The sequence below is a fragment of the Corynebacterium sp. HMSC28B08 genome, from assembly GCF_001806865.1.
GTDB lineage: Bacteria > Actinomycetota > Actinomycetes > Mycobacteriales > Mycobacteriaceae > Corynebacterium > Corynebacterium auriscanis.
Genome location: NZ_KV786158.1, coordinates 138,190 through 188,300, shown reverse-complemented (window position 1 = coordinate 188,300; position 50,111 = coordinate 138,190). Strand labels below are relative to the sequence as shown.

The window sequence follows — 50,111 nt, the reverse complement described above, 5'->3', positions numbered from 1 at the left end:
TTTTTTGTGAGAGTTCTGCTGCACATTGTGTGGGCTAGTGCGTGGCTGGTGGGTGCTGCGCCGCGATGCGGGCAGCCGGCTCTCCGGAGTTCCTGGCGCCGGTATTTTCGCGTTGAGGGACAAATGTGCAGCAGAAGTCCGACAAAATCGCGTTTTTTGTGAGAGTTCTGCTGCACATTGTGTGGGCTAGTGCGTGGCTGGTGGGTTTTGCGCCGGGATATGACTGGTGGGTGCTGCGCCGGGATATGGCCGGCGGCCGGTGGGTGCTGCGCCGAGATGTCGCCCCCCTTCCGAGCACCTCGCCGAGATGTCGCCAGCGAGCACCCCGCCTAGAGTTGACCGACAGGTGATTCGGTCTGCGAATTCGACAAAAAGGGGAGCGGTGACAGGGCGCCTTATTCCGCACCGTTAGCGCGGTCTTGGCCCGCGTCCTCAGCTTGAGCACGATTTCGCTTAGCCAGCGCAGTCTCGATACGAGTAGCCGCGCCATCGAGATAGTCCTCGCAATACGCGGCGAGCTCCTCGCCCCGTTCCCAGTAGTTCAGTGATTCATCCAGGCTCATCTGGCCCAGCTCGAGGATCTTCACGACCTCAATTAATTCATCGCGAGCTTCTTCATAGCTCATCTCCTCAAGCGAACGGAACTTCTGCTGCTCTTCGTTATTGTTCTGCGCCATTTCTCATTCTCCTTGTCAAAACTTTTTCGCTGGTCGTGGTTGCGGGGTCGCATCGCTGCCCGGTGCCGCCGAGACCCCCATGGTTGCCGCAGTGATGGACCCGTCGGGAACCCGCACACGCAACTGTGAACCCGGCGTGACGTCCTCAACGCTGGTGACCACTTGCGCACCCGAACCATCGCGCGGAATCACCTGCACGATCGAATAGCCACGCGCCAAGGTCTGCGATGGGCCCAGAGCATTCACTTGCGCCTTGTAACTGTGCACCTCCGATCGCAGGTGACGGATGATGTTGTGCAATGCGCGGTCTTTGCGCTGCATAGCCTCCTCGATTAGATCCCGTTGCTTCGTCACCGGAAGCAGCGGGTTGTTCATGACCGGTCGAGAGCGCACACTGTCCAGGTGTCGTCGTTCTTGGCCCACCCAGCTACGAAGCGCGCTGGAAGCACGCGACCGCAGTTCCAGCACATACTGAAGCTCGGCGGTAACATCTGGAACCACTCGCTTGGCGGCGTCGGTTGGAGTGGCAGCACGTAGATCGGCCACGTGGTCCAAGACAGGATTGTCGGGTTCGTGGCCGATCGCTGAAACCACCGGGGTGCGCATGCGTGCGACTTGGCGGGCCAGCGCTTCCTCCGAAAACGGGAGTAAGTCCTCCACCGAACCACCGCCGCGGGCGACGATGATGACGTCGACATCCGGGTTGGCTTCCAATTTCTGCAGGGCCGCGATGACTTCAGGCACGGCATTGACACCTTGAACGGCGGTATTGATCACCTCGAACTGCACCGCCGGCCAGCGATCATGTGAGACCGCCAGCACATCACGCTCGGCGGCAGAACCGCGACCTGTGATCAGCCCAACTTTGTGGGGAAGAAAAGGCAAAGGGGTTTTCAACCGTGGATCGAACAGTCCTTCGGCTGCTAAGGCCCGCTTGAGCTGCTCGATACGCGCCAGCAGTTCACCAATACCCACGGGTTTTACTTGGGTGACCCAAAGCGAAAAGCTGCCTCGGCCAGCGTAGAAGGCGGGCTTTCCATACATAACAACGCGGTCGCCATTGCGCAGGGGAGTGGGCAGCTTTTGCAGCGTGGAGGTGTTCATCGTGACAGAGACGGACATTTCCTGTTCCACATCGCGCAGCGTGATGTAGGAGAACTTCCACGTGGGTTTCATATTGACCTGGGTGATCTGCCCTTCCACCCAGATATGGCCCAGGCGCTCAACCCACTGCTTGATTTGCAGGTTGAGCTGATGAACCGCCCACGGGGATTCCGCTGAGTTTGGCTGCTGAGACATGTGAACCATTGTAGGCAGAGCGCCAGACACTGCTGTGGGGTGGATGACCATGGGGCGGGTCCACGAGCGGTTACAAACCGCCCCAATGGTCTGCGGGTACCCCGGCAGGGAAGAAAGGGCGACCAAAGAGTGGGCTCAAGGGTAAACACCAAAGAGTGGGCTCAAGGGTAAACACCAACGCCTTACAATCACCACCCACCCGGACTCAATAGGGCTTCGTTCTACGTTGGGCTAGCATGGTGGGCATGACTACTCCCAGCACCGTAAACGAAACGGCTAGCGCTGCGCCCGGTACAACGGAGGGCGCGGGCGAGAAGAAGGTTTTGCTCGCTGCACCCCGCGGCTATTGCGCCGGTGTGGATCGTGCCGTGGAGACTGTAGAAAAAGCTCTTGAAATGCACGGTTCCCCGCTCTACGTGCGCAAGGAAATTGTCCACAACAAACACGTTGTGAAGACGTTCGAAGAGCGCGGTGTGATTTTCGTCGATGAAACCACCGAGGTCCCCGAGGGATCCAACGTGGTCTTCTCCGCTCACGGTGTTTCCCCGCAGGTCCACGAGGAAGCCCGCCAGCTGAGCCTCAAGACTTTCGACGCCACCTGCCCATTGGTCACGAAGGTGCATCAGGAAGTGAAGCGCTTCGCGCGCCAGGGTTACCAAATCATCCTCATCGGCCACCATGGGCACGAGGAAGTGGAGGGCACCGCGGGAGAAGCTCCCGATGTGGTGCACCTGGTCGACGGCCAGGAGGACGTGGATGCGCTGGACTTCCCAGAGGACAGCAAGCTGATTTGGCTGTCTCAAACCACGCTCTCCGTCGATGAGACGATGCATACCGTAAAGCTGCTGCGTGAAAAGTTCCCGCACATCCAGGACCCGCCAAGCGATGACATTTGCTACGCTACCCAAAACCGCCAGGTCGCTGTGAAGGCGATAGCGCCGAAGGTGGAGCTGATGATTGTGGTGGGTTCGCAAAACTCTTCCAATTCCCGCCGCCTAGTTGAGGTTGCGCTGCAGCACGGGACCAAGGAAGCTTACCTGGTGGATTACGCCAACCAAGTAGATTTGCAGTGGCTGCAAGGTGTGAGCAGCGTAGGCGTGACATCCGGGGCCTCTGTTCCTGAGATCCTCGTCCGGGGTGTCTTGGAACTCCTGGCTGAACACGGCTTCACCAATGTCGAGGAAGTAACGACGGCTACGGAGGAGCTGATCTTCTCCCTGCCTCGCGAGCTGCGCCCCGCCCGCACGAACCGTTAGCCCAGCAACACAGCTCGAGCACCGCTAGCTCGCGGAGTAGGCGGCTCTCTGAATCGGCGGCCTTGGTCGCATCGGTTTATATCACCCTCAACGCAAAAACGCGCCAGTGGCAACTGCCTTGGCGCGTTTTCGTATGTTGTTCAGTCGCAACCGCCTTGGCGCGTTTTCGCGTGTTGTTGCAACTCCCGTCCCGTCACGCCCCCGCAACTCTCGTCCCGTCGCGTCCCCGCAACTCCCGTCACGCCCCCGCAACTCAACTTCTCACCGTGGGCGCGTGCGTCCGTGCCTAGCTACTTCTCTCCCGCTACAAACGGGGAAGGTTATGCCGCTCTACCTTGCTTGCCGGCGAGGCATTGCCGGTCGCTTGGCCGTCGTTCCATGGGGGTTGACCCTCTTTATCCGACGCCAACTTCCCCCGATCACGCTCCCCATAACGGGAAAGGGAAGAGCCCCCACGCGATTCCACGCTCTCAAAGCTATCCTCGTTCCAGTCTGCATCGTGGGTGTGGGCGGGATTGCGACGGCGGCGCTCGCTAGCCTCACGCAATTCCTCGATGGAGCGGGTGCGGGCACGCGTGTAGGACTCGCGGTTGGTGCGCTCGCTGGCAACGCGGCGTCGACGAGCGAAAGCTTCCCGAGCGGCACGGCGAGCTAGCTCCTCCCGGTAGAACCACCACCGAAACATGGCGATAGCCAAGGCAATAAGGAAGGAGACCAACAACCACAAGAAGTGTTCCACGGTGGGATAGGCGGCGGTGAGGATCCGGGCCTTCCGACCCGGAGCGGCCCCTGACCCGGAGGTGGCGAACCAGCCGACAATGAACGTGCCCACTACGTAGTACACCGGGATCGCGGCCACAGTAAGGAAGAGACCGCGTGGGTCCACGAAGAACGCACTTGCGATTGTTGCTACAGCGAATAGCACGAAATAGCTGGTGGGGATTGCGTGGGAACTCAACGCGAGAACCAACCCCGTGAGAATCACGGCAGCCATCACAAGCGGTGGCGCCCACACGGGGAATCGCGAAGTTTGGTTAGGCGAAGACTTCTGGAACACGGGGTGTAATGCTACTTGCTCAGTGGATAATTTGTTACTTTGATCCACGCCGGAATCGGTTGAACATCTGGCTTAGTTGCTGAACTGCCGAGGAAGACTCGGCCTTGTCGGCCATGCCTTCGGATTCAACAGCAACTGTATCGTCCTCCGGGGCGTTGTCTTCAGCCTTGGGAGAGCCACCCATGCGCAGTTTGGGCCGGCGCAGCTCGCGCCAGCGGGTGGCAGCTTCTTCCGATTGGCGCCCGGTGAGGGAACCAGCCGTGGTGACGAACTTGATTTCCTGCGCGGTCTTTTCTCCCGTCGCCAAGTCCGTCAGATCACCCATGTATCGCAAGATCACTGCAAGCACCGCTGCAACCGGCACGGCCAGGAAGGCACCAATGATGCCGAACAGCGTGCCACCCAAGGTGACGGACAGCAGAACGATCACTGGGTGAATATCCATCGCGCGGGACTGCAACAGGGGCTGCAGGATATTGCCCTCCAGCTGCTGCACCGCCACGACAATAGCCAGAACGATCAGTGCCGTTTGAATATTGATAGCAACAGCTGCGATCAACACGGAGAGCGCACCGGCAACGAAGGCGCCGATCATCGGGATGAAGCCACCGAAGAACGTCAAGATCGCCAGGGCGCCTGCCAGAGGAACGTTGAGGATGACAAGGCCCAGGCCGATGAAGAACGCGTCAATGAAGGAGACGATAGCCTGGGTGCGGATAAAACCGCCCAAGGTGTTCCAGCAGCGGGTAAGTACTTCCGTGAGGTGCCAACCTACGCGCCGCCCTGTGACACGACGAATCATGGGCAGGAACTTCTCGCCGTCCTTCAGGAAGAAGAAGGTCAGCACCAGCATGATGAACAGGGTGACGACTGCCGAGAGGGTAGCGGATGCACCCGCAGCTGCCTGGGAGGCGATGTCACCGGATTTCTGCTGTAGCCACTCCGTGCCCTGGTTAACGGCATCGTTGAATTGGCTTTCCTGAAGGTTTACCGGTGGGCCTTGCAACCATTCCTGCAACCGGCCGATCCCGTCATTGGCCTGAGTCGCCAACTTGCGGCTTTGATCTACCGCACTAGGTGCGATCGCAGCGAAGATTCCGCCGATAACAGCAAAAAATCCGAGAATTGTGAGGGCTACTGCCAAAGCATTGGGGATCTTGAACTTACGCAGAGTGCGCACTACTGGCCACAAAACCGTACAGACGATCAGCGACAACAAAATCGGCAGAATGCCCGACCACAGCTTGGCGAAAACAACGGAGGCAACATATGCCGCTACGCCCATAATGATGAAGCGCAGGCACCAACCCGCGAACCAGCGTACCGACGTGCCGATGACTTCTGCGCGGTCGCGCAATTCGGGGCGAAGGCCTTCGTCAAACGTCTTGTCTTCTTGCGCGTCGGCGGCCCGCTTTTCGGCGGCGGACAGCGAGTGAGCAGAACCGCTTTCGCGGGGCTGGGCACTCTCCGTTGCCGAGGAATCCACCTCGGTCATCAGCTCGTCAGAACGGGAGCTGGGCTTGTCGGCATCCTTTTGCCCTGCCACTGGCAAGCCGGGGGTGAGGTCTTCGAGTTCTTCCCGGGCTGAAATGCGGGTGTTGCTGTTCGCTTTGTTGTCATCGGGTAGGGGAAGGTTCGTTTCGGTGTCCATACGCGAGGATCCGGCGAGGAAGTCAGCGAAGTCGCGTCCGCTGGATTCACTTTTGGGATCACGGTGATTAGGGCCTTGATTCATTCTTCGTATTCTGCCTGATTTCAGTTCGAATTAATAGGCGAACAAACCTTTATCGGTATTTTTCCTGCTGAGTTGGGGTAGCGGGCAAATAAAGGCGGGGTTGTACTGGTCGTACAACCCCGGTAATTCTTTGGTCCTAAGGAAGCCTTTTTACGGTTTCTTAGTTCGTGAATGGCTTTAGGTGGCGTAGGTGTTATCGCGCATCAGGGAATCATCGTCGGTTCCAGGAGCGGTTCCCAGTTCGCCGGTGGTCTCATCACGGGTGTTATTGAGAAGCAGTACCGAGGAAACCAGTCCGCCCCAAATCACGAGGATAAACAGGACCATGAGGATAAGCGCGGGAGCAGTCATGGTGAGAGCACTTCCTTTCTTGAGGTTCTAGGGCCAGGGGGAGGGCCAGGGGTATAGGGCTAGAGGTATAGGGCCAGGGGGAGGGGGGGCTGCGCAGTAAGTGAACTGTGGTATGAGTGCTAACCCGGGAGGGCCGAGCATTCAGAAAAACTAAGGCGCTGGCGGGCTGAAGAGTTCCGGAGCTGAAGTTTTCTTTGCCCTATGGGTTGGCGTGGTCGGTGGCCAGCGCGGGGCGTCGGATTAAGAAGAGCCTGGAGAAGCATCGACCTTGGCATCACTGCCGGACTGTTTGAGGTCTGTGCCGTCTGCCATTGTGTTGACCGCGCCGTTCTTACGGCCCTTGATTGGCACGCCGTAATCGGAGGTCTCCAAGCCGTCGAGGATCTGATTACCTCGGAAAGGTAGGAAGCTCCACACGATGGCAGTAGCGGCGATGATGATGAGAACCAACCAACCATAGGAGAAGATCGCCTGGTTGGAGTAACCCTCGTAGGGTTCGGCGAGGAGGGTCTTGATTTCGCTGAACAGGAAGTACAACAGCACCGCTGGGGTGATGATAAACACACAGGCTTGCCACAGGCCACCGACGCGTACCGAAGAAACGGCGTTAAGGTGCTGCTGGACTTCGTTTCGACGCCCCGTAATCCACGCCGTGGTGATAACCGCCGCAGTCGCACAGATGACGATGCCGAGGTTATTGGTCCACTTGTCCATGATGTCCAGCGTGATGAGGCCTGAGGTGGTGGAGAACAGCAAGGTGGATGCAACGGCCATGACTAGGCCAACTGACACGCTGGCGACTGGACGACTGAGGTTCAGCTTGTCCTTCACGGCGGAGATCACAACCTCCATGATGGAGATCAGCGAGGTGATTCCGGCCAGGAACAGCGAACCGAAGAATAGCACGCCAAAGATTTCACCGAACGGCATTTGGTTGATGATAGTGGGGAATGCGATGAAGGCAAGGCCGATGCCGGACGCCGCGGCCTCGCTGACCTCGGTACCGTTTTGTGCAGCCATGAAGCCCAGCACGGCGAACACACCGATGCCCGCCAAGACCTCGAAGGAGGAGTTCGCGAAAGCGGTGACCATGCCCGTGCCGGTCAGGTTCGTACGAGGTTTGAGGTAGGAAGCGTACGTCACCATGATGCCGAATCCGATGGACAGGGAGAAGAAAATTTGGCCGTATGCGGCAATCCACACGCTTGGGTTCTTCAACGCAGCCCAGTCTGGGGTGAAGAACGCGTTCAGACCTTCCAGGGAGCCTTCGAGGAAGAGTGCACGAACGACCATGATGATGAAGAGGACAACAAGGACGGGGACGAAGATGGTCGTGATGCGACCGATGCCCGAGTTGATGTCAAAGGCTAGCGTGAGGATGCAGATAACCCAGACCACAATCATTGTGATGAGGATTGGCATGACGAATTCGCCGGACCAAGACTGGGCGGCGTCGACCTTCAACAGATCCTTCATGAAGTAATCTTCCGGGCTATCGCCCCAAGCTTTGGTGATGGAATCCCAGGTGTAGATTGCTGCCCACGCGATGATGGCGGCGTAGTAGATGGAAATGAAGAAGTTCACGCCCACCTTTAGCCAGCCGATGGGTTCGGCGAATTTGCCGATGCGCCGGAATGTCAATGGTGTGGACCCGCGGAAGCGGTGACCAATCGCGAGATCGAACCACAGCAAGGGGATACCCGCGGTTAGGAGCGCCACCAAGTAGGGGATAAGGAACGCGCCACCGCCGTTGTCGAACGCAACGTAGGGGAAACGCCAAATATTGCCCAAACCGACGGCAGAACCGATGGCGGCCATGAGGAAGACGAGGCGAGAGTTAAAGGTCTCGCGACCTTCGGGTGCATTCGTATCCGCGGCCGCCGAATCAGATGCGACTTTAGTGGGCCGTGCCGAATGTGCCGACGACGGAGGATTTGAGGATGCCAAGAGGGTGCCCTCTCTTTCTTCATTTCTCCCCAGTGCACCGACGGCAGTGACGGGTTTGGGGAGGAAAACGTTCAAGGTGTTCTCACTATAAGCTCATGTGAAGCCACCGAGTGGCAAATTGCCATAAACTGTCTGAAAAATATTGCTCAAATATTGCGCCAAGGTCTCAAATTATTGTTCTAAATTCTTGTGTATTGCGTAACAAGGTGGCTAGGGAACCAGCGTTCGGTCCTTTGCAGTTGACTCGATACAATGGTGAGCGTGACTTTGACTCTAGGAATCGTCGGCCTGCCCAACGTTGGCAAGTCCACGCTGTTTAATGCCCTGACCCGTAACGATGTGCTGGCGGCTAACTACCCCTTCGCAACGATCGAGCCGAACGTGGGACTTGTCGAGTTGCCAGATCCTCGGCTCGGGCGTCTGGCCGAGATCTTCGGTTCCGAGAGGATCCTTCCCGCCACCGTTTCCTTCGTGGATATTGCGGGCATTGTGAAAGGGGCGTCGGATGGTGAAGGTATGGGTAATGCTTTCCTGGCTAACATTCGTGAAGCAGACGCAATTTGCCAGGTAGTTCGTGCTTTTTCCGACGATAATGTGATTCACGTTGACGGCCGGGTGGATCCACAGGCTGATATTTCCGTGATCGAGACCGAGCTGATCCTGGCTGACTTGCAGACGGTGGAAAAGGCCCTGCCACGCTTGGAGAAGGAAGCGCGCAAGAATAAGGAACTAGCGGAGCAGGTAGAGGGCGCGAAGAAGGCGCAGGAAATCCTCGAGGACGGCCGTACGCTGTCTTCGGCGGCGGCCAAGGGGGAGCTGGACCTAGCTACGGTCCGTGACCTGCACTTCCTGACCGCGAAGCCTTTCCTATACGTGTTCAACTCTGACGAAGCCGTCCTCACCGATGAGGCTAAGAAGCAGGAGCTTCGCGACCTCGTGGCGCCCGCAGATTGCGTGTTCTTGGATGCTGCCACCGAAGCTGAGTTGCTGGAGCTCGATGACGAGGAGGCGGCTGAACTGCTGGCTTCAGTCGGTCAGGATGAGCCAGGTCTGCAGACGCTGGCCAAGGCCGGTTTCGCTACGTTGGGCTTGCAGACGTATCTGACCGCGGGCCCGAAGGAGTCGCGCGCGTGGACTATTCGCCAGGGCTCCACGGCTCCTCAGGCCGCCGGTGTGATCCACTCCGACTTCGAACGCGGCTTTATCAAGGCGGAAATCGTTGCTTTTAATGATCTCGACGCCTTGGGCTCCATGGCTGAAGCGCGTGCTGCGGGCAAGGTGCGCCAGGAAGGTAAGGATTACGTGATGGTCGATGGCGACGTGGTGGAGTTTAAATTTAACGTGTAACGCGAGGCGTTAATGACGCTTCGCGTTATCGGGGGGTAGGTTGAAGCGCGGTCCGTTCGTTCGTCGACGCAGCCGCCGCCGGATGCTCGGCGACGAAACCGCGGTGAAGAATCTGCATCTAGTCGGTTACGGCAACTGGGCCGGCGAGGCCTCGGCAACGCTGATGGGTGTGGGGTCCTTTGTCGAGCACTCTGCCCAGGTGGCGCGGGCTGTGTCGATGAAACTCGGCAGCACTCCGAATGGATGTCCGCGGTATCGAGGCCGATGAACTATTCAAGTTGTGGGACGGAAAGAGTTTCGTAGTGACGCTTGGCCCCTGAGCAAGTTCGATCCTTCCACGATCTGCGCTGGAGACGCGGAGCGCTCGGGGGCCCTTAACCGGCTGGGGTACGTGCCGCGAAGGGCCAGGTCGCCGAGTACGATCCCGATTCCACGGAGACGGACCGTGAACTCGAATTACGTGCCTGGCCCAAGGTGTGTCCGCTCGGCGTGTGGTTTAACCCTTACGAGACTTGCCGGTCGCAGCCTCAGCGTTTCGCTTGCGCAGCCCGCAGGCCGTTCAAGATCACGATCACTTCGGCGACCTCGTGGACCAACACGACGGCGGCCAGGCCCAGCACGCCGCTGATCGCCAGCGGCATTAACACGATGATGATGGCCAGAGACAGCACGATGTTCTGGTTGATGATCCTGCCGCCTCGGCGGGCGTGCTGCAGCGCCTTCGGGATCAGCCGGAGGTCGTGGCCGGTGAAGGCGACGTCAGCGGACTCGATCGCGGCGTCAGAGCCGGTCGCTCCCATCGCTATGCCCACCGTCGCGCCCGCCAGTGCCGGCGCGTCGTTGATGCTGTCGCCGATCATCGCCGTCGGCGTCTCGGAGGAGAATTCGGCGACGATGCTTGCCTTGTCCTCCGGGCGCAGCTCGGCGCGCACGTCGTCGATTCCGGCGATTTCAGCCAGCGCTCGGGCGGTGCGAGTGTTGTCACCGGTGAGCATGCTTACTTCCACGTCGTTGGCGTGCAGGGCCTGCACGGCTTCGGGTACCTCGGGCCGCAACTCGTCGCGGACCCCGATCGCCCCAGCGAGAGCGTCATCGACGGTGACCAGGACACAGGTTTGGCCCTCGGACTCCATGCACTCAACGTCCGCTTTCAGTGGTCCGGCGTCGATCCATCGGGGGCTGCCCACCAGCACCCGTCGGCCTTCGACGGTGCCGCTGATGCCATGCCCAGCTTCCTCGCTGATGTCCGAGGCGGTGGGCGCTTCGGACTCCGCTGCCACGATCGCCGCGGCGAGGGGGTGCGTCGATTGCTGCTCAACTGCCGCCGCGAAGGAAAGCACCTGCGCCCGATCGAATCCGTCTGCCGGGACCACTCCGGTAACCTCAGGCTGGTTGCGGGTGAGGGTTCCGGTCTTGTCTACTGCCAAGTGACGGATGCCGCCGAGTCGCTCGAATGCCGCGCCGGACTTGATGACCACTCCGAACTGGCTGGCCGCGCCGATCGCGGCCACGACCGTCAGCGGCACGGAGATTGCCAGCGCGCACGGCGACGCTGCGACCAGGACTACCAGCGCACGGGTGATCCACGTCTCGGGGTCGCCCAGCAGCGAACCGATCACGCCGACCAACACCGCCAGGATCATCACCCCGGGCACTAGGGGTTGGGCAATCCGGTCGGCGATCCGGGCGCGGTCTCCCTTTTGCGCCTGCGCCTGCTCAACCAGGTCCACGAGTGTGGTCAGCGAGTTGTCCGTTCCAGCCGCGGTCGTCTCGACCTCCAGCACACCGGCGGAGTTGATCGCTCCCGCGGGCACTTCGTCGCCGGGGGCAACCTCCTCCGGAATGGATTCTCCGGTGATCGCTGAGGTGTCAAGGCTGGAGCGCCCGGACCGAATGATGCCGTCCGTGGCGATCCGCTCCCCGGGGCGCACGAGCAGTAGCTCGCCAACCTCGAGGTCTTTCGCTGCGACCTCGGCCGTCGTGCCGTCGCGCAGCACCGTCGCGGTCTGCGGCACCAGCTTCAACAGTGCCCGCAGTCTGCCTTGGGCCCGGTCCATCGCCTTGTCTTCCAGTGCCTCGGCGATCGAGTACAGGAACGCCAGCGCCGCGGCCTCTCCGACGAAGCCGAGGATCACCGCGCCGACCGCGCTGATCGTCATCAGCAAGCCAATGCCGAGCTTGCGCTTCGTGACAAGGTTCCGGATTGCTCCAGGCGCGAACGTGTAAGCGCCCAACAGCAGACCAACCCAATACAGTACCGTCGCGGGCGTCTCCAAGTCGGACCAGTCCAGCGCCAGTCCTGTAATGAGGGCTACGCCGGAGAAGATCGGTAGCAGTAGCTCAGGGTCCTTCCACCATGGCCGATCGAGATCGCCGATCTCCGTGGCGGGTTCGTGTTCGCATCCACATGCTGAACTCATGCGTCCGCTCCTTTCTCGCCGCAGCCGGGCACCGAGCACTCAGTGTCGATGCAGGGGGCATTCTCGTCGACGGCCAGCGTCGCGTGGACCAGCGCTTCGAGCGCCGCCGCGAGGTGCGGATCGGCGATTTCGTAGCGGGTCCTGCGGCCTTCCGGCTCAGCGACGACGATGCCACAATCGCGCAGGCAGGACAGGTGGTTCGAGACGTTCGAGCGGGTGAGATCCAGGCTTTGCGAGAGCACGGCCGGGTAGCTCGGACCGTCCAGTAGGGTTAGCAGGATTCGGGAGCGCGTCGGATCAGCCATGGCCCGGCCGAACCGGTTCATGACGTCGAGGCGCGAAGCAATAGTCAGCATGTGCTGAACAGTACAACGTGTGCTGAACTATTCAAAATGGGCTGTACTGGCAGTCACGCGAAGGTCCTGTGACCTGCAAGAATTAGTCGATGGGATAGCCGATGACTAGTCCTTCGCGGTTTGGCTGCCACGCCCACGCGGGGGCGACGTGGGTGGCAAAGTTCTCCAGAATCTTCACGTTGGCGTCCACGCCCATCCCGCAAAACCTATACGTGTTTCCTTGCGCCCCATATGTTCTCTGTGTACTGACGCAAATTACTGTTTTTTGATTGTTGCAGGCTAACGAGAAAGTAACTTTGCAACGGCATACCGTGGAGTTCAAATTTAACGTGTAAAACCCCCACAGATCACCACTAAACCCGCCGGTCAGCACCATTAACCACCCGAAGCGCCGGGGCGCTATCCCGCTAAAATCCCGCAACAGACCCCAGAGCCGCCCGAGCCTGCTCCACCTGCCCCGGCATAAAGTGCGCGTACACCCGCGCGGTAACAGCAATATCCCCATGCCCCAACACGGTCGACACGATCTGTAGCGCCACCCCATCCGCCAGAAGCGTGGAGGCGAAATAGTGCCTCAAACCGTGGAAACTGATCTCACTACGCACCCCAGCACTTTTGCGGGTATCCACCATCACTGCAGCTATAGACCTCGATGCCATCCCGCGTCCACCAGCGCCCGCCAGAACTGGATCGTGAGGGTGCCCAACCCCGACTGCTAGCAGCTCCCGTCGCAGCATGTCAGACATGGGAATATTCCGGCGTGACGTTCGAGTTTTTAAAGGCTCCAGTTCCCCTACTCTTTTACCGCACTGCTGACGTACTCTGATGAATCCCCGGTCGAAGTCCACATCTCGCCGCAGCAGGCCGCATACCTCACCTGAGCGCATACTCGTTAGCGTGGCGATACGGATAGCGTCGGCTAGCCACTTGGGTGCGTGGTTTATCAGCGCTTGTATCTCTTTGTCGGTGGGCAGTTCCCGTTCGTTTACGGCATCTATCTGTGTCGGCTGCCTTTTGAGTACGCTGCCTGTACCGGCTGGGATTAGTCTTTTATCCCTAGCTCTACCAAGCAGTGCGCGGACTTGCCCAACACGGTTGATGACGTTCGTTTCCGCGAGCTTCCTGCCGTCTGCCCACGGCCTGCCGGTTCGTAGCTCGCTCACCCACTTTGTGAGGTCGGTATCGTCGAGGGAGTGTAGGGGATGTCTTTAAGATCGCCGAGGTTTGCGGCTAGGAATTCTCGGCCTTTCTTCGCCCCCCGGACGCTACAGCCTCGTTTGCCCACTGGTCGCATAGGTTTTTGAGGGTGATTTTTGCTTTTGCTGGGTCTACCCATTCGCTACGGCGTAGGGCGCTTTGTTGGTCTGCTAGGTATGCTTTCGCTTCGCGTTGGGTGGGGAATGAGCGGGAGTGTTCTTCACTGGTTTTGTCGCGGTAGCGGGCTATCCATACGGTTTTGCCCACTTTCGTCGTTCGTTTCTGGACTGCCATTATTGTTTGTTCATTGCGTTGTATGATACTGCTGCGACGATGGAGAAACCGATGAACAGTAGGCCAGCTATCGCTTTATCTCCGCCAGTTCCTGCGAGCGTGACGAACAGGGCGATCACTGCGAATAGTGTCGATATTCCGAATAGCGCCCGCGCTCTACCGCTGTCTTGGTGTGGTGGCTGTTGTGGGATTTGGGGGTGTTGCGGGGTTTGGGGTTGCCGGTTGTGTGGTTGCTGTTGTCCGTATGGGTTGGTCATGCTACTAGTCCTTTCAGGGCGTTTGGGTACATCTTCATGTAAGTTTCGAGCAGTTTTGGCGTGACCTCTAGGTCTATGGCGAGGCCACTGTGATCGTGTCCGTGCCACGGCGCGAGGTGCCGGAGCCTGGGGGGGGGGCATATCAGTAGGTGCGTGGCGTATTCGTCGGCGCGTTTTTCTTGCCTGTCGTCGAAGTATTTGTTTCCGCTTCTCCTGTCTCTGGGGTGGGCGTGTCCTAGTTCGTGCGCTAGGACGCTTTTATAGTCCCATACGGCCATGTTTGTTCGTGTGGAAATGACGCGGTATTTGTCGATGTAGAAGTCGGGCGGGCCGTGGGTGTGGTGGGGATCCCGCAGAAATCCCGCAAGAAATCTTCCAGCCCCTAGGAAACTCGTAATCGCCGTAAGGGTCGTAATCATCGTAATGCGTCTTGACCTGCGAAAACAGTAAACCCGCGTGTCGACCCACCACCAGACATTTCGATTCAACGTTTAGCTGGGTGCTGTCGCTCGACCCAGATGCGATGCCCAGGAACTAGCCGCTCAACTGCCTAAGGATTGACTACTCGCTGAGTACTCAGTAGATTGGTGCAGCACTCGGGGGGGGGGGCAGTCGTTGCTGAAAGACAGGCCTGAACTCTTCGAACAAATCCCGTCACGGGAAGCCGTCGATGATGATGACATTTACCTGATTGGAGACGATGACTGGGACGTGGTATCAGACGGTTTCGATGATGTCTGTAGATGGGACGAATGGGAGGTGCCGATCCTACAGGGGCACCCGCTTCTTCCCGCTATTCTGGCCGAACGCCACCCATACACTTGGTTCCATGGGGGCGAGCCTTCCGGGCCAGGCTACTTACAGCGACTATCAGGTTTGGTTGTCGATGAATAAGCTTACGGCGCGGTGTCTCGCCGTTAACTGCCAGGTAGGGCTGACTCGCGTCTTTGACCTGAAGCGGGCTGAAGGTGTAGGCTTGAGACAACACGACAGGCCTGCTTCTCGCGACGAGACGCGGGTCTGTTCTTCTTTTGTCTTGCCGCCGGTGGCGGGGGACACGAGGGTGATGCTTGCGTGACGATTCCGGATAGTTCTTACGCGAAACCGTTTCTTACTGTCCCCGAACAGATTCGCCGACTACGTGAGCGCGGCATGGACTGTGGCGATGACGTGTATGCGTCCAGCATCTTGGAAAAATACGGATACTATCGGCTCTCGGGGTACTGGCACATCTACCGTGCCCGCCCTGCGCCTCCTGCATCCCGGTTCAATAGTGTTGGCCAAGAGATTCGTCTGGACACGTTCTTACCTGGGACCAGCCTCTCACATGTCGTGGCGCTTTATGAATTTGACCACGAGCTCCGAGTCAGGCTCGGGGATGCGCTCAGTATCATCGAGACGGCGTTCCGTTTTTTCATCGGTCACCGGCTCGGTCGGATTGACGCATTCGCGCACCGCGATCCTGAGGCACTGGGTGCAGTACGCGAAGTGAAACAGTGCCCGCTCTCCCTTGTGATGGGTGCAATTACACAGAGGACACCACATCCGCCCTTCGTACCGACCACCGCTTACCGCGAATGGCTCGAAGAATACGACCGCCACGAGAGGCGCGCGAGAGGAGACTTCGTCCTTCACTTTCGGGAGCATTACGGTCCTCACTTACCGATTTGGGTGGCGACGGAGGTGATGTCCTTCGGCCTGCTAAGCAACCTTTACAAATTAATGCGACAGAACGACCAGGAGATTCTCGCAGCGCGTTTCCAAGTTCACTCCGCCGATGGCCGTGGAGACCGCGGCGCACTGGCCAACTGGCTCAATTGCCTAAGAAATGTGCGGAACATTTGCGCACACTATGGCCGTGTGTGGAATCGCGCATTCGACGTCCTTATTGACGCGCCAGGGCAGGCGCGCAGAAGAAAAGAGGATTTCCTTGCTCCGCTCGTTGATAACGGGGTGAACAACAGGCTCTACGGTGTGCTTCTCGTCATGAGATACCTTATTTCGAGCATTGATCCTGATAACGGCAATGTCGTGGACCTAGCCAGCTATATCGAAGAGCAGTCCCGCCACCTTGGTTTCGGCATGGGGCAACTGGGATTCCCGGAAGACTGGAGGAAGAACCCTCTTTGGGATCGAGGCTTTGAAATCGACCGTGAACCAATGGTTGCAGCTAGTTTGCTCGACCGCGTCGAAACCCTCACTGCACCTCAAACTCGTGAATCTCTTACTTCTGCAGAGCCGAGGCCCACGGCTGAGCCTCGCACACCTGAACAGTGGGCAGCAGCCAAACGCGCGGCTCAGAAGGACCTTCTGCGAGCCTACCGCAAACACGACGTAGTCATTGAGGTTGAGTTAGGAAATTTGAGGTATTATCCGTCCTTCCAGTTCCGCGACGGAAAGATCATCGACGCCCTTGCTGAGATCAACAAAGAGCTCCTCTCCTCGTGCACACAATTGAATAGGACTGACAAAGCTAGGGCACTGCTGGACTGGTGGCAGACTCCACACCCAAACCTGACCAAGAACGCTAGCGGGTGCAACCAGTCGCCACTCCACCTGTTGGACCAGGTGCCGGAAGCACAGTTCGAGGCGATCGCTAAAGAGTCGGGCGCAGTGAAGACATGCAATCCGCCAGCGTAGGCGTGGCCTTTTCTTTTATCGAGCAACTGATGGACTAGTAATTAATGTAGGAATACTCACCGAGATGCTCGCAAGTCGTATGACGAATTCCTGATCAGCTCCATTTGATCGAGCCACGCTAGGTGGCGACAGATGAACGTTGCACACGTTACATTCCGACGAAATTCGATGGAATTCAAATTAACGTTTAGCGTTTCGGCCTGTTGTCGAGAGAATTCGCACCGAAGGCTGGCAGAATCCTAAGAAATAGTTCTTTTTACTTAACCCTTCCGGAGAAACCCTATGTCAGGCCTTGAAAACGTCGAGATCCCACCATGCCCAGAGTGTGCCAGCGAGTACACGTACGAATCCGGCGCTTCGATCGTCTGCCCAATGTGCAGCTATGAGTGGGTGCCAGGTGAGGCAGAAGAAGCTGCTGAAACCGAGGCTGCGGGATCTGTCATTAAGGATGCTGTGGGCAATGTACTGTCCGATGGCGATAGCGTTTCCATCATCAAGAGCCTGAAAGTCAAGGGTGGCAGCGACATCAAAATCGGCACCAAGGTCACGGGAATTCGGCTGCTGTCGGACCCGGTAAATGGCCACGATATTGAGGCTAAGGTTCCGGGAGCCGGACAGATGTACCTGAAATCAAGCGTGGTGAAAAAGGCGTAATTCCATCGCGTCATTCGGCTGCAGAATCACCTGATAAGAGGAAAACGTTCGGTCCAATTAACTGGGCAACTCGATCCTGCCGGGGCCAATGATGCCTCGAGCACGGCCGTTGATCTTAAGTTGAATGGCTTCACCACTTGCCTCCTCCACCAAAGTGAGTGGGGTACCACCACTATTCGGGGGTGCGATCGTCACCCCCTTTGAATCGCCGGGCGTGGTAGGCACTACTTTCGCCATTTGTGATCCCTGAGTGGTGCAATCCAGCGTGGTATTGCGACCGTTAAAAACGATGATTGGGCTTTGCGAAGCGGATGGAACACAGTCCGGTAAGTAGGAGAGCTGCGGGGCATCCTTCGTCATGCACCGCGCGTGGACTTCCCCCTGCCCGGTAGTGCTGTTTTTGTACCGTGTGACATCACACTTCACCGAAGATTTGCTGGACACGACCGTCTGAGTATCCACAAGCTCCAGTTGGCTGCCATTTGCCGGTTGTTTACTACCGCCAGTGGTGCGACCCGATGCTTGATGATCCGATTCGCCCTGCCTGTTGCCGAGCGTGGTTTGAGTATCCTTTGAATCGGATTGATTAGATGTTGGATCCGGCCTCTCCGCGGAATCGGTTTTCTCGCCGGACCGGTGGCCGTCCTGCGCCGAAGTAGGGGCGTTGGTGGGGGCCGACGAGGCGTCGGACATAGAAGAGGCCTCGGTTTGGGGTGAGCTGGCAGTTTGCGTGGTTGTGTCCTCCGACCCACACGCAGTCAGCGCTGCGGAAGCCAGGACAGCGCAGCCGAGGGCTGCGATCTTGTGAGTGAAATGTGGTCGGTGCATGATAGTGGTCCTCCAGCATTGAAAGATTCGGGACAAAAGGCGGGTCTTTTCGCTAGGAAAAAGTGCCTCACTTAGCCGAACGTTTGGAGTGGGGAAGTATTAACACCCGGCTTGCAGTGTTATCGGATTGTTGTAGCGGGTTAACCCACACGTTACGGAGAGGAAGGAGTCTTTCCCCGGTGAATGTAGCTTAGAATTGTAATCTCAACTGTGATAATAAAGCTGGAGTTATCGATTCGTGCCCTTATAGGGTGGGAGAGGAGGCACTAGTAATTGTCGGTCAGATCACCTGAAAATATCCTTTTGTACCTTCCACCGGAGCAAGAAGAGCAGGTGCGGGCGGTATTCGCCGATCTCGCGAAATTGGGATTGCCGCAGCAATTTCAACGGCCGCATATCACTCTCACATTTGCGCAGTCTATGAGCGCCGAGGCAGTCCAGGTGGCTGCGCAATTGTTGCCCGAAGTAATTCCGGCCGAATTCACCCGGGCTGGAACGGTCATCTTTGGAACCCGTAGCAAGCAGACGATCACGTGGTTGTTGGAAACATCGGATGAAATGCATCACGTGGCGCGCGAGATTTCAGCGGCCAATCCTGACGGCCGAGGGAAACAATGGATTCCCCACTTAACCGTGGGATTGCGTATCCCACGCGCCCAGGTTCCGGAGTATGTGGCTGGTCTGGAAAAAGTAACGCCAACGCGTTTCAAGCAACTCACTGCGGCACGGGCCGGGTGGTGGCGACCCAGTGTGCAGGAATACACGGCGTTGGCGGAAAGCTAAGCAAGCAGCGACAAACCCGCCGCCACAGCGAAGCCCATGACGGTAACCAGTCCGGCTGTGTTCCCGGCCTTTTCGCGGGCTTCAGGGATCAGCGAATCCACGAGCATCACCAGGAGGGCACCCGCCGCGAATCCATCGATCGCGCTGCGCATACCGCCTCCTACTGAATCGGCGAGCATGAATCCGCCAAAGGTGGCCAAGGTACATACCGCGGCTACACCGATCCACAGCCAGAAGATTGAGCTGCGCTTTACGCCGGCCTCGTGCATATCGTTCGAAGAGCCGATTGCCTCGGGAAGGTTCGAGATGAAGATTGCCACCAACAGCGCTGCGCTGATGCCCGAGCCACTTGCTAGACCCAAGCCCAATACGGCTTGTTCTGGAATCCCGTCAAGGAATGCGCCAACGGCGAGAGACGTTCCGCCTCCGCGCTTCTGGCGACCGTGTGGCGGCGCAACGGGCCCTGTGGGATCAGTTACCGTCGAACTCTCAGATTGTGCGCCGTGTGCGCTGTCAGTACCGTGCGAACCGTCCGCGCCCATCGTGCCCATCGCGCCCATCGTGCCCATCGCGCCCATCGCATCGAGTGCATCAACTGCACCGATTGCGTCATGCGAACCATGCGAACCATGCGAACCAGCCCGACCATGCCTCCGCGATGTACCGGAGTTAGGGGACGAACCCATCTGGGACACCAACCGGTCGGCCGTGAAGTACGTCAGTGCACCGACGGCCAACCCGATACCGACCGGCGCGGGCCCACCGATGTCGATTCCCTCTTCGGCGAGCTCGAAGGAGATACTCGCGACCAAAGCACCGCCACCTAGGGCTAGGACGGAGCCAATAAGTTTGTTCGGCCATTTACGCGCAAAGCCGAGGAGCGCACCGATGATCAGGGACGAAGCCGCAACAAAGCCCCAAATAATTGCCATAAGCATAAAACCTAGTGTGGCAGAAAATGGTGGAGATACTAGGTAACGTGAAGTGTATGAGCATTCGAGCACAGAAGTCCCATGACAACCGCGCTCGTTGGGCACGGCGGGACGTGGAAAAAACAATGATGAGAGTCGCCCTGAGTGGGGCTGTGGTGGCCGGGTTAGTGGCTTGTGCGCCTCAAAATGGGGAGGGGCAGCCAAGTCCTTCGGCCGCGGGGAACGAGGCCGATATTTCCCGTGCTGCACGCGCCAGCAACCAATTTGCGGGGGACAGTGGCCTTCCCACAGTGGATGCCAATGACTACGTGGTAAAGGATTCCTCGCTGAAGGAGGGCCGCACGGCCACGCGGTTTGCCAGCCCCGATCGAAAAATCAATTGTGAATTCCAGATTGATCGTTTCGCGTGCATCACCAAGCCCCATGGCCAGTGGCCTGCCGAGGCACGGAAGGAGGGCTTTGAACCTCACCAACCGCAAACGGTGGGTTGGTGGCCGGGCAAACTCGACGGGAAGGTGGAAACTTGGGTCACCCAAGGCGCTTGGCCCCGCGTAACCCCTGAAACTAAGGTACTGCCGAACGGGCAGTCAATTGCGATGCAGGCTCCAGGCGACAAGGGCACACGAATCACCTGTTCAAACCGCGATAACACTATGACCTGCTCCAATGGCGTGGCCGGGTTTACGGTGGGGGATAAGGGGCTGGAGCTACGTTAGACCGCCCAGCCACGGTAATTCAGGGCCTTCCAGAGGCCTTTTCTCTGTGCCTCCCCAAGGGCACTGACCCTCCTGGGGGCGATGGCTGGAAGTCAGCGGCGCCGCACAATTGAAGAATCAAGGTATCGTTTTTAATCGCAGGGCATTCTCGCCACACCACAACGCTCGGGATGCTTTGCCCCAATGCCCAACTTGTAGGCTTTGCCCCAATGCCCAACTTGTAGAAAGAAGTCACCACATGAGCCCAGATCGCAACGATAACGGCCACCACACGAGCGACCGTGCCTCTGCCACAGAGGTTGAGTTCATTTTTGTAGATCCTTTCCAGCCGCCGTTGAAGCACCGTGTGGTGAAGGGGCCTAAGGGGAGTGCGTTTGCCGTCGTGCAGCGTTTTGGGCAGCCCTCGGATACTGATGATGCACCGGAAATCGTGGATTTTTCCACCGACTTGGGTGAGGCTCGCGACCTAGTGATGCAGCGCATCGTTGCGGAGGCCAACCGCCCGGATACCGGCAACGACCTGTACATCACCCACGTTAAGCTGCGCCCTGCTGTGGCAAGTCTGTAGGTTTCGGACAGCACGCGGTTTTTTATACTCGACGCCAAAGGCAGCCCTCATTGAGAGGGCTGCCTTTCAAACGTTGTCAGTGGCGGCGCGGTGGTCCGTCGTACAGTTATGGCAGGGACTGGATGTACTCGGGGAGTTGATCAGTGATCAATTGGCCGGAGTAGAACGGGGTTTCCTCTGCAACGTGGCGGCGCGCGTCGGTGTAGCGCATTTTCCACATGAGATCGACGACATCCTCCATGGTGGGGGATTCGAAAGCCAACATCCACTCGTAGTCGCCCAAACCGAACGCGGGGATGGTGTTGGCGCGCACCATGTTGAATTGGCGGGCCTCCACACCGTGTTCCACCAGCATGCGACGGCGTTCCTTTTCATCCATGAGGTACCACTCGGGGGTACGTACGAATGGGTAAAGGCAGATCCAACGCTTGGGTTCAGGGTTGATCAGGAAATCAGGGACGTGGGATTGGTTGAACTCTGCTGGGCGGTGAAGTGCAGCATTGGACCGAACTGGTTCCGCTACCTTGCCCAAGTCGGTTTCGCGACGGAAAGCGCGGTAAAAAGCCTGGAGCTCAGCCAGATCTTCACTGTGTGTCCAAAACATGATGTCGGCTTCGGGGCGCAGGCCCGATACGTCGTACACACCGCGGATGGTGACCTTCGAATCCTCGTAGGAATCGAGGAATTCTTGAAACTGTTCAGCAATTGCTTGACGATCGCCATCTAGCGTGCCCGCGGGGATGCGGAATGCAGACCACATGGCATAAACCAAAGTGCTGTTCAACTTGTCGTAGTCGATCTTCTTTGACATAAGACCAACTCTAGCCCTACTAGCGGGAATACGGCTAACAGTATTGTGGCTGTGCCCGAGGGTTGCATTGTGGCTGTGCCCAAGGGCTGTGCGTATCGCGGTTGTTAGCGTTCGTGCTACTGGTTTGGGGCTCAGGCAGCCACCACGGCCGTGATTCATCGCAGTGCTAGTATCCCCCGTATGAATGAAGCCCAATCGGCAGATGACCACCAGGAAGAGTCCAGACCGGGATCCATCACCGTCCAAGTCCTCCGCGAGGTGGAGGGGCACGCGGGAGACAAAGTAGCCAAGTGGGTCCATGACGGACAGGCGGTCATGGCAAACTTCCCGGGTTACTTGGGATCGGGTTTTTTAAGGAATTCCCCCGGCAGCGAGCTATGGCGGATGATCTACCGTTTCGATAACAGTCAGGACTTGCAGCGGTGGGAGCAGTCACCGGAACGCGCTCGATGGGCTGAAGAGTTTTCAGACTTCGTGAAGAAGGAGGATTTCCATCACCTCACCGGCGTGGAAGGGTGGTTTGATACCGAAGCTTTCGAAAAGCCCTCGGCCGATTCCACCGCTCCGCCCCGGTGGAAACAGATGGTGGTCATCTTCCTTGGTTTCTATCCCATGACGATGGCGGCCAATTTACTTCTGAACCACTATCTTCCCACAGGGACGCCACTACCACTGAAGGTAACCCTGGCCGTTTTCGTGGTCATGCCCTTGATGGTGTACATAGTGTTGCCCTTCATGACGAAGCTCTTTCAACCGTGGCTGGAACAACCTCGACATTAAAAGGTGCCCTGCCGCAAGCCTTTTCGCCACCGAGCCACTTCGGATTCGGTTCTAATTAGGAAAAACTGATCCCGACCTTCCAAGGAAAAACAACGATGCTTCACGCTGCCAGCTACGCGCTGCTGGATTCCGTCAATGTTTTGCTCATTGGCGTGCTCTTCGCTGTCGCAGTTTTGCACGCCAAGACGGGTCGCTACGGAAAGATTGCCTTTTTACTGGTGCTCGGTGACTGGACGGGAGTTTTCCTGCTGGCGGTTCTGACGTACCTCCTGTTTGGAAATGTGGAAGACCAGGTGCGACACGTGTTGGAGTCGCCCATTTTTGCCGCGGTGTTGATCGGCATTGGTCTGTTGTCCGCAATCTTGACGTTCCGTGGGGGAGACCTAACGGAGATGATTAATCGCCTGGCCCGACCATTGCAGCGTGCATCATTCAAAACATTCACTTCGGGAATGACTTTGGGCGCTATTCAGTCCGCAACATCGGTACCGTTTTTTGCCGGTCTGGCGTACCTCACCACTACCGATCTGTCGTTCACGCTGAAAGCACTTGCATTGGTGCTTTACGCCTGCCTAGCACTCAGCTTGCCTGCGGTGACAGGCATTATTTTATGGCAGGTTCTGCGGCATCCGGAAAGCCGCTTGGCGGAATTCATCGATGGATTGCGATCTCACAAGGAGGCCTTGATCAAGTCCGCGGGTTACGTGGTAGCACTGATCTTGATCCTGATGGGCCTAGGCACGCTGATCGGCGGTTAGCTGTTTTCAAGTTCGGTGTGCTGGTCGAAGCGGTTCGCCGTCGCCAACTGGCCACGCTGATCGGCGGTTAGCTGTTTTCAAGTTCGGTGTGCTGGTCGAAGCGGTTCGCCGTCGCCAACTGGCCACGCTGATCGGCGGTTAGCTGTTGCCAAGCTCGGTGTGCTGGTCGAAGCGGCTAAGTTTTGCCAGCCTAGGTCGGTCAGTCCTGCAGGAATGCCATCCAGTCGTCCCATTCGCGGTGGGTTTGTTCCATTCCACTGCTCCACGAATCCATCAGGCGGGATAGCCGTCGTTCAGTGTTGCTGACACGCATGTTCTCGGGGTAGAACACCTTGGCCTGACCGGCTTGTTCCAATTCGGCAATGGTGTTGGCGGCCGCATTGTATTTATCGGGGCGGGCGATCATCGCTTCGGCTACCGCAGGGCGTTTCCGCAGAAGCTGGCGAACCAAGCGGGGGCTGCGCAGGGGAGGGCGCACATACCCTCGTGGCTTGGTGCGAAGAACTAGGAATTTTTCGAAGCCATCGCTGAGCGCGGCGTCGATAATAAGGCCACCAGAAGCGCCCAAAGCCCCGTCTACGTACTCCACCCCATCAACAAAGGGGACCGGCATGAGGCCGGGAAGGGTGGAGCTAGCGCGGACCCGCTTCATCAGACCCGGCAGATCGTGTACGTCATCGCGGCCCCAGTAGACCGTTTCGCCGTTGTCGGCGCGGGTGGCGCCAATGCGGAACGGGGTAGGGTTGGCGAGGAACGTCTCCCAATCAAAAGGTAAGTCGTTATCGGGCGCCCCGGCGGTTTCGTAGATGTACTCCGCATTGAAAAAGCCCGTGCCGCGCATCATGGAACGGATTCCACCAGTGCGAGGGTCCGCGCCGAATTCGACGAAGGATTCGCGGGTGCGTCGGGCATCACGGGAAAGGAAGTTGACCGTATGAGAGGCACCCGCGCTTATGCCACCAACCCAACCGAAATTGACCTCGTGCGTAATCAGTTCGTGAATACAGGCCGCGGTGTAGGAATTGCGCATCCCACCGCCTTCGATGACGAGGGCTACGTGGTTGGCATCGATTGACATGGCAGCGGGGCTCCTCTGCTTGGTGAGCTGGTTTTACTGGGCGGGCTCGGGGCCGGGGTGGGCCTTCTTATTCTTCTTGGGAATAAAGTGCACAATCAGAGCGACGATGGACCCGACGATGAGGCCCGTTAGTAAGCTAAAGAAGGTCTCTACCAGCCACGTCACCGCACCTCCGAGGTGGTGGACCGATTCCACGATATGGTGAACCGTGCCATAAGGCCAGTGCCAGCCGAGCTCATCGGCGCCCACCAGAAGGATGTGGCCACCAACCCACAGCATGGCAAAAGTGCCGATGATCGCAATGAGGGACAGCAGCTTTGGCATACCGGCGACCATCATACGGCCGATTTTCTGAGCTCCAGTGGAGTTCTTCTTGGCAAGGGCGAGACCCATGTCGTCGATCTTGACCAAAAGGCCCACAGCGCCGTAGACCACGAGGGTGATCAAAATGCCCACAACCACCAGTACCGCTGCGCGGATTCCGATGGTTTGATCGGAGACTTCGTTCAGCGAAATCACCATGATCTCAGCCGACAGGATGAAGTCGGTAGTGGTGGCACCGCGGACAATTGCATCCTCCGACTTTGCCCCTTCGTCTTCTTCCTCATGGCCACCCGTGAATTTCTCGATGACCTTTTCAGCACCTTCGAACGACAGGTACAGGCCACCAATCATCAACAGCGGCGTGAGGGCCCACGGTAGCAGCCAGCTGAGCAGCAAAATGATAGGGAGAATGATCAGCAGCTTGTTGCGCAAGCTGCCCTTAGTGATGCGCCAGATGATGGGCAACTCACGGGCAGGGGATACGCCCTCCACAAAGCGTGGAGTCACCGCAGCGTCGTCTACCACCACACCGGCGGCCTTAGCACTGGTACGGCCCGTCATGCTGGCGACGTCATCAGCGCTGGCCGCGGCCTTCTTTGCGATCAGTGCTACGTCGTCGAGAAGCGCAGCTAGTCCAAATGCCATTCGGTAGGCCTTTCGTAAAAATGTTGCTTATGGGCGACCCATTAAGGGGCGGCGCACCACCACGTGGTGACTGTGGATATGCGCGTTATGCGTTTGAGGCAAAGTTTACTTGGTGTTGTTGTTTTACTGCTGGTGTGGACGCCCTCACGCGCGTCGCATATAATCACTGCGGTTTTAAATTTATAAAGTATTGGACTCTCGAACCGACTGGCGTGGGACTACCCTGTCTGTTTGCGATCCCGCGCATCAGGCCGATCGAAGTCAATTGCTCCCGCCTGCCCTAAACGAGGCGGCGAGTACACGAGGAACAATGAGGTCACATACGGTGAACAAACTTACTCACACTGCTGCAGTGGCGGTTACAAAGCCAACTCAAGCTGTGAACTCACGTCGACAATCTTTCCGGGCAAAGGTCACCCGAGGCATGATCGCGGCGGTCGGTGCCACCGCAGTTATCACTGGAACCGTGGGTATGAATGTTTCTTCATCCACCGGTGCCACCGCGCAGGCCCAGCTACCGAGCCTGCCAGGGTTGCCCCTCAACCATGTTTCCATTGGGTCATCCCAGGTGGGTACGTCCTTGGCCCCTCGGGGGTGTGCACCGCATATCGTTGTTAATGTGCCCGGTGGAGCAAACACTGCGGCCAATCTTCCGGAAACCCTGCCTGTAGGAGCCTACACCGCAGAGGTGGGCTCCCAGCTGCGTGTGAATCACCCCGGAAAAGTGGTGGATCGGTATGCATCTTTCTCCTCGATCCCCGGTGGCGCCTACAGCTACGAGCAAACTCGGACGAACGGCTATCAAAAGGCACGGACCCTCATCGCGCGCGAGGCTGCTCATTGCCCGCAGGCCACGTTCAGCATCATTGGGTACTCCATGGGATCTGATATTGCCTCGCGAATCGTTAATGATATTGCGTATGGGCGCGGTCCCATTGCCGCTAATCGTTTGGATTCCGCCGTGATGATCGCCAACCCCAACCGCTCCGCGCACGGCGACGTTGCCCAGGCAGGTGGCGCTCCACGCACTGATGGCGCTTTCGGAGAGCTCAAGGGAGGGTATGGCAAACTCAATGACCGGGTGCTCGAGATTTGCCGCCGTGGTGATCTAGTTTGCGATACTCCACGGTCAGCTGCGCCGTTGACGAAGGCTTTTGCCCGCAGCGCAATCCTCACCGGTTTCTCCCCCTGGGCTCAGGCCAAGTCGACCATCGATCGCTTGGATCCGCGGGAACAAGCTGCGTTTTATGCAGGCATCCCTAACCTCATCGTGGGCCAGGGTATCCACGTGAACTACCAGGCGGTCAACGGTTCCGGTCTGGCCGTCCGCTACATCGATCGTCACTTGGGCACGGCAGGCGAAGACTAGCGCGATGAAAAGGGGCGAGCGAGCCACGTGCTAGTTCTCCGCACAGCCCCAGCGGGACGGCTTGTTTGCCGTTACTGTTGTACCGGCAGCAATGGCCCGATCGCTCCCTCGCCTAAGCACACACTGGTCCCCTCGGCCCCCTGCACTTCCAAGGCGATAGTTCCACCCACCCCATTAATCCGCACCCACTGCGTTTGGAGCTCCGTCCCAACGGGCACCGTGACCGCCCGCTTCGAGACTTCCGAAGCCGACTGTAAACCATTCGGCATACTGATCCGGACCTGCGCGTCCTGTGTCGCCGCCGCATTGAACTCCCACGTCCAATCCCCGAAAGGCAGTGGCTGATCCAGCACCACCACGCGCGGTTTACCCGCCGTAATGCGGGTTCCGCACTGGGGCTCAGTGCCCTTTTTATTCGACGCCACGCGCAGCACACCCGCGTCCACTAATCGTCCCGAATCGTCCACAACTTTAGGTTGCGTGGTATGCGTAGCCACTGGTACGCCCGCTATTGCGTTGATTGAATTGAACGGGTGCAAAAGCGGGGACAGCACATCGATTCGTGCTGGCTGGCTGAGTAAGGGGGAAAGCGTGCCCGCCCGCTGTGGATCCACCACCGTCTGGCGGAGATTTGCTAGGTATTCCCGCGTGGGATCATCCTGCCAAGTCATTGTCCAGGTCACAGTGGATATCGTGGCAGAAATGGCCAAGAACATCGCGGCCACAGAAAACCGGCGCCCTGTGGGGATTGCAGGGGGATGGTCGGAGGGGCGTCGGGAAGAAAGGGCAATCCCACCCAGCAATACCACCACGAGGGTGAAAGTCCACCAATCCGCGTAATAGTGGGGGGTGCGCGGGAGAAGATCCGTGGTGCCCGTACTAGTACGCGCCCGGACCATGACCACTAGGACCGCGGCCAAATAAGCGAAGCTGGCGCCCACAATCATTGCAAGGACGCGCATCGCGCGCCGGGTGCTTCGGGTGGAGTTGGAAAGCACTCGCCAAGCCAGGTAGAGCAACCCCGTCACGATCACGAGGAAGAGTGGCACAGCGATACCCAGCGCCAAGTCCGCGAAGGGTGAACCCGGATGCCATCGATCCCACACCCAGGGCCCGCCTATCATGCCAGGAAGAACAAGCGTGGCTAAGGCTTTCGGGACGGCAGTCGTGACGGCGAAGCCTTCGGAATCATCGTGGAATCCCGCGACGGAGAGGTACCAGGCGGCCCATGCAACAGTCAGCACCGCCGGGGCAATCGTGGCTCGCAGTAAGCGGGGTTGGCGCTGTACCTGGGCGCGCACCCACGTCACGGTGGCAATGATGGCGACGAGGCTGAGGGCTTTTTCGGTAAAGAGCAAAGCCGTTAATTGGATGCCGGTGAAAGCGATAGACAACGCCACGGTGCCGTTCTTCGTGCGCAGGCCAACAAGCAGGATTCCCACGGCGGCCAGTTGCCATGCCAACGCGTTGATCGCTGCCGACCACCATCCTGTGGCCGAGCTGAGGAATGGGGATACGCACGCGGCGGTGTAGACGATTAAGGCGAGGCCAGGAGAAGCGCCCCATTGGATGGCTCTCCGTGCGACGAGAAACCAACCGATGGCTAGCACAATCGTGAGCCCGAAAATGAGCACCGCGGGTACATGCCACGACAGGGGATCGGCCCGTGAAACCGCCAGTTGGAGCGCGCTGGTACCGGGCATGAGGTGGCCATCATAGGGAGTGAAAAGTCGCTCCGGGAGGGAAGCGTGGGCATCGGGGATTGTTTTGCCCAGAGCGGAGCGGAGCTGCTCGGCGGCGAATTGTGCGGAAGCTGGATCGGCGGGGGGAACACCGGGAACACCCGGTGGTGTGGCCAACGGGCTGTTTTCACCCATGGCTGAGGTGGGCTGACCTCCAACGGGGTTGAATCCTGAATAGAACGATGGGATGACCAAGTCATCCCAAAACAAGCCCCGCTGGGAAAGCTGAAACCCCCGTGCGCCCACAGTGAGAAGCGCAACGAGGGCCGCGACTAGGTAAAAAGAAGCCAAAGCTTACCTAGCGTTCGCCGTTCCCGGTGCCGGCTTGTAGGGCTGCACCGGCCGGATCTTCAGGGTCTCCACGTTGCCTTCACAACCGGTGGCCTTGAGTGGGACGTATGCGGCGAGGGTTTCTTCCGGCGGGTAAACGCGAACCCCGGTGGACTGCACGGGTGTGCAGGCATCTCCATGCAGCTCGGCACGGGTTATACCTAGGCTAGCCATTGCTTTTTCATCCGGGCGCAGCGCGACCGCCTCCGCGGGGATGCCCTCTTCGCGCTGAGCGGAACGGCCGATCTGGGAGCCGTTATTGTCTTTCACCAAGGACACGCCGGGGAAACCCTTGAGGGCACATTCCCTATTGGAGCGATTTTCAAAGACGATGTTGTAGTAGGAGGTGCCAGCTGCTCCCTGCTCGGGTGTCACCGTCACCTCCAGTTGGTTAGTCTTGCACAGCCCGTTGCTATCGGCGCTCGCGAGGGCTTTCTGCTTCGAATTTTGTTGCGAAGGGTCGCCGCTTTGGGTGCCACTTCCGTCAGCGCCCAGGTGGTCCGATGCGTTCGCGGCATTCGAGGGCTGAGAAGAATCAGAACCGTAGACGGTCGATCCCTGATCGTTCGATGGGTCATTCGCCCCACATGCGGCGAGTGATAGCGCCACTACAGAAAGTGATGCGACCCCGAGGGTACGAGCGGAGCGAAAGTGCAAAGGCTTCATGTTTACAACCGTATCGTGATTCCTCGGCCATGCCATAAAAATATGTGCCTTTTTGGGTAAGGATTCAATAACGATGTGAACGGGTGTGGTTACATTGAAATAGATCAATCACCGTAGAACACAGAAGCGAGGTTAACTGCGCGATGGGTTTCAATCCTGATTTCGACCTGTTCCGCCTGCCCGATGAGTACATCGAGTTGCGCCAGGCCATCCGCGAGCTGAGCGAGCAGCAAATTGCTCCACACGCCAAGGATGTCGACGAGAACGAACGGTTCCCTGAAGAGGCGCTAGAGGCTTTGAACGCTTCCGGTTTCAATGCCATTCACGTGCCCGATGAGTTCGGCGGCCAGGGTGGCGACTCCCTAGCCGCAGTTATTGTCATCGAGGAAGTTGCCCGCGTGTGTGGCTCCTCCTCCCTCATCCCAGCAGTGAATAAGCTTGGCACGATGGGCCTGATCCTGAACGGCTCCGATGAGTTGAAGAAGGAAGTTCTCCCATCCATAGCTAACGGCGAGATGGCTTCCTACGCGCTGACCGAGCGTGAAGCCGGTTCTGATGCCGCTGCGATGAAGACCCGCGCTGTCCGCGATGGCGATGAATGGGTCATCAACGGTTCCAAGTGCTTCATCACCAACGGCGGACGTTCTAGCTGGTACACCGTTATGGCTGTGACGGATCCAGAGGCCGGCGCGCGTGGGATCTCAGCCTTCATGGTTCACAAGGATGACGAAGGCTTCCGCGTTGGCGGTTTGGAGCACAAGCTGGGTATCAAGGGTTCCCCAACTGCCGAGCTGTACTTCGAGGATTGCCGCGTTCCTGCATCCCGCATGATCGGCGAAGAAGGCACCGGATTCAAGACTGCACTGCAGACCCTAGATCACACCCGCCCAACGATCGGCGCACAGGCTCTGGGTATTGCGCAGGGCGCGTTCGACGAGGCAGTGAAGTACGTCAAGGAGCGTAAGCAGTTCGGCAAATCCATTGCGGACTTCCAGAACACCCAGTTCATGCTGGCAGACATGAAGATGAAGATCGATGCTGCCCGCTTGATGATTTACACCGCGGCTTCCAACGCAGAGCGTGGCTTCGCGGAAGGTGGCGAGAAGCTGGGGCTTATGGCTGCAGGTTCCAAGGCCTTCGCATCTGATGTGGCGATGGAGGTCACTGTCGATGCCGTTCAGCTGCTCGGCGGTTACGGCTTCACCCGCGACTTCCCCGTTGAGCGCATGATGCGTGATGCGAAAATCACGCAAATCTACGAAGGCACCAACCAGATTTGCCGCATGGTGATGGGGCGCCAGATCCTCGGATAGCAGGTCACACCATCTTTTCGACGGCCACTGCGGAGGTTTCAATTCGCCACCGTAGGGGCCGTCGTTTTCGTTTCCTGCCCTCGGCATCACGAGTCAGACTGCCCGCAGCCTCTCGCGCTGTAAACCGCGTGGGTCCTGGTACCTAGTACCTAGTACCTATTAAAGCGCAGAGCTTAAGATCTAGAGCTCTGGGTTTAAAGCCGCGGCAATGGGGGTATCGCCTTCATTGAAATTGATCGCGCGTTCCACCGTGTCGTTATTGAACACCGCATGCGCAATGACGTTGGCGACTGTAGCTCGAGAAACGTTCGTGGCCTCGGACGCGTCGGCGTCAATAGAATCCCGTCCGTCGGTCTCGGTCAAAGTGCTGGGGCCGAGGATGGTCCACTGCAGGTTGGACTCTCGCAGTGCGGTGTCCGCCGCCGCCTTGGATTCGGCGTAGGCGAAGAAGGAGTGATCTTCAGGAACCCCGTGGTCTGGTCCAGCTCCGAAGTAAGAGACCATGACGTAGCGTTCAACGCCAGCCTTTTTGGCGGCTGCAATGGAGTTGATCGCTGCATCGCGGTCGATAGCGTATGTCCGCTCAGGGGAACCACCGCCGGCACCCGCGGACCAGATGACGGCATCGTGGCCCTTCAATAGGTCTGCGAATTGCTCAACGCTCAACTCGGTAACGTCCTGGATCTCGGGCTTGGCGCCGAGAGCTTCAATATCGGGCACGTGATGTGGATTCCGGATCGCGGAAGTGACGTCGTATCCCTCGTTCACGAGGAGGGGGGTAGCGAGCTGTGCCACTTTACCGTGGCCTCCAATAACAATTATTTATTTAGGCATGCCTCCAGCCATACGCTCGAGTTCGCTTTCTCGCAAGGACTGGTCCTGCTGACCAATCGACTTCCCTTGCCCGTGTCAGTACCGTTAGCTGGGGTTGTGGTTGTCGGTGTTCTGCGGCTTTGCTTCCCATACTGGCCATGTCATCACGACGCCCAAGCTCTCGATCCACCCAGCAAACCCCTGGGTCGAAATCCCATCGATCGCGGATTGCGTGGTGATCAGCGCCGTCGCAGCTTCCTTGGCGGTAATATAACCGGATTCCACCGCGGCACCTAGTTCATCTAGGTCCAGCAGATCCCAGGTGCCGTCGTTGTGACTGACCAAATCCACGTACAGGTCCCGCGTTGTCCACACGGCGCTGTCGTTCGTGCTTTCTTGAGTGATCAATGCGATATCAACGTATAGCTCTTGGGAGGGTTTGAATCCTTCGCGAAAGTGGAACCGACTGACCCGCAAATTGTTTTCCGGTAGCAACCATGATTCAAGGTAAGAGAAATCGGGATGATCGGCAACGCGTCCCATGTACAGGCAGCCATTGTTGACCTCGTAGCGATCCACGTGGCGCTGGTTGCCTTTTGGATCAATGTTGATCTGGTTGGCGATGTCGAACGTTTCAGTTTTTATGGGGTGAAGATCGATTTCATGCATGGTCTTCCTTCGTGCAGGTGGGGCATGATCTCAGTATGCGATCGCACTGTGGTGGGGTGTTCCTCGTGGGTGGTGCGGTGGCGTGCTGAGATTTTTGGAGCGGTGCCCACCACTGGTCGAGCGTGTGGCAGAGCTGAGGCTTAACCGTTGGTGCAGTATGCTGACATTTTTGGAGCGGTGCCCACCACTGGTCGAGCGTGTGGCAGAGCTGAGGCTTAACTGTCGGCGCAGCGTGCAAACAATTCTGGGGTACGCAAACGGGGCACTGGGGGTATAAACCCCAGCGCCCCTAGTGCAAAAGCCTCTAGCGAACGTTGATGATCGCAGCGGTGGGCAGGAACGAGCAGTGGGTGTTGCCAGATTCCTTCTCGTAGGTGGTTACGCCACCTTCCAGCAGAGCGAGAACGGTTCCGCGACCGGTTTTGGCTGCACCGTTAACCGTGGCAGGGCCATCGGGATTGATGCCGGTGTAACCGAGCTTGGTCATGCCGATTTTGCCGGTGTTGAGGTTGATCCAGCGTACGTTCATCGGGGCCTTTTGGTGCTTGGACACCGTGCCGGTTCCCAGGCCGGTGAAGACGAAGTTGACCTCGCCAGCTTTTACTCCTGGCAGTGGCAGCTTAGCGGGGCCAGGAACGGCCATTGCGGTGCCCACGGCCTTGTTCTTGCCGCCGATGCACTTACCGGAAACGGTTGGCCAGCCGAACTGTGTGAATGCTGGGCCACCCTGTGGCACCTTCACGCCTGGCTTGCCATCGCCGCGGAAGAAGCTCACGGCCTTGGCGATCTTCTCACGAACTTCCTTGGGAAGCTGCGGGTTCTTGGAAATCGCCTCAAGCTGGTTCAGCACGTGTGGGGCTGGTCGACCCAAGTTATCGATTGGGCTAGCGGAGCGCGCTACTTGAGCTTGAGCCGCGCTGGGAGTGATGACAGCGGGAGCTGCCAGTGCGCTCACGGCCGTCAGGGCAGCGAGGGCGCGACGTGAGTAGCGGGAGAGTGCCATGGTGAACCTTTCAAAAGGTGCTTCTCGTTACAGATTGTCAAAGATAGCAGTCACATTAGTCACATATGTCACATTTGTCACGTGCTAGTTTACTTTTGATTAGAATAGCACCTAAGACCAAATCGGAAGCAAAAACGAAAATATATCTTCGCATGTGAACTGCCGAAGGTGTTTCTGCTGGTCAGGAGGGCGTCGGTTAAAAATGGGGTGGAAGTAGTGGAGGGGTGAGGGTGGTGAAACGGCCGTGCCCACTGCGTAGATCTGGTGTTTGCGAGTAGGATTGAACAGTAATTTTTTCACGTCCGCATGCGCTATGTAGCGAAGTGCGGCATCGGGACCCGCTTTGCTGCACTCGACGCCACCGCGGGCCGACCCAAAATAGGACAGGAAGAATCGGATCTGTGTCTTTGACTGAATTCCGTAATGTTGCCATCGTCGCGCACGTCGACCACGGTAAGACCACCCTCGTGGACGCTATGCTCCACCAATCGGGCGCCTTCTCCTCCCACGGAGAAGTTGAAGAACGTGTGATGGACTCTGGTGACCTGGAAAAGGAAAAGGGCATCACCATCCTCGCCAAGAACACCGCCATCCGACGTGCGGGCGCTGGTAAAGATGGAACCGATCTGATCATTAACGTCATCGACACCCCGGGCCACGCCGACTTCGGCGGCGAAGTTGAGCGCGCGTTGTCCATGGTTGACGGCGTGGTTCTGCTGGTGGATGCATCCGAGGGGCCACTGCCGCAGACCCGTTTTGTGCTGGGCAAGGCCCTAGCTGCAAAGATGCCAGTGATCATTTGCGTGAACAAGACCGACCGTCCCGATGCCCGTATCGACGAGGTTGTCGAGGAATCCCAGGATCTGCTGCTGGAGCTGGCCTCCACCTTGGATGAAGATGCTGCAGAGGCCGCCGAGCAGCTGCTGGACCTGCCGGTTCTGTACACTTCCGGCCGCGAGGGTAAGGCATCTACGGACAACCCAGGCAACGGCAACGTGCCAGATTCTCCAGATCTGCAGCCACTGTTCGACGTGCTGTATGAAGTCCTGCCTGAACCAAGTGCGGACGTGGACGGGCCATTGCAGGCACACGTCACCAACTTGGACTCTTCCAGCTTCTTGGGGCGTATCGGACTGGTTCGTATCCACGCTGGCAAGCTGCGCAAGGGGCAGCAGGTGGCTTGGATTCACTACGACGAAGACGGTGTGGAGCACACCAAAACCGCCAAAATCGCAGAACTGCTGCGCACCGTTGGCGTGACCCGCGTGCCTGCCGAGGAGGTTATCGCGGGTGATATCGCTGCGATCTCCGGTATTGACGACATCATGATCGGCGATACTTTGGCCGATCCAGAAAACCCAGTTGCGTTGCCACGGATCACCGTGGACGAGCCCGCGATCTCCATGACGATCGGTGTGAACACCTCTCCCATGGCAGGTAAGGGAGGCGGAGATAAGCTGACTGCGCGTATGGTCAAGGCACGTTTGGATCAGGAACTGATTGGTAACGTTTCCCTGCGCGTGCTTCCTACCGAGCGCCCGGATGCGTGGGAAGTTCAGGGCCGCGGAGAGATGGCCCTATCCGTGCTCGTTGAAACCATGCGTCGCGAAGGCTTTGAGCTTACCGTGGGTAAGCCACAGGTGGTCACGAAGACCGTTGATGGTCAGCTGCAGGAGCCATACGAAAACCTCATCATCGACGTGCCGGAAGAGCACTTGGGCGCAATCACCCAACTGATGGCTGCCCGTAAGGGGCGCATGGAAGGCATGGACAACACCGGCACCGGCTGGGTGCGCATGCGCTTTGTGGTTCCCGCCCGTGGTCTCATCGGTTTCCGCACAGTGTTCATGACGGAAACCCGCGGTACGGGTATCGCCAACAGCTACTCCGCTGGCTACGAAGCATGGGCCGGTGAAATCAAGGACCGCGCTAGCGGTTCCCTCGTTGCCGATCGTTCGGGTCAGATTACGGCGTACGCATTGCAACAGCTGGCAGATCGCGGAACCTTCTTCGTGGAGCCAGGCGCCGAGGCTTACGAGGGCATGGTTGTTGGTGCCAATAACCGTGATGAAGATATGGACATTAACATCACCAAGGAAAAGAAGCTCACCAACATGCGTTCTGCTACAGCAGACGCTACTGTGACGCTGGCCAAGGCACGCAACCTCACCTTGGAAGAAGCGATGGAGTTCTGTGGCGTGGATGAGTGCGTAGAGGTCACCCCTGACGTCGTTCGCGTGCGCAAAACCATCCTCAACGCTACCGAGCGTGCGCGTGCTCGTTCCCGCGAAAAGCAGCGCAACAAGTAATTGCCCTGCCAAACCTCGCCATCTCGCGTCCACCACCAGCCCCGTCAGAAAAGGCCACGCATATGACTTCACAACACATCATGCGGGTCAGCCTAGCTGCGATGGCCACGGTTGCCGCGGTTAGCGTGGCCTCTTGCCAAGCCAACCCCGGGGATGCACCAACGGTCGAAGAACAAGCAACGTCGACCACCGCGCCCGCGCCCTTGAATCAGGACGAGCGAGGCAAGGGCAAACAAATCACGGTTGGGGTGGATGCGTTCACCACGAACCTGAATCCCCACTTGGCGGGCAATGAATCGCCATTGACCTCTGCAATCGCAGACCTCACGTTGCCCAGTGTTTTTGTGCCTGGCCCAGGAGGCTGGGTGCAGGACGACAACTTGATGCGCGAAGTGATTCCGGATGACCCAAATGCACCCACCACCATCAAGTACAAACTGAACCCGCTAGCGCAGTGGTCCGATGGCACCCCGGTGACCAGCAGCGACTTTGAATACCTAGTTTCTGTGATGGCAAACACCCCGGGCGTGGAACGTGCCGGGGGGTACCGGCGCATTGCCACATTCGACTCGCACGGTTCCGCCACGGAATTCACGGTCACGATGAAAGAGCCATACGTGCCGTGGAAAGAACTCTTCCGTCACGTGCTGCCGAGCCACATTTATCGCGCGGAAAACCACGTGTTCGGCACAATGATGGAAGGCTCGTCTGCGGCATCGGCGGGCCGTTATGTCGTATCTGCCGTGGATTCGGGCCGCGGCATCATCGAGTTGCAGCGCAATGACCGTTTTTGGGGCGCTAAACCAGCAGAAACTGACAAGCTGGTTTTCGCAGCGGTTCCCGATACCCCAACGGCAGTGCAGATGCTGCGCACCGGACAGATCCAGATGGTCGCTATGCGCCCGGCCGAACAGTCTGAGTTGTCATTTGCCCAGATCAAGGACGTGCAGCAACGCACGGCTGGACGGGCGGTTCAGCTAAACCTCACGGCGAACCTGCGCAGCACCACCATGCGGAATTCGAAAACCCGTGGCTTGATCATGCGGTCGCTGGACCGTGACGTGATTGCCAAGATTGTCTCCACGCGATCCGAGCCCCCTGCGCCCAAGTGGGATATCACTCCGGACGTGTTGGCGGGAACTCCCGAAAAGATTACGAATGCTCCCCATACACCCGTGGTCATTGGCGCGGATACTGACGATTCGATGGCAGTCAACGCGGCCCGTACCGCTGCGGACCAGCTGTCGCAGGCGGGATTCAATGCGTCGGTGAAGACCATGGAGGCCAACGAGCTGCACACCAAGGCTCTCGTCGACGGTTCGGTGGACCTCGTTGCTCACTGGCAACACAGTCCTGCCAGCCCGAGTCAGTACGCTGATCAATTTGGCTGCACCGCCGCTGGCGAAACACCGGGGAAGAAGAAAACCGGGTCTACTGCAGCGACCGGGGCCGCTGAGTCTGGCGCAGATTCCAAGAGCAACGCTGACTCTCAAGAAAACGCAGATCAAGGCAACACAGACCACGGTGAGGCGACCCAGCAAAACAACGCGGGTTCGGGCAATGCCTCGGGACAACCCGATTCGGCCACACCGACAAACCACGGCGGGGCGGAAGGCTCGGGCAGCGGGGCGTCGGCCCCCAAGTCAGAAATTGGTAACAACACCAGCGGGTTCTGCTCACCGCAAGTCGATCGACGGCTGAGTAGCGCACTGACGAGCGACACGGACCGGTTGTTTGGCGACAGGGAGTTGATTGACCAAGCCGTGGCCGCGCAAAATGTGATCCTCCCACTGCTGGGCGAGCAACAGCTGGTAGCGGTTAATTCCAGGTTGCAGGGCCCGAGCGCAGATCTGGCCGACTGGCCATTGAGCCCGATGAGTGGAATTTTCCCGACGGCGGCGCGTTGGACTATCGGGGATGTACAGACCACTGCAGCGCCGTCACCGAACGATGTGCCGTCACCCAGCGAAGCACAACCATCCAGCGCCGCCCCAACAGCTACAACGGGACAGTAAACATAGGAGGAGCCATGCCTAACGGAATTATGGCCGTACATGCGCACCCGGACGATGAATCCATCTGGACGGGACTGGCCTTGGCGAAAGCGCGACGGCTGGGGCACGAGGTCACCAATGTGACGTGCACCCTAGGCGAAGAGGGGGAGGTCATCGGGGAGAAGTACGCCCGGCTTGTCGAGAATTCGCAGCACCCCAAAGGCACGGGCATGCTGGGAGGTTACCGAATCGCGGAACTGCAGCGAGCCCTGCAAGCGCTGGGAATCGATCATGGGCCGCTTTTGCTGGGCGGGGCCGGCTGCTGGCGCGATTCGGGTATGGCCGGCACCCCGTCGATCGAACACTCTAGGGCTTTTGCGGCGACCGGGCGCCCGGATGACTTTGTGGCGCAGGTGGCACAGTTGGTGGATCTTATTAGGGCCCGACGCCCCTCGCTGATCATCACCTACGATTCCGATGGGGGATACGGCCACCCCGATCACATTCGTGCCCACCAGATTACGCGCGCGGCGGTGGAACAACTGCGCGGAACACAGTGGGAGCCACAGCAGGTGTTATGGGCGGTGACGGATCGGGCCAAAGTCATGGCGGCCCTCGAATCAGTGGAGGCTCCGGAGGGGTGGACCATGGCCACGGAAGCTGATGTAGCAGGCGTGGATTCTTTGGTGAACCCCGATGCGGTGGACTTCGTCGTCTCGGGTTCCGCAGAAGACGTGGCGTCTAAGCAAAAGGCGATGGCAGCGCACGCCACCCAGGTGTGGGTGGCCGATGGCACGCGCACGGACGTGAACTCTGAGGCGCGGTACAGCGAGCCCGTGGTCTACTGCCTGTCCAACATGTTGACGCTGCCTTTGCTGAACGAGGAAAGCTACGCCGTCGGGTATACCGCGGAGGAGGCTGCACCGGATTTCGCTGCACGCCTCTTCGCAGGGGAATCGGCTACGGAGTAAGTTGCAAGAGGGGCGGAGGAGCGGCGTGTGTCTTAGCCTAGCTATACCGCGCCCGCCACTACTTCCGCCTGTTACTGCCCCAGCCCGGAACCAACCTAGCCCGGAATCAGCCCGGGCCAGAGACTCAACCTAGCCCAGAATCAGCCCGGATCAGAACCAACCCAGCCCGGAACCAGCCCGGACCAGAACCAACCCAGCCCGGAATCAACACAGCGAGATGAAAAGGAAAACACCAGCGTGACCAGCGACAAGACAGTCGAAACCGCCGAGCCAGACTGGGGTCACCCAACGAAATCGCAGGTGCGAATGGATACGACCAGGGGAGAAAAGGTCTCCGGCATTGTGTGGTTGACGATCGGCGCGCTCGGTGGGTTATTCATTGCGGTGCTCTACTTGGGTACCAGGGTGACCATCGATGGAACCAGCTGGCCAGTGCCGTGGACCATTGTGTTTGCAGGATGGTTCAACTCGGTTATCACCCGTACCGCGCTATTGTGGACTCCCAACCGAGTGCTTGCTGGAATTCCTCTTATGGTGTGGTTGTTGGGCTTTGTGGTGCTTTCCGCATGGCCGTTCCTGCCCGGGGCTAGCTCCGTACTCGTCCCCTCCACACTGTGGTCGATGCTGGTGTTGGTAGTCGGCCTTGCCGGAGGAATGTGGCCAATGCGACCACGTTTTCCTGAGGTCGATCGCGACTGAATTAGCATATGATTGTAGAGTTGAACCACTGAAGTTTTGGCGGTGGTGTGACTAACCACTGCATGCACCTTCGAACAACTGCGAAAGGTTCGGTAACCAACGATGACTTACACCATTGCGCAGCCTTGCGTGGATGTGATGGACCGTGGATGCGTTGAAGAATGCCCGGTTGATTGCATCTATGAAGGCAAGCGTGCGCTGTACATTCACCCTGATGAGTGCGTGGATTGCGGTGCTTGCGAGCCAGTGTGCCCAGTGGAAGCGATCTTCTATGAAGATGATGTGCCAGATGAGTGGGAAGAGTACAACGACGCAAATGCGGCGTTCTTCGACGACCTCGGCTCCCCGGGGGGTGCTGCCAAGCTGGGCCCACAGGATTTCGACCCACCGATGGTGGCTGCCCTGCCTCCACAGAACCAGGATTAATCAGTAGGTGGCTATGACTGACGCTTCGGGTGTGCAACCACGGGTCTTGCGAAAGCCAGTGGGCGATCGCTTGCCGGATTTCCCCTGGGATTCTTTGGCTGAGGCAACCGCGCAGGCCAAATCCCATCCCGATGGAATTGTGGATCTCTCGGTCGGTACTCCCATCGACCCCGTTGCGCCCAGCATTCAGCTGGCACTCGCTGAATCTGCAGCGGTGCCCGGATACCCCCAGACAAAGGGTACACAGCGTCTGCGGGAAGCAATCGTAGGCGCAATGCAGCGCCGTTATGGGGTAACGGGCCTTGATCCCGAGAATGCAGTTTTGCCTGTAATCGGCACCAAGGAAGCAATTGCGTGGCTACCAACCTTGCTGGGGGTCGGCGAGGGCCATACGGTGGTTATCCCTGAGTTGGCATACCCCACTTATGAAGTCTCTGCACGCTTGGCCGGCGCTGACGTGCTGCGCAGCGACTCTCTGCTGAAACTCGGTCCACAGCCGGTTTCGCTGGTCTACCTGAACTCCCCGGCCAATCCTCACGGTCAGGTGTTGGGCGTAGAACACCTGCGCAAGTTCGTGGATTACGCGCGGCGCACCGGAACCATCATCATTTCCGACGAATGCTACTTGGGCCTAGGCTTCGAGGGTGAAAAACCCGTTTCCATATTAGATCCACAGGTATGCGACGGCGACCACCGTAATTTGTTGGCGGTGCACTCGTTGTCGAAGACCTCCAACATGGCCTCGTACCGCGCGGGTTGGCTGGCAGGAGATCCGCAGCTCATTCAAGAACTGCTGGAAATCCGTCGTCATGCGGGACTGATGAACCCCGGCCCCATCCAAGCTGCCATGGTGGCTGCTGTGGAAGAAGATGGTCACGAAACTCTGCAGCGCGAACTCTACCGCCATCGCCGCGACATGCTGAAAAGCGCGTTGCGGGAAGCCGGATTCACCATTGAGCACTCCCAAGCCGGACTGTACCTGTGGGCCACCGAGGGCCGTGATGGCCGGGAGACCGTTGCCCGCTTGGCCCAGCTGGGTATCCTGGTCGCACCTGGTGATTTTTACGGTCCGCGTGGCCAGCAATTCGTGCGCATTGGCTTAACTGCCACCGACGAGCGCATCGAGGCCGCCACCCGTCGCATCACGGAGGGCTTCGGGAAGTAACCGCGGCAGCTGATCGCCCACCCCGCCCGATGACAACGTACAGACCGGACCCCATCGACGGCATCTCCGCCCAACGAATTGTTTTGAGAGAGCGCGTCCCAGACGACGGCGTGGTCTATCTTGCCGCCGCAGCGGGAGATTCCCCCTTTGCACCGGGCACAGTTTTGCCTGCTGGTTCGACGCTACCCCGGGCCATTCCCGCCTGGTTTCACCCTAGGGTCGGGCGCGAGCCACAACGTTTGCTGAACCTGGATATCCCCATCGTCGCGGAAACCGAGGATGTACTCGTGGTAGACAAGCCCCACGGGTTGCCCAGCACCCCTAACGGGCAGTTCATGCGAGCCTGCGTGCAGACCATGCTGCGCGTGCGACGGGAAGAACCGGACCTGGTGGCCATCCATCGCCTCGACCGGCTCACAGGAGGCTTGCTGGTGTTGTCCCGTCGTCCGCGCACGCGTGGCGCGTTGCAAACGCAATTTCAACGCCGGGAAGTGCACAAGACGTACCATGCCGATTCCACGGTCTACCTGCCGGGACACGAGGCGTGGGTGCACTATGCAGTGGGAATGGCCAAGATCGCGCACGATCCCCAAGTGAAGGTTTCCGAGGGCATAGGTAAGCAGACGAAGACGTGGGTGCGGTTGCTGGGGCCGGTGGCGTCAGAAAGAAAAAACCAGCCACCCAGGTGGCGCTATGAGGTACGGCCGACGACCGGGCACACTCATCAGATCAGGGCGCTGATGAATTACTTGGGTGCGCCAATCGTGGGTGAGGATACGTATCCAGAATATAAGCCGCGACCAGCGGATCAGCTGGAACCACGGCTTGGTTTAAGGGCAGTGGAACTGTCCCTGAAGCTTCCTGATGGGGCAGACGGGCAGTTCCGGGCGCACTAGTTGGCGTGCGCCTTCCCGCCATGGGACGGTACACCCAGAGTCGACAGTTCCCCGTGCACTAGTTGGCGTGCAGGTCCTCGTTGAGTTCGATCGGGCCAGAGCCTGCGACGGCTTCGACAGCGCCGGTCACACTGTTACGGCGGAACAGAACACCCGAGGTGCCGGAAACGTCTGCGGCCTTGACGATGTCGCCATCGGTTTTACCTAGTGCCTGGGCAACATCTCCCTTGACGGTGATCTTGGTGCCGAAGGTGATGTATAGGCCGGCTTCTACGGTGCAGTTATCGCCTAGGGAGATGCCAACACCGGCGTTGGCGCCCAGAAGGCAGCCCTCGCCAATGGAGATGACTTCCTTGCCTCCACCGGACAAGGTGCCCATGATGGATGCGCCGCCACCGATATCGGAGCCATTGCCCACGACCACGCCACCAGAAATTCGGCCCTCCACCATGGATGAGCCTAAGGTACCTGCGTTGAAGTTTACGAAGCCTTCGTGCATCACAGTGGTGCCTTCGGCGAGGTGAGCACCCAAACGCACGCGATCGGCATCGCCGATGCGCACTCCAGTGGGGACGACGTAATCGACCATGCGAGGAAACTTATCGATGCTGTAGACCGTCACTGGGCCGCGCTGGGCCTGCAGACGCTGACGGGTGAGATTGAAGTTCTCTACCGCGCATGGGCCATGGTTGGTCCATACAACGTTGGTGAGTTTGCCGAAGACACCGTCCAAGTTGCATCCGTGCGGCTGCAACTTGCGACCGGAGATGAGGTGGAGGCGAAGGTATGCATCATAAGCATCGGCAGGGGCCGCATCTAGGTCGGCGATGGTAGTACGGATGGCTACGCGGGCTACACCGCGCACATCGTCAGAGCCAACGAGGCCCTGGGCGGAGGGGTCGAGTTCCTCATTCCCCCGAGTGACCGTTCCCCCCTTGAAGTCGGCCGAAGAGGTCTCATCAATGAGATCGAATTCTGGGAACCATGCATCCAGCACGGTTCCATCGGCAGTGAGCGTTGCAAATCCATTACCAAAAGCTGCAGTCATAACCACAGAGTCTAGCGAAGGTGCGCCCACTGCCGCTGCCTCTGGGGGCTAAACCAAGGCATCCTTCGTGTGGTCGTCGCCGGCTTTCTTTCCAATGACGACGCCCAGCGCAGACAGGGCTGCGAAAGCGATGGCAACCGTGAGAACCTGCAGGCGCGCCTGTGCATCAAACAGCATCAGGGCAGTCAAACCAAGGATCATAATGACCGTGATCCAGGACAACACGGGGTATGCCCACATGCGGACCTGCAAAGAGCCCTCGGCCTCCAACTGCGGGCGCAGCTTAATTTGAGACAGCGCAATCATGAGCCAGATGACCAGGAGGGAACCCCCGACGGCGTTGAACAGGATACCGATCAGGTTCGCGGGTCCCCAGACCTGCAGTGCAACGGAGATGAAGGCGAACAGCAGGGAAGAGATAACCGCGCGGATTGGAACGCGGGAGGAGTTGACCTGGGCGAAGAACTTCGGCGCGTAACCGGTTTTGGAGAAGCTGAACACGAGGCGGGAGGTTGCATAAATCTGTGCGTTAAACGCGCTCAGCAACGCCAGGACAATCACGATCTCCATGCCCTTGACGGCACCGGGGATACCCGCGAGCTCGAGGACGCGCGTGAAGGGAGATTCCGCAGCAGATTCGGCTGCGCCGAGGGTCTTGAATGGCAGCAGCGCCGCGATGAGGAAGACTGCGCCCAAGTAAAAAATGGAGATACGCAAGATCACAGCGCGGACTGCGGAAGCGATGGACTCACTGGGCTTTTCGGATTCCGCAGCAGCGATCGTCACGATCTCGATGCCGCCAAATGCAAAAGCAACGGCCAGCAGGCCAGCGGCGATACCGGCAATACCATTGGGGGCGAAATCGCTAAAGTTGCTCAAACCGGGGGAGTCGTAATCAGGGAACAAACCGAACAACAGGGCAAAACCGATGAGGATGAAGATCACGATGACAGCCACCTTGATGAAGGCGAACCAGTATTCGAACTCACCAAAACCGCGCACGGCGGCGAGGTTAACAATCGTGAAGATCACCACCGCAACCAATGCCGGGATCCAGCCCGGCACACCGAACCAGCTACCCATGATGGCACCGGCTCCGGTGATTTCCGCACCCATCACCATGATCAGCATGAACCAGTACAGCCATCCCAAAGAGAACCCGGCCCAGTGGCCGAAGGCCTGCCGACCGTAGGTGGCGAAGGTGCCGGATGCCGGGCGCGCAGCGGCGAGTTCACCGAGCATGCGCATCACGAAGATGACTAGCACACCGGCGACAACGTATGACAAAAGAATGGCCGGGCCGGCGGCGCGCACGCCAACACCGGAGCCGAGGAAGAGGCCCGCACCAATTGCGGAGCCGAGCCCCATCATTGTGAGGTGGCGCGTCTTCAGGCCATGCCCCAGCTGGGAGCTTTCGGTTTGTTTAGCAGAACTCATGCATGAATTACACCACACGGGAACTAATGCACTGTAAGTACGCGAAAAATGGCTTGCGATACTACCCGTGATATTGATGGGGTATGAAAGGTGATATGGAATACAAACAGCTCGACCTTACGGTCGACCCGGTACAGTTAACCGCTGATTTGGTTGATATCTACAGTGAATCGCACCACGAAAAAACCATCGCTGACCTGCTTGAACCAGCGCTGCGCGCGATTCCCAATGTTGAGGTGAATCGTCGCGGGAATACGCTCGTGGCACGAACACATCGCGATCTGGGGGACCGCATTGTGCTAGCCGGGCATATCGACACGGTTCCCCCCGCGGACAATGTGCCTTCGCGGCGTGGTCCGGACCCGCATACGGGGGAGGACACCATTTTCGGCCTTGGCAGCGTGGATATGAAATCCGGCGCGGCTTGTTATGCCCAAGCTTTTGCAACCTTGGCCAACTCTCCGAAGCTTACGAGGGACATGACCTTGGTCCTCTACGAAGGTGAAGAAGTGGCAACGGAGTTTAATGGCCTGAATCACTTGGTCACTTCCGATCCGGAATTGCTCGATGGCAAGCTGGCCTTACTGGGTGAGCCCAGCGGTGGGTTGATTGAAGCAGGGTGCCAGGGAACACTGCGCGTGAAAGTAACCGCGCTGGGCAAACGCGCGCACTCCGCGCGGTCCTGGCTGGGGGATAATGCTTTGCACCGCCTTGCGCGCGTGCTAGTCCGAGTCGCCGACTATGAACCACGCGATGTTGAAGTTGACGGCCTGACATACAAGGAGGGACTCAACGCAGTCATTGCCGAATCCGGGGTAGCCACGAACACCATTCCGGACGAGGCATGGGCCTTCATCAACTTCCGCTTCGCCCCGGATCGCAGTGTGGACGAAGCCCTGCAGCACACCTTCGATGTGCTACAGGTGGGTACTCCCGATGCGCCCGCGGAGGGATTCGCCGTGGAAATTGATGACACGGCGGCCGCGGCGCGCCCGGGGCTGGATCAGCCCGCTGCAGCCAGCCTCATTAAGGCCACCGGGGGTAACGTGCGAGCGAAGTACGGTTGGACTGACGTGGCACGGTTCACCGCGCTGGGTATTCCCGCCGTGAACTTCGGACCTGGCGATCCCAGCCTGTGTCATACTCGCGATGAACGCTGCCCCGTGGCACAAATTGAGCAGGTGCATGCGCAGCTGACCAGTTTCCTCACTGCGTAGGGCGACAGTCGGGGGCAGGGGGGCGTCGAGTAAAAATAGCCGACGAGGCGGTCAAGAAAGAGGGGTGGGGCGGGGCACTGTCAAGCAAAAAGGTGGACCCGGCGGTAGAAAAGTACAGGACACCTACCCGAAGAGAGAAAGAGCAACGATGACTCCCCCTCAAGAAACCCGCTACCGTGGCCCCGTGATCTTGCGGGGGCGGCAGCGTGAAGATGGCGATACATCGACCACAGATCAGCGACTGTTGCGCGACCAGCAAGAAACTGACTGGTTGCACACAGACCCGTGGCGTGTGATGCGAATCCAAGCCGAGTTCATCGACGGATTCGGTGCGCTGGCGAAGCTACCGAAAGCCATCACGGTATTCGGATCCGCGCGTATCAAGGAAGGACATCCCTATTACGAGACGGGTGTGCAGCTGGGCGAGGCGATCCACAAGGCCGGCTATGCCACCATTACCGGTGGTGGCCCAGGATTGATGGAAGCCCCCAACCGCGGTGCGCAGGAAGCCGGGGGCATGTCCATTGGCCTAGGCATTGAGCTGCCTATGGAGCAGGGACTCAATCGTTGGGTCGATATGGGCATCAACTTCCGTTACTTCTTCGTGCGCAAAACGATGTTCCTGAAGTACTCGCAGGCGTTTATCTGCCTGCCCGGTGGTTTTGGGACCTTGGATGAGCTGTTTGAATCCCTAGTGATGGTGCAGACCGGCAAGATCCAGCGTTTCCCCATCATCCTGATCGGCAGCGAATTCTGGGGCGGACTGGTGGACTGGATCCGCACTCGTCTCGTGGATGAGGGCATGATTTCACCCGAAGATGTGGATTTGTTCTACGTCACCGACGATCCGCTGGAGGCTGTTCGGATCTGCCAAGATACTCACAATGGCCAGGTGGAATCGCTGGAAGAGGAAAAGGAAAAACTACGCGAACAGCAGCGGCAAGTGCAGCGTCGGATCGATAACCTAACTCGCGGCGACCATTTCGACGATCCAGCACAACCGCATTAGACACGGCTCACCACTCGGCAGGTAGATTAATAATCATGTTTTGGTTGTTGTCCTTCGCCGGTGGCGTGCTTGTGGCTGCGTTGTTGACGTTCCTTCTGGGGAACGTCTTCGGGCGTGGGGAAGAGTTGCCTGATGTGAAGAAAGGGCCTGCTTCACAAGAGCACTGGCGTAATCTCACTCAGGCTCCAGTGACGGCCGCTTCGGTCACCCAGGTCCAGTTTTCCTTGGGGTTGCGAGGCTACCGACAGGATGAAGTGGACGCGTACCTTGAAAACGTTCACGCCCGTTTGGCGGAGCTGGAAAACGCTGCCCGCACTGACAACCAATCTTCACCACATGCGCCGTTGAAGGAGGAAAACTAAGTGCCCACTACTGCCCCCATACCCTCGATCCCGCAAAGAGTTGTTGAATTGACCGCGGGGGAGCGCCTCGAGTCCAGCGAGATCATCGAGGTTTCCATTCTCTCCTCCGACGCCGCTCCGTCCCCAGGAATGGAAATCCAAGCCGATGGGTCGTTCGTCTACGGACTCAAAGGTTCGCGCCCGGCGTTGTTGGATCTGACCCACGCGGAGGACTTCGAGGACGACGGCTGGCGCGCTGCGGGTGCAGATATAGTTCGCCGTCTGAGCACCCTGATTCAAGGCCACCCGGTCCGCGCCAAGAAACACCTGGTGCAGGTGAGCGTTCCCGCGAACGTGAGTGCGGATAACCTACGTTCTTTGGCTATTGGGATGACGGTGGGAAACCACACGTTCGTCACCACCAATAAACGTCGCAAGCCCAAGGTTCGTCGCGCCCACATCGTTTTGCCGGGTAACGGCAAATCGGCAACGTCCGAGCACCTGGCGAACGCCGTGAAAACCGGAGCGCGTTTAGGTGCGGCGACGTGTCTGGCCCGGGACTTGGCCAACGCTCCGGCAAATGTGAAGTCGCCGGAGTGGTTCGCGCGACAAGCTAAGAAGGCCGTTAAAGACATCGAGGGCGTGAAGGTACGCATTCGTGACGAAGAATGGCTGCAGCAAAAAGGCTTCGGTGGCATCCTGGCGGTGGGGCAGGGCTCTGTGCGTCCACCGCGGTTGGTGGAACTGGTGTGGGACCCAGAACGAATTGGGCAGAAGCGCCGGCGCAAGACCGTCGTGCTGGTTGGCAAGGGTGTGACCTTCGATACTGGCGGTATCTCCATCAAGCCCAGCGCGAACATGGATTCCATGCGCACGGACATGACTGGAGGAGCCAGTGTACTGAGCGCCTTCCAAGCGCTTGCCGAGATGCAGGTACCCCGCAAGGTCGTGGCATTGATTCCAATGGCAGAAAACATGCCCAGTGCATCGGCTTTCCGTCCCGGTGACGTGATCGAGCACTATGGTGGTCTGACCAGCGAAATCACCAACACAGATGCAGAAGGTCGTTTGTTGTTGGCGGATGCCGTGAATTACGGCGCACGTAAGCACAAACCGGCAGCAGTGGTTTCCATCGCTACATTGACTGGCGCAGCCAAGGTTGCGCTGGGCCTGCGAACCGGTGCCGTGTTTGCACCCGATTGGGGTGTGGGTGTGAAGTTGTCGCGCCGGGGTGCTTCCGTCGGCGAGCGATGGTGGCCGATGCCCACGCCGGAGTACGTAGAAGACGATGTGGATTCCACAATTGCAGACGTGCGTCAGTGCCCACCGGGACCAGGAGCAACTACTGCGGCAATGTTCGTGCGCCGCTTTACCCGGGGCGTGGCCCATGTCCACCTGGATATTGCCGGACCCGGGCGTGCGGAGGGCATTTACGATGAGATCACCCCGCTGGGTACCGGTTTCGGCGCCCGTACGCTCATTCAGTGGCTGAGCCGCTAGAAATGTGGTGGTTGAGTCGCTAGAAATGAGGTGATTGAGCGAGTAGGTGATCAGCGGCAGGTTTGCAAAGCCGCGGTCGCGAGGTCGCGGGGCTTCGCATTTTGAGTCGCTGGGAATGTGGTGGCCCGTGAGATGGAGTGCCCATGCTCGTGGGGCACTATAAATTCCATTCGGGTTAGTTTGCTGGGGAGTCGTCTACCTGCCCAGCCGAAGATAGTGTTATAAATAACGGAATCAATTTTGCTGGAAGGAATAGTCAGTGCTGGAAGACGTCATTGACCTGCTGGCGGATCCCGTCGATGGCACCGCCTTAGCCTCGGGGGACGACAAGTGGAAGACGTTGGTCTCTGAATCGGGCCATAGTTATGACATTGCTCGCCAAGGTTATGTCACCTTAGCCGGTGGCTCTGGCCTGCGGTATTCAGGCGACGATGCTTCCATGATCGACGCCCGCGAGACATTCCTTTCCGGTGGCCACTTTGCACCCTTTGTGGAAGCGGTCACGCACTCCGTTGAGGAAGTCCTTGACGAGGCCGGAGTATCAACGGATGCCAAGCCGGGCATCGTGGAGATCGGTGCGGGCACCGGTTACTATTTAGCACACTTGCTCGACACCGTGGAGGGTGCCCGGGGGATTGGTGTTGATGTGTCCACGGCTGCGGCTAAGCGCCTCGCGCACGCACACCCGCGCGTGGGGGCCGTGGTGGCGGATGCATGGTCTCGCCTTCCTATCCGCGACGCTAGCGTGGATGCCATCACCGTTATTTTCGCACCCCGCAATGCGGCTGAATTCGCCCGTATCCTAAAGCCTCAGGGCGAGGTAGTGGTACTCACCGCGGACCGTGGGCACCTATCGGAGCTACGCGAGCCCTTGGGCATCCTGGACGTGGAGGACGGTAAGGTACAGCGCATGATTTCGCAAGCTTCGGGGCACCTCACGCCTGTCGGGCCATCCCAGCCCGTGGAATTCACCATGCGTTTGGACCAGGCCTCCATTGCCGCGCAGATCGGTATGAGCCCGTCGGCCCGCCACATTCATCCAGATGTTTTGCAGCAGAGGATTGAGGCTCTTCCCCATGTCATGGAAGTGACCGCCCGTGCGCTCATTACTCGTTTAAAGAAATCTTAGGTTTCAGCTTAGAAACTTACGCGGAGTGCGTTAGAGTCAACGGTGAGGGCTCGCATCATGTGAAGGTGGTTGGTTGCTCGAGCCCTCGCTGTGGTGGATGAGGTAAGTGTGGTGTTTGCCTCGTCTTGGAAGGAGAAATGTGCCCTCGGCGCCCCCATGAAGGAGCCCCGAGGGCACATTTTAATTGCTTAACGTGGTATATCCGGAACGGCGACGTTGACCGCAACCGCGTTGGTGGTGCTGTCGGCAATAGCTTTGTCGGCGGGAACTGCGTTGGTGGTGCTGTTGGCAACTGCGTTGTCGGCGGGAATCGCGTTGGTGGTGCTGTCGGCAACAGCGTTGTCGGCGGGAACCG

48 protein-coding genes are annotated in these 50,111 nt (G+C 58.6%); 24 read left to right on the top strand and 24 right to left on the bottom strand.

Annotation, left to right across the window (positions count from 1 at the left end; all coding sequences use genetic code 11):
- Window positions 1-395 precede the first annotated feature (395 nt).
- Both HMPREF3098_RS02860 and xseA read right to left on the bottom strand, forming a co-directional pair.
- Window positions 396-677 carry an exodeoxyribonuclease VII small subunit gene (locus tag HMPREF3098_RS02860; protein WP_070433910.1) on the bottom strand — a complete coding sequence of 94 codons (282 nt, stop codon included), beginning with the start codon at window positions 675-677 and terminating at the stop codon, window positions 396-398.
- A 15-nt stretch (window positions 678-692) separates the two neighbouring features.
- Window positions 693-1,976 carry an exodeoxyribonuclease VII large subunit gene (xseA, locus tag HMPREF3098_RS02855; RefSeq protein ID WP_070433909.1) on the bottom strand — a complete coding sequence of 428 codons (1,284 nt, stop codon included), beginning with the start codon at window positions 1,974-1,976 and terminating at the stop codon, window positions 693-695.
- Between the two features lie 245 nt (window positions 1,977-2,221).
- On the opposite strand from xseA, the gene HMPREF3098_RS02850 reads away from it, so the two are divergent.
- Window positions 2,222-3,232, top strand: coding sequence for a 4-hydroxy-3-methylbut-2-enyl diphosphate reductase (locus HMPREF3098_RS02850; protein WP_070433908.1), 1,011 nt, complete (start codon window positions 2,222-2,224; stop codon window positions 3,230-3,232).
- Between the two features lie 304 nt (window positions 3,233-3,536).
- Here HMPREF3098_RS02850 and HMPREF3098_RS02845 read toward each other — a convergent pair whose 3' ends face one another.
- The 4 genes from HMPREF3098_RS02845 to HMPREF3098_RS02830 all read right to left on the bottom strand — a co-directional run bounded on the left by HMPREF3098_RS02845 (window position 3,537) and on the right by HMPREF3098_RS02830 (window position 8,193).
- Complete coding sequence (locus HMPREF3098_RS02845) at window positions 3,537-4,289, bottom strand: DUF6542 domain-containing protein (RefSeq protein ID WP_070433907.1); 753 nt, start codon at window positions 4,287-4,289, stop codon at window positions 3,537-3,539.
- A 34-nt stretch (window positions 4,290-4,323) separates the two neighbouring features.
- Window positions 4,324-6,024, bottom strand: a complete 1,701-nt coding sequence (locus HMPREF3098_RS02840; protein ID WP_070433906.1) for an AI-2E family transporter — start codon at window positions 6,022-6,024, stop codon at window positions 4,324-4,326.
- Between the two features lie 177 nt (window positions 6,025-6,201).
- Window positions 6,202-6,375 carry a methionine/alanine import NSS transporter subunit MetS gene (gene metS, locus HMPREF3098_RS02835; protein WP_035116249.1) on the bottom strand — a complete coding sequence of 58 codons (174 nt, stop codon included), beginning with the start codon at window positions 6,373-6,375 and terminating at the stop codon, window positions 6,202-6,204.
- A gap of 240 nt (window positions 6,376-6,615) precedes the next feature.
- The gene (locus tag HMPREF3098_RS02830) at window positions 6,616-8,193 is read right to left on the bottom strand and encodes a sodium-dependent transporter (RefSeq protein ID WP_070433905.1); all 1,578 of its coding nucleotides are present in this window, start codon (window positions 8,191-8,193) and stop codon (window positions 6,616-6,618) included.
- A 390-nt stretch (window positions 8,194-8,583) separates the two neighbouring features.
- Here HMPREF3098_RS02830 and ychF point away from each other — a divergent pair, with 390 nt between their 5' ends.
- Window positions 8,584-9,669: a redox-regulated ATPase YchF gene (ychF, locus tag HMPREF3098_RS02825; RefSeq protein WP_035115158.1), complete on the top strand. Its 1,086-nt coding sequence runs from the start codon at window positions 8,584-8,586 to the stop codon at window positions 9,667-9,669.
- 82 nt (window positions 9,670-9,751) lie between these two features.
- Window positions 9,752-9,937, top strand: coding sequence for a hypothetical protein (locus HMPREF3098_RS10905; RefSeq protein ID WP_246815820.1), 186 nt, complete (start codon window positions 9,752-9,754; stop codon window positions 9,935-9,937).
- A 259-nt stretch (window positions 9,938-10,196) separates the two neighbouring features.
- On the opposite strand, the gene HMPREF3098_RS02820 is transcribed toward HMPREF3098_RS10905, so the two are convergent.
- The 6 genes from HMPREF3098_RS02820 to HMPREF3098_RS02790 form a co-directional block, all read right to left on the bottom strand.
- Window positions 10,197-12,089 carry a heavy metal translocating P-type ATPase gene (locus HMPREF3098_RS02820; protein ID WP_070433904.1) on the bottom strand — a complete coding sequence of 631 codons (1,893 nt, stop codon included), beginning with the start codon at window positions 12,087-12,089 and terminating at the stop codon, window positions 10,197-10,199.
- Window positions 12,086-12,445, bottom strand: coding sequence for a Cd(II)/Pb(II)-sensing metalloregulatory transcriptional regulator CmtR (locus HMPREF3098_RS02815; RefSeq protein WP_070433903.1), 360 nt, complete (start codon window positions 12,443-12,445; stop codon window positions 12,086-12,088). The genes HMPREF3098_RS02820 and HMPREF3098_RS02815 overlap by 4 nt, the downstream gene beginning before the upstream one ends.
- Window positions 12,446-12,527: 82 nt before the next feature.
- Entirely contained in the window at window positions 12,528-12,641 is a 114-nt protein-coding gene (locus HMPREF3098_RS02810) for an alkane 1-monooxygenase (RefSeq protein WP_070433902.1), read from the bottom strand.
- A gap of 211 nt (window positions 12,642-12,852) precedes the next feature.
- Window positions 12,853-13,608 carry a tyrosine-type recombinase/integrase gene (locus HMPREF3098_RS02805; RefSeq protein WP_070433901.1) on the bottom strand — a complete coding sequence of 252 codons (756 nt, stop codon included), beginning with the start codon at window positions 13,606-13,608 and terminating at the stop codon, window positions 12,853-12,855.
- 327 nt (window positions 13,609-13,935) lie between these two features.
- Window positions 13,936-14,193 carry a hypothetical protein gene (locus HMPREF3098_RS02795; protein WP_070433899.1) on the bottom strand — a complete coding sequence of 86 codons (258 nt, stop codon included), beginning with the start codon at window positions 14,191-14,193 and terminating at the stop codon, window positions 13,936-13,938.
- Window positions 14,190-14,612, bottom strand: coding sequence for an ImmA/IrrE family metallo-endopeptidase (locus HMPREF3098_RS02790; protein WP_070433898.1), 423 nt, complete (start codon window positions 14,610-14,612; stop codon window positions 14,190-14,192). The genes HMPREF3098_RS02795 and HMPREF3098_RS02790 overlap by 4 nt, the downstream gene beginning before the upstream one ends.
- Before the next feature lie 655 nt (window positions 14,613-15,267).
- Between HMPREF3098_RS02790 and HMPREF3098_RS02780 the strand changes: the two genes are divergently transcribed.
- Entirely contained in the window at window positions 15,268-16,833 is a 1,566-nt protein-coding gene (locus HMPREF3098_RS02780; RefSeq protein WP_070433896.1) for an Abi family protein, read from the top strand.
- 282 nt (window positions 16,834-17,115) lie between these two features.
- Window positions 17,116-17,487: a zinc ribbon domain-containing protein YjdM gene (locus HMPREF3098_RS02775; protein ID WP_070433895.1), complete on the top strand. Its 372-nt coding sequence runs from the start codon at window positions 17,116-17,118 to the stop codon at window positions 17,485-17,487.
- A 57-nt stretch (window positions 17,488-17,544) separates the two neighbouring features.
- Here the strand turns inward: HMPREF3098_RS02775 and HMPREF3098_RS02770 are convergent, their stop codons facing one another.
- Window positions 17,545-18,315 (bottom strand): hypothetical protein, encoded by a 771-nt coding sequence (locus tag HMPREF3098_RS02770; protein ID WP_070433894.1) that lies wholly within the window; start codon window positions 18,313-18,315, stop codon window positions 17,545-17,547.
- A gap of 273 nt (window positions 18,316-18,588) precedes the next feature.
- Between HMPREF3098_RS02770 and HMPREF3098_RS02765 the strand changes: the two genes are divergently transcribed.
- Window positions 18,589-19,098, top strand: coding sequence for a 2'-5' RNA ligase family protein (locus HMPREF3098_RS02765; RefSeq protein ID WP_070433893.1), 510 nt, complete (start codon window positions 18,589-18,591; stop codon window positions 19,096-19,098).
- On the opposite strand, the gene HMPREF3098_RS02760 is transcribed toward HMPREF3098_RS02765, so the two are convergent.
- Window positions 19,095-20,030, bottom strand: a complete 936-nt coding sequence (locus HMPREF3098_RS02760; protein WP_070433892.1) for a ZIP family metal transporter — start codon at window positions 20,028-20,030, stop codon at window positions 19,095-19,097. The two genes, HMPREF3098_RS02765 and HMPREF3098_RS02760, sit on opposite strands and share 4 nt — an antisense overlap.
- Before the next feature lie 56 nt (window positions 20,031-20,086).
- Between HMPREF3098_RS02760 and HMPREF3098_RS02755 the strand changes: the two genes are divergently transcribed.
- Together HMPREF3098_RS02755 and HMPREF3098_RS02750 are read left to right on the top strand one after the other, a co-directional pair.
- Window positions 20,087-20,746 carry a hypothetical protein gene (locus tag HMPREF3098_RS02755; protein ID WP_070433891.1) on the top strand — a complete coding sequence of 220 codons (660 nt, stop codon included), beginning with the start codon at window positions 20,087-20,089 and terminating at the stop codon, window positions 20,744-20,746.
- A 238-nt stretch (window positions 20,747-20,984) separates the two neighbouring features.
- Window positions 20,985-21,314, top strand: a complete 330-nt coding sequence (locus tag HMPREF3098_RS02750; RefSeq protein ID WP_070433890.1) for a hypothetical protein — start codon at window positions 20,985-20,987, stop codon at window positions 21,312-21,314.
- A 106-nt stretch (window positions 21,315-21,420) separates the two neighbouring features.
- Here the strand turns inward: HMPREF3098_RS02750 and hemQ are convergent, their stop codons facing one another.
- A complete protein-coding gene (gene hemQ / locus HMPREF3098_RS02745; protein ID WP_035115123.1) occupies window positions 21,421-22,125 on the bottom strand; it encodes a hydrogen peroxide-dependent heme synthase in 705 nt (234 codons plus the stop codon).
- Between the two features lie 180 nt (window positions 22,126-22,305).
- Between hemQ and HMPREF3098_RS02740 the strand changes: the two genes are divergently transcribed.
- Together HMPREF3098_RS02740 and HMPREF3098_RS02735 are read left to right on the top strand one after the other, a co-directional pair.
- Window positions 22,306-22,905, top strand: coding sequence for an antibiotic biosynthesis monooxygenase (locus tag HMPREF3098_RS02740; protein WP_070433889.1), 600 nt, complete (start codon window positions 22,306-22,308; stop codon window positions 22,903-22,905).
- Window positions 22,906-23,000: 95 nt separating this feature from the next.
- Complete coding sequence (locus HMPREF3098_RS02735; RefSeq protein ID WP_070433888.1) at window positions 23,001-23,663, top strand: hypothetical protein; 663 nt, start codon at window positions 23,001-23,003, stop codon at window positions 23,661-23,663.
- Window positions 23,664-23,862: 199 nt separating this feature from the next.
- Here the strand turns inward: HMPREF3098_RS02735 and HMPREF3098_RS02730 are convergent, their stop codons facing one another.
- Together HMPREF3098_RS02730 and HMPREF3098_RS02725 are read right to left on the bottom strand one after the other, a co-directional pair.
- The gene (locus tag HMPREF3098_RS02730; RefSeq protein ID WP_070433887.1) at window positions 23,863-24,741 is read right to left on the bottom strand and encodes a patatin-like phospholipase family protein; all 879 of its coding nucleotides are present in this window, start codon (window positions 24,739-24,741) and stop codon (window positions 23,863-23,865) included.
- A gap of 33 nt (window positions 24,742-24,774) precedes the next feature.
- A complete protein-coding gene (locus tag HMPREF3098_RS02725) occupies window positions 24,775-25,710 on the bottom strand; it encodes a DUF808 domain-containing protein (protein WP_070433886.1) in 936 nt (311 codons plus the stop codon).
- Window positions 25,711-26,035: 325 nt separating this feature from the next.
- Here HMPREF3098_RS02725 and HMPREF3098_RS02720 point away from each other — a divergent pair, with 325 nt between their 5' ends.
- Window positions 26,036-27,079, top strand: a complete 1,044-nt coding sequence (locus tag HMPREF3098_RS02720) for a cutinase family protein (protein ID WP_168155978.1) — start codon at window positions 26,036-26,038, stop codon at window positions 27,077-27,079.
- A gap of 71 nt (window positions 27,080-27,150) precedes the next feature.
- On the opposite strand, the gene HMPREF3098_RS02715 is transcribed toward HMPREF3098_RS02720, so the two are convergent.
- On the bottom strand, window positions 27,151-29,112 hold the full coding sequence (locus HMPREF3098_RS02715) for a DUF2339 domain-containing protein (RefSeq protein WP_070433884.1): 1,962 nt from the start codon (window positions 29,110-29,112) through the stop codon (window positions 27,151-27,153).
- A gap of 3 nt (window positions 29,113-29,115) precedes the next feature.
- Window positions 29,116-29,817, bottom strand: a complete 702-nt coding sequence (locus HMPREF3098_RS02710) for a DUF4232 domain-containing protein (protein WP_070433883.1) — start codon at window positions 29,815-29,817, stop codon at window positions 29,116-29,118.
- A gap of 143 nt (window positions 29,818-29,960) precedes the next feature.
- Here HMPREF3098_RS02710 and HMPREF3098_RS02705 point away from each other — a divergent pair, with 143 nt between their 5' ends.
- On the top strand, window positions 29,961-31,130 hold the full coding sequence (locus HMPREF3098_RS02705; protein WP_070433882.1) for an acyl-CoA dehydrogenase family protein: 1,170 nt from the start codon (window positions 29,961-29,963) through the stop codon (window positions 31,128-31,130).
- A gap of 180 nt (window positions 31,131-31,310) precedes the next feature.
- Here the strand turns inward: HMPREF3098_RS02705 and HMPREF3098_RS02700 are convergent, their stop codons facing one another.
- From HMPREF3098_RS02700 to HMPREF3098_RS02690, 3 genes are all read right to left on the bottom strand, one after another.
- The gene (locus HMPREF3098_RS02700) at window positions 31,311-31,952 is read right to left on the bottom strand and encodes an SDR family oxidoreductase (RefSeq protein ID WP_246815821.1); all 642 of its coding nucleotides are present in this window, start codon (window positions 31,950-31,952) and stop codon (window positions 31,311-31,313) included.
- 96 nt (window positions 31,953-32,048) lie between these two features.
- Window positions 32,049-32,612, bottom strand: a complete 564-nt coding sequence (locus tag HMPREF3098_RS02695) for a ribonuclease FAU-1 family protein (protein ID WP_070433881.1) — start codon at window positions 32,610-32,612, stop codon at window positions 32,049-32,051.
- Window positions 32,613-32,916: 304 nt separating this feature from the next.
- The gene (locus HMPREF3098_RS02690) at window positions 32,917-33,615 is read right to left on the bottom strand and encodes an Rv1157c family protein (protein ID WP_070433880.1); all 699 of its coding nucleotides are present in this window, start codon (window positions 33,613-33,615) and stop codon (window positions 32,917-32,919) included.
- A 401-nt stretch (window positions 33,616-34,016) separates the two neighbouring features.
- On the opposite strand from HMPREF3098_RS02690, the gene typA reads away from it, so the two are divergent.
- From typA to HMPREF3098_RS02655, 7 genes are all read left to right on the top strand, one after another.
- Window positions 34,017-35,924 (top strand): translational GTPase TypA, encoded by a 1,908-nt coding sequence (gene typA, locus HMPREF3098_RS02685; RefSeq protein WP_035115107.1) that lies wholly within the window; start codon window positions 34,017-34,019, stop codon window positions 35,922-35,924.
- 62 nt (window positions 35,925-35,986) lie between these two features.
- Window positions 35,987-37,939 (top strand): ABC transporter family substrate-binding protein, encoded by a 1,953-nt coding sequence (locus tag HMPREF3098_RS02680; protein WP_070433879.1) that lies wholly within the window; start codon window positions 35,987-35,989, stop codon window positions 37,937-37,939.
- A 14-nt stretch (window positions 37,940-37,953) separates the two neighbouring features.
- Entirely contained in the window at window positions 37,954-38,889 is a 936-nt protein-coding gene (gene mshB / locus HMPREF3098_RS02675) for an N-acetyl-1-D-myo-inositol-2-amino-2-deoxy-alpha-D-glucopyranoside deacetylase (RefSeq protein WP_070433878.1), read from the top strand.
- 237 nt (window positions 38,890-39,126) lie between these two features.
- On the top strand, window positions 39,127-39,588 hold the full coding sequence (locus HMPREF3098_RS02670) for a hypothetical protein (RefSeq protein ID WP_083283981.1): 462 nt from the start codon (window positions 39,127-39,129) through the stop codon (window positions 39,586-39,588).
- A 102-nt stretch (window positions 39,589-39,690) separates the two neighbouring features.
- On the top strand, window positions 39,691-40,014 hold the full coding sequence (gene fdxA / locus HMPREF3098_RS02665) for a ferredoxin (protein WP_035115101.1): 324 nt from the start codon (window positions 39,691-39,693) through the stop codon (window positions 40,012-40,014).
- Between the two features lie 13 nt (window positions 40,015-40,027).
- Window positions 40,028-41,179 (top strand): succinyldiaminopimelate transaminase, encoded by a 1,152-nt coding sequence (gene dapC, locus HMPREF3098_RS02660; RefSeq protein WP_070433877.1) that lies wholly within the window; start codon window positions 40,028-40,030, stop codon window positions 41,177-41,179.
- 29 nt (window positions 41,180-41,208) lie between these two features.
- Entirely contained in the window at window positions 41,209-42,075 is an 867-nt protein-coding gene (locus HMPREF3098_RS02655) for a pseudouridine synthase (RefSeq protein ID WP_070433876.1), read from the top strand.
- 58 nt (window positions 42,076-42,133) lie between these two features.
- Here HMPREF3098_RS02655 and dapD read toward each other — a convergent pair whose 3' ends face one another.
- Together dapD and HMPREF3098_RS02645 are read right to left on the bottom strand one after the other, a co-directional pair.
- Window positions 42,134-43,123 carry a 2,3,4,5-tetrahydropyridine-2,6-dicarboxylate N-succinyltransferase gene (dapD, locus tag HMPREF3098_RS02650; protein WP_070433927.1) on the bottom strand — a complete coding sequence of 330 codons (990 nt, stop codon included), beginning with the start codon at window positions 43,121-43,123 and terminating at the stop codon, window positions 42,134-42,136.
- Between the two features lie 48 nt (window positions 43,124-43,171).
- A complete protein-coding gene (locus tag HMPREF3098_RS02645; protein ID WP_070433875.1) occupies window positions 43,172-44,560 on the bottom strand; it encodes an amino acid permease in 1,389 nt (462 codons plus the stop codon).
- Window positions 44,561-44,655: 95 nt separating this feature from the next.
- Between HMPREF3098_RS02645 and dapE the strand changes: the two genes are divergently transcribed.
- From dapE to HMPREF3098_RS02620, 5 genes are all read left to right on the top strand, one after another.
- Window positions 44,656-45,777: a succinyl-diaminopimelate desuccinylase gene (gene dapE, locus HMPREF3098_RS02640; RefSeq protein ID WP_070433926.1), complete on the top strand. Its 1,122-nt coding sequence runs from the start codon at window positions 44,656-44,658 to the stop codon at window positions 45,775-45,777.
- Between the two features lie 148 nt (window positions 45,778-45,925).
- A complete protein-coding gene (locus HMPREF3098_RS02635; protein ID WP_070433874.1) occupies window positions 45,926-46,786 on the top strand; it encodes an LOG family protein in 861 nt (286 codons plus the stop codon).
- Window positions 46,787-46,821: 35 nt separating this feature from the next.
- Window positions 46,822-47,148, top strand: coding sequence for a DivIVA domain-containing protein (locus HMPREF3098_RS02630; protein WP_070433873.1), 327 nt, complete (start codon window positions 46,822-46,824; stop codon window positions 47,146-47,148).
- Window positions 47,149-48,627 (top strand): leucyl aminopeptidase family protein, encoded by a 1,479-nt coding sequence (locus HMPREF3098_RS02625; RefSeq protein WP_070433872.1) that lies wholly within the window; start codon window positions 47,149-47,151, stop codon window positions 48,625-48,627.
- Window positions 48,628-48,886: 259 nt separating this feature from the next.
- Entirely contained in the window at window positions 48,887-49,756 is an 870-nt protein-coding gene (locus HMPREF3098_RS02620; RefSeq protein WP_070433871.1) for a methyltransferase domain-containing protein, read from the top strand.
- The last annotated feature ends 355 nt before the right edge of the window (window positions 49,757-50,111 follow it).

What these genes read in the sequence shown, in the direction of transcription:
- HMPREF3098_RS02860 (WP_070433910.1), bottom strand. Translation starts at nt 677, where the DNA reads ATGGCGCAGAACAATAACGAAGAGCAGCAGAAGTTCCGTTCGCTTGAG.
- xseA (WP_070433909.1), bottom strand. Translation starts at nt 1,976, where the DNA reads ATGTCTCAGCAGCCAAACTCAGCGGAATCCCCGTGGGCGGTTCATCAG.
- HMPREF3098_RS02850 (WP_070433908.1), top strand. Translation starts at nt 2,222, where the DNA reads ATGACTACTCCCAGCACCGTAAACGAAACGGCTAGCGCTGCGCCCGGT.
- HMPREF3098_RS02840 (WP_070433906.1), bottom strand. Translation starts at nt 6,024, where the DNA reads ATGAATCAAGGCCCTAATCACCGTGATCCCAAAAGTGAATCCAGCGGA.
- metS (WP_035116249.1), bottom strand. Translation starts at nt 6,375, where the DNA reads ATGACTGCTCCCGCGCTTATCCTCATGGTCCTGTTTATCCTCGTGATT.
- HMPREF3098_RS02830 (WP_070433905.1), bottom strand. Translation starts at nt 8,193, where the DNA reads ATGGCCGCCATCGGTTCTGCCGTCGGTTTGGGCAATATTTGGCGTTTC.
- HMPREF3098_RS10905 (WP_246815820.1), top strand. Translation starts at nt 9,752, where the DNA reads ATGCTCGGCGACGAAACCGCGGTGAAGAATCTGCATCTAGTCGGTTAC.
- HMPREF3098_RS02820 (WP_070433904.1), bottom strand. Translation starts at nt 12,089, where the DNA reads ATGAGTTCAGCATGTGGATGCGAACACGAACCCGCCACGGAGATCGGC.
- HMPREF3098_RS02815 (WP_070433903.1), bottom strand. Translation starts at nt 12,445, where the DNA reads ATGCTGACTATTGCTTCGCGCCTCGACGTCATGAACCGGTTCGGCCGG.
- HMPREF3098_RS02810 (WP_070433902.1), bottom strand. Translation starts at nt 12,641, where the DNA reads ATGGGCGTGGACGCCAACGTGAAGATTCTGGAGAACTTTGCCACCCAC.
- HMPREF3098_RS02795 (WP_070433899.1), bottom strand. Translation starts at nt 14,193, where the DNA reads ATGACCAACCCATACGGACAACAGCAACCACACAACCGGCAACCCCAA.
- HMPREF3098_RS02790 (WP_070433898.1), bottom strand. Translation starts at nt 14,612, where the DNA reads ATGATTACGACCCTTACGGCGATTACGAGTTTCCTAGGGGCTGGAAGA.
- HMPREF3098_RS02775 (WP_070433895.1), top strand. Translation starts at nt 17,116, where the DNA reads ATGTCAGGCCTTGAAAACGTCGAGATCCCACCATGCCCAGAGTGTGCC.
- HMPREF3098_RS02770 (WP_070433894.1), bottom strand. Translation starts at nt 18,315, where the DNA reads ATGCACCGACCACATTTCACTCACAAGATCGCAGCCCTCGGCTGCGCT.
- HMPREF3098_RS02760 (WP_070433892.1), bottom strand. Translation starts at nt 20,030, where the DNA reads ATGGCAATTATTTGGGGCTTTGTTGCGGCTTCGTCCCTGATCATCGGT.
- HMPREF3098_RS02755 (WP_070433891.1), top strand. Translation starts at nt 20,087, where the DNA reads ATGAGCATTCGAGCACAGAAGTCCCATGACAACCGCGCTCGTTGGGCA.
- HMPREF3098_RS02750 (WP_070433890.1), top strand. Translation starts at nt 20,985, where the DNA reads ATGAGCCCAGATCGCAACGATAACGGCCACCACACGAGCGACCGTGCC.
- hemQ (WP_035115123.1), bottom strand. Translation starts at nt 22,125, where the DNA reads ATGTCAAAGAAGATCGACTACGACAAGTTGAACAGCACTTTGGTTTAT.
- HMPREF3098_RS02740 (WP_070433889.1), top strand. Translation starts at nt 22,306, where the DNA reads ATGAATGAAGCCCAATCGGCAGATGACCACCAGGAAGAGTCCAGACCG.
- HMPREF3098_RS02735 (WP_070433888.1), top strand. Translation starts at nt 23,001, where the DNA reads ATGCTTCACGCTGCCAGCTACGCGCTGCTGGATTCCGTCAATGTTTTG.
- HMPREF3098_RS02730 (WP_070433887.1), bottom strand. Translation starts at nt 24,741, where the DNA reads ATGTCAATCGATGCCAACCACGTAGCCCTCGTCATCGAAGGCGGTGGG.
- HMPREF3098_RS02725 (WP_070433886.1), bottom strand. Translation starts at nt 25,710, where the DNA reads ATGGCATTTGGACTAGCTGCGCTTCTCGACGACGTAGCACTGATCGCA.
- HMPREF3098_RS02710 (WP_070433883.1), bottom strand. Translation starts at nt 29,817, where the DNA reads ATGAAGCCTTTGCACTTTCGCTCCGCTCGTACCCTCGGGGTCGCATCA.
- HMPREF3098_RS02705 (WP_070433882.1), top strand. Translation starts at nt 29,961, where the DNA reads ATGGGTTTCAATCCTGATTTCGACCTGTTCCGCCTGCCCGATGAGTAC.
- HMPREF3098_RS02695 (WP_070433881.1), bottom strand. Translation starts at nt 32,612, where the DNA reads ATGCATGAAATCGATCTTCACCCCATAAAAACTGAAACGTTCGACATC.
- HMPREF3098_RS02690 (WP_070433880.1), bottom strand. Translation starts at nt 33,615, where the DNA reads ATGGCACTCTCCCGCTACTCACGTCGCGCCCTCGCTGCCCTGACGGCC.
- HMPREF3098_RS02680 (WP_070433879.1), top strand. Translation starts at nt 35,987, where the DNA reads ATGACTTCACAACACATCATGCGGGTCAGCCTAGCTGCGATGGCCACG.
- mshB (WP_070433878.1), top strand. Translation starts at nt 37,954, where the DNA reads ATGCCTAACGGAATTATGGCCGTACATGCGCACCCGGACGATGAATCC.
- fdxA (WP_035115101.1), top strand. Translation starts at nt 39,691, where the DNA reads ATGACTTACACCATTGCGCAGCCTTGCGTGGATGTGATGGACCGTGGA.
- dapC (WP_070433877.1), top strand. Translation starts at nt 40,028, where the DNA reads ATGACTGACGCTTCGGGTGTGCAACCACGGGTCTTGCGAAAGCCAGTG.
- HMPREF3098_RS02655 (WP_070433876.1), top strand. Translation starts at nt 41,209, where the DNA reads ATGACAACGTACAGACCGGACCCCATCGACGGCATCTCCGCCCAACGA.
- dapD (WP_070433927.1), bottom strand. Translation starts at nt 43,123, where the DNA reads ATGACTGCAGCTTTTGGTAATGGATTTGCAACGCTCACTGCCGATGGA.
- HMPREF3098_RS02645 (WP_070433875.1), bottom strand. Translation starts at nt 44,560, where the DNA reads ATGAGTTCTGCTAAACAAACCGAAAGCTCCCAGCTGGGGCATGGCCTG.
- dapE (WP_070433926.1), top strand. Translation starts at nt 44,656, where the DNA reads ATGGAATACAAACAGCTCGACCTTACGGTCGACCCGGTACAGTTAACC.
- HMPREF3098_RS02635 (WP_070433874.1), top strand. Translation starts at nt 45,926, where the DNA reads ATGACTCCCCCTCAAGAAACCCGCTACCGTGGCCCCGTGATCTTGCGG.
- HMPREF3098_RS02630 (WP_070433873.1), top strand. Translation starts at nt 46,822, where the DNA reads ATGTTTTGGTTGTTGTCCTTCGCCGGTGGCGTGCTTGTGGCTGCGTTG.